Origin of the sequence: Phyllobacterium trifolii (assembly GCF_014192095.1) — a bacterium.
Classification (GTDB): domain Bacteria; phylum Pseudomonadota; class Alphaproteobacteria; order Rhizobiales; family Rhizobiaceae; genus Phyllobacterium; species Phyllobacterium trifolii.
In genome coordinates, this window is sequence record NZ_JACHXN010000023.1 from 1 (window position 1) to 57,671 (window position 57,671).

Consider the following 57,671-nt stretch of genomic DNA (forward strand, 5'->3'; position numbering starts at 1 on the left):
GCAGGCTTCCATCACCACGACCGCAGGTGATTGATCCGCTATGAACTTCAGAAACTGGGACCGTGAGAGCTTTTTGCGAAACTTCACCTGACCCGCCATCGACGCTCCGTGGAGCACAAAAACACTCTTTGCCAGGTCCACACCAATCATCGTATCCTTCATTTTGCCGCCTTCTCCGCTTTGTAGGTTTAACGCACCACAACATTGGCACATTGCGATGCCGTCAGGGGAGGGCGGCAACCACCCCATCTCCTCTGGAACCTCACCTCTGAAAACTGCATTAACTGGGTCTGCGGTTCGGTTCCGCTCAAGGCGAGGGGATCAAAAAGGGCCTAGAGGGGGCCGGTTGCAGGGCTGGCAGCTTCAGCATCCAAAATGGCGATAGCGGACATTTGATCGGGTGAAAACACGTTCTCTAATTTGCTGTCTAATGAGGGCGGATACCCATCGCGCCTAGGGCGTCTTTTCGTCGGTTCCTATCGCATCGTCAATCCACTTAGATTACTGCGCGCCGGCGATATTCTCCGGGGGTAACACCAAGACGACGGCGGAACACGGTGGTCAAATGGGACTGGCTGGAAAAACCGCAAGCAAGGGCGACATCGACGAGCGGCTCGCCTCCCCCGTGCAACAAGGCTCGAGCCCGCTCGATCCGCCGTACCAGCACATAAGAATGGGGCGACATGCCAACTGTCTCTTGGAAACTATGGGCAAAATGATAGGTGCTCATCCCTGCGATCGCAGCGAGCGATGACAGTCGCAGATCGTGGTCGATCCCATCTTCGATGTAATCGACGATACGTGCAACACCCCGGGCCGGAAGCTTGCCGAATGGTCCGTGCCCATTTCGCTCGCCATGACTCGATAGCCGTAGAAGGAATTTTTCAGCAAGGATCAGTGCCCAACTGTCGAGGAGAAGATTGGTAGGTTCGATCAGGGAGGCCGTATGCCGTATGCGCTCCAGGCTGTGGTGTAGTTGGACATCTAGGACATCGGCGGGCATCCGGATATGATCGTGGGTGAGCTCTTTTCCGAACAGCGAAACGCAAACCATGCCCATCAGCTCGAACGGAATGTGGAATTGCATGAAGCTCACCGGCTGTTCAAAGCGCCATTGTGCGCCTTCGAACGGCAACATGGATATTAGCCCCGACGGCGCCGCATCGCGCCAAGCCGTCGCTGCGCTCGTGCGGAGCGAGGCACTGACGAAGTTCGGATCACCCTCTTGCGGGGAATCCTCGATAGTCGAAAACCAATAGCTCAATTTGAGCGACGCCGTTTCGGCGCCGATCATGCGTACCGGTGCGATCAAATGATCTGTCCAGTATCGCGGCACCCCAGAAGTATTATTCGCCTTGCAGGAAGCAAGGCCGGCGCGCTCGCCATCCCGTGCTTCACTGTGGCCGAACTCCCGCCAGGCCTCGTCGAATTTCAACCGCCCGCCCTCCAGGCCGCCTAAACGCTTTTGGTGGCGCAAATTTATGCGAAGCATCGAAGCGCCTGTCGCAGCAAAATAGCAAGATTTTGAAATACGCGCCAGCCGCGGGCCCCTTATCTGACGTCAGCGTTCGCTTCGTGTGGTGCGTGGGGATAACGAAACCGCGGGGGGCACGGCAAGTATTTGAATGACGCAACGTGATCCTGCGTCGGGTAGCAGCAGGTCAGGTCGCCGAGCGCTCGCGCAAGTTCAGGGAGACAAAAGATGGCAGAAAATCATGGGCAGATTTCAGGCGGCCTCAATCGCCGGGACGCGTTGAAAAGCACAGGCGCGGTGCTGGCCGCATCGATGACCGGGATGGCGACGCCAACCGCGGCGCAAGGGCGGCAGACGGCTTCGTCCCCCAACCCCGAGCTACCGATTGGCCCCCGATTGCAAGGCATCCAACATTTCGGCTTGACGGTCCAGGACATGGAACGAGCCTTCACCTTCTATACCGAGGTTCTCGGCGGCACCGAGGTAATGAGGGACGGTGATTTTCAAGGTGAGCGTATTCACAATACGCTGCTGACCAGTCAGGAAATCGAAGCGCACGCACGCGGTGTCAATCCGCGCACGATGGGAATTCCCGACCTTCGCGGTGGCGGCCAGCGGCTCGACGTGCGCTTCATCCAGTTCGACAACGTCGTGATCGAGCTTTTGCAATATCGCGACGCCGACGAGCCAATGGGTGGTCCGCGAGCGTTCGCCGAGCCACTCGATCATATGAGCCCTGCCTTTCCGCGGATGATGCACATATGCTTTCACATCCGCGACGACGTCGATTTCAACCAGTTCATCGCCGATCTCGAAGCGGGCGCGGCGCGGCGCGGCATGACCCATGTCCGCGCGAACCGCGTCGTAACCGTGACGAGCGAGGCGGAACGCAGCGCAGCCCCGCTCGACGCCAATTCCAACCCGATCACGGAAGGCAAGTCGGCTGGGTGGCGGCTGATCTACTGCACCGGCTCGGAAGGCGAGCAGCTAGAGTTCGTGCAGGCACTGGGTCCGGTCAAGCAAACCTTCGACAGTGCGCTGGAAGCGCGGCGTAAAATGGTGGCTGCATCGCGCTGAGCGGAGTGCAGGCAATGAACGACCCTGCCGCCAACCTCTTCCTCATAGGCGTCTATACACCGATGAAGGCCGAACTCACGACCGAGGAAATGGGCCCCAGATTCGTTCGGCGCTCGAGTGCACTATTTGCGACTCGGTCCCAATCCCACGAAGGAAGGAGATAAGATATGCCACGGACATTCCTGTCCCACATCACGCCGGCAGCGCTGATTGCGGCCACTTTTGCAGCGCCCTCGGCGATTGCCCACGACGCCGACGGCCTACGCTACGCGGATATGCCCACCGACGCCTATGCCGTCGTCGCGCAGGTTCGAGCCAAACCTGGCAAGGAGGATGCGCTGCGCGCCATCACGTTATCGCTCGTGCCGCAAGTCCGAGCCGAACCGAATAACTTGCTCTACTTCCTTCAGGAGAGCCGCGAGGCGCCCGGGCATTTCATCTTCTATGAGATCTTCGCCAGCCAAGCCGATTTCGAAGCGCACAACCAGACGCCGCATGTGCAGTCTTGGTTCGCGCGTCTGCCCGAGCTAGCCAATGGCGGGGTCGCCGTGATCCGTATGAGTATCCTCAACAACGCGGCGACCGACCGTTGATGTGATCATGGAAAGCCGCCGAGCGCTGCCGCTTCGCCAGCGACTAAATGATCCGCATTGCATCTTCGAACCGAGCGAGGTCGGGCGGAGGGTGACGGCAGTGCCAAGGTCCAGGATCGGCCCGAACCGGTCATTGGCCGTCGCAAAAATCCGCCGCGAAACTCCAACTTTAGCGACAGAGTTCCGCGACGAGAATTCTCAATCCCTTTCAGGGAAAGCAGGTGGGTCGCAAAAGTCGGTATTTATGCGACAGCTTTGGGTCGGCCATTGCTCATCAGCTCGATGAGTCTTTGGAGACGAGCCACCACGTCATTGGTTTCCAAGAGTTGCTGCTTCTGTTCGATACTGGTCGATAGCAAAGGGGCGACTGTGTCGGCTAACAGGCTGGGATATCCGATCGAAGGTAGGCCGAACCTGGCTTTGGATCCCGGCGGTAGTGCAGAAAAATCGATCTCGGCATAGATCTGGTACGCATCGAGAACCGCACTCGACAGAGCGGCTGCCTCCGTCGACTTGCCGCGTTCGTCGTCAAACGGCGTAACCTCTGCCGCCAGGAACCCGTCATCGGTCAGCCGGACCATGCCTGTTCGCTGAAGCCCGCAAACGGTAACCTTGAGAGCCCCGTCCACCTGTGTCTGGCGGTCTATCACGTTTGCTATGACTCCCACCGGATGGAAGGCTTCGAGAGTGCTGGGATGATCGTCGCCGCCATTTCTCTGGGCAACAACGAGAACGCGCTGATCGCTGACGATAGCGCGTTCCACGGCTTGGCGGGTTTTCTCGCGCGCCACGAAAATCCGCGAGATCATGTGCGGAAACAGTACCAGATCCCGCATAGGAACGATGGGGATCTCCGCCCCCGCTGGAATAGACGTTTCGGCACTCACCGACTTCGCTGTCGGCTGCGTCGCTTGGATCGTTGCGGCCAATACGTTCCAGTCTCGAAAGCCAAGAATTCGAGCAACGAGCTCCTGGCTCTGACTGTTGGTGAAGACGACAGAGTTGGCGTGAAGCGCTTCACGTAGGGTTTTCGCCATAGCTTTGGCATCGCGGAAATCGCGCATGGGATGATCCTTTACAAAAACGAACGGAAAGCGTCAGGGGCTTGCATTGCTGACCCGTTCGTTCGGGCAAAGGGAGCCATAAGCGGCTCGATACGTTCACCGTACCCCGAGGGGGCGCAAGCAGCAGGTCGTATCCACCGAGGACTAATCTGCGCAGAAGGTTTGTTGCCTGTCAATCTTAGGCTGGGCGATAGTCCGTTTTGAGTCGGAAGCCACCGCTCCTCTGTGGTGCAAGTCCCGACTGACGACACTTGTTTTCCCGAATTTTGCGGCGTCGCAGAATAGTTCTGCGAGAGCCGCAATGACCGGTAGGCGCACAGGCGACGTGACGCCGCTGCCAAGACGATGTCTGCTTTCAGGCAGGTGGGATGACGGCCTCAATGACAGATATGAAGGCGCAAAGCAGTCGTCGTTCGGTGGCTTTCATTCCTGTTTTGCCAAATCATTATTCGGAACGAGAGGAGAAAACTAGCGGGTTTGCAGTACCTATCTTTTTAAGGCGACCATTGAATACGCACTACACAACAGGCTTTTAATCGGAATTGTGGACATTCAAGCTACAATCCAAAATGCTCGATATTCGCCTATTATCGGAATTTTTAAAGGAACATTTATCAACGCGTAACTGCTTTGAACAAACGCCGAGATTTCGGCTATGTCGCTCGTTTATCAAAGCTGCAGCGCGACAGCCGCGAGTGCGCCGTGCCCTTTCGTCCTTCGACAATGCCGTACTGGGAAGCAAACCGCCTGCCGTTCGGGCCAGCCTTTCGCATTCACCCGCTGCGCCAATCTTCTGCTGAAACTAACAAGCCGACGGAAATTCAATGTTGCTGCTTTTATCCAGCGAAATGAGGCTTGCGGATCCTCAAGGTCTTGGAGATTCTTGTTGAAGCGTTCTCAAGAGCCTGCTTATCAGATTTCCGGCCCAACAGGGCGTCATGAATCTCATCCCCTAGAATGCGTTCAATTGCGGTATATTGTGGCAAATTGGGACGCTGCCACGTGTGCAAGAGGTTGCGTTTTGCCAACTGGTCGACGAAACGCACGATGGGGGAACTGGCGGCGGCTTCAGGATCGGCGCTGACCGAGAACCTAGGCGCAATCGGAAAGCCATTCTTAACATGGGCCTTCATAGCTTCGCGTGAAGCCATCCAGGCAATTGCATCAGCTGCCACTTCGACTCGTTCTTGCGGCAGATTTGCCGGGATAACAAAAAGGAAACCGCCTATAGGTGAGGCCCGGCTGCCACGTGGGCCTGAGGGCTGCGGCAGGTATTCAACGCGACGCTTGACTACCGATTGCACATCATATTCAAACCGAGCAGCGCGCATGGTCCAACAATATGCCATTGCCGCATTGCCCTTCATAAAAACGGCAAGAGCCTGGTCCCATGCCATATTCAAAATTTCGGGTGGTGAGATTTCCTTCAGCTGATGCATGTAGTCGAGAGCTGTTAGGCCGGCGTCCGAGTTTATCTCCGGCACAATCTTTTCAGGATCGACACCATCGAGAGTATATCCATGAGGCGTTTTCCGCAGCGATAGTGTCGGCTGTCCGCAAGCTCCCAAAAAGAACATGAAACTCGATGCGATGGGCATTCCTCGTGCGCCGTCCCAGACGATGCCGTACATGCCGCGCTGCGGATCGTGAAATCGCTTACCTGCAGCAATGACATCGTTAAACGCCTTCGGAAATGGCAGTTCAATATCAGTAAAAAGATCACGCCGCGCCGCAAGGATCTCGATTGTACAGTAACCGGGCACGCCGAAATCTTGGCCGTTCCAAGTGCCTGTTGACCAGATCGAAGGATGAAAATCGAGGGGATTGACCCCGGTTTTCTGGATCAGCTGCCCAAGCGGCCGGATCAAACCCTTTGCTGCGAATTCTCCCAGCCACGGCATGTTTATAGCCATAACGTCATACGTGGACACGCCTTGCTGCCCGTTATTCAATGCGCGCGTGTAAAGCTCTGGCAGGGGAAGAAGATCGAAGCTCTTGCGAGACGCGAGATTGTTACGAAAATCGGCCCACATGTTTCGCATCGAGGAGAAGTAATTGTCGTCATTCAATAAAAAGCGCAACTCGAGCTGGTCTTCGGCGCGTTTTTGTACGATCCGCATTGGGGGGATAATATTTGATCCCAGGGGTGTTCCGCCGAAATAGTAATCATCGTCCTGCTCGAGAGTTGGTCTGAGGCCGAGCGTCTGTGCGAGAAGCGATTTCGTACGGCGGGCATAGCCTTGGAACGACTGCAGGAGTTCGTTGCTTGGTTGCAAAGCGAAGCTCTTCCCGGTTTTCCCTCTCGATGTCTTGATAATATGCCCTTCGTCGATCAAGCGTTTGATGAGCCGCATCGATGTTGCGTAAGGAACGTCGGTGATTTGCGTAAGCATCGAAATTGTGACCGTCTGACCGTGAATGTGGTTCCTGATCAGAAAGGCGACGATGTTCCAGATGGGTTCGTCATCAGCCATAGGCAAGACATCTCGGAACGGTCGACGTGTCTTGTCCAGAAATTCTATGACACGCAATATCTCATAATCATTCACGTATCGCCTCCACTGCAAACACCCTCGCCGGGACTGGATGTATGGTTCGGGGAACTATATTGCGAGAGGCGGCCGTGAGTGCAATGCTGCTAAGCCGACTTCCGGTTGGATTTCGGCATTGGCGTTGCATCAGAGATTGGAGCCTCCAGCCCTGCGAGTCTCTCATACTGTTCAATCAGAACGAAGAAGTCTTTTTCCGCCAGGCCTTCTGCAAAGGCTGACTCATACTGTTGCCGGATGATTGAAGTCAGAAACATCGGAACGTGATCGGTTTTTGCTGCACCGAGGATCAAGTCGAAATCCTTCATCATCTGCGATACGGAGAAGGCTGGGTCGAAGTTGCGATTGACGAGAAGGTCACGCTTGTAGGCAATAAGCGGGGAAGCCACTGCGCTTTCGCAAATCACCTCAAGCATGGTCTCCATTGAGAGATTCCCCTTGCGGCCAAGCGTAAGCGCTTCTCCAAGCAAGGCGGCCGTTGCGCCCACGAGTGCGTTGAGAACCAGCTTCAGATAACGGCTCTCTTCGCCTTCTCCAAGATAGAAGCTTCGATTGGCGAAGCTGGAGAAGAGAGGTTCCAGCTTGGCGTAACTTGGCTTGGGGCCAGATGCCATGACCGAAAGTTTGCCGGCCGACGCAGTGGTCGTACTGCCCGATATTGGCGCGCGAAGATAGTTGACCGATTTCTTTTCCAGTGCAGTGGCTATGGAGGCAGAAATTTCGGGAGAAACAGTGCTCATTTCAACCAGGGTTTGACCCGAGGTCATGACTTCTGCCAAGCCGCCGGCGCTAAACACCAATTCGTTGAGAACCGCATCATTCGGGATGGTCAGAATAATGACATCGGAGGCCGCAGCAAGCTCTTCGAAGGTGTAGGCTACAGTTGCGCCCTCAGCGACAATCGTAGCCCGGTTTTCCGGAAGCGGATCGAACACAGTGAGCGGGTAACCGGCGCGCAATGCGTGGCGGCTCATCGGCGCGCCCATTTTGCCAATACCCACCCAACCGACGCGAAACCGATCACTCATGAAATACCTCCCGCATTTTGCACCCCGCATCTGCCGTCCGTTGATCGGGATGACAAAGACGAACCGAACTTCCATTGAACGTGTTAGACCCCAAGCACGGACGTTTCAGGAGAAACGGTTCGCCTCCAGCGCCGGGCGTGAATCTCAATTCGCTCCCGCTTCCAGTATGAACCGGATTGCAATCATTTGTTTCCTGCAAAAATGTCCAATTTGGATAAATATAGGTTTGTCCTCCCCACGGGTTTTACATTAACTTACATCCCGGACCACGAGATGGTCCAAGGGAGGAATAAAGCTCGACGAGGCCGATTGTTTAGTGCGTGTATACTAAAAGGTATCGCGACCTGTACCTTGTTGTCTCTTCCTTTTATTGAACGGTATGGAGGAGAACCACAATGAAAAAGAAACTTATTGCAATATTACTTGGAATGACGGCCATAGCCGGTTATTCACCGCCCACCCAGGCAGAGACCTATACAGGTGTGCCCCGCACATTTCTCTTCAATCCTTCACTGGATGTTTGCTTCAAGGATACCGCCCAGTACAAGAAGACCGGGCCCTACGTCATCGGGTTCTCCAATGCAGGTCTGGGCGACAGCTGGCGCGTCGTGATGCAGCATTCGATCATGAAAGCGGCTGCCGAACACAAAGACCAGGTCAAGCAGCTGATTATCACCGACGCCGGCCATGACGACGCCAAACAGGTGGCGGATATCCAGGATCTTATCTCGCGTGAAGTCGATCTCTTGATCGTAAGTGCGAATACCGAACAAGCCCTCGATCCGGCAGTCACTCGCGCAATGGAGCGGGGAATCCCCGTGGTCATGGTCGACCGCCGCGTTTCGTCGAACAATTTCGTTACATTCGTCACCGCCTCGGACGCGATGATGGGCCGTCTCTTCGCTCAGTGGATCGTCGAAAAGCTCAACGGCAAGGGCAATGTCGTCATTCTTGGAGGACAGGCTGGCTCAAGTCCAAACGAGTTACGGGTCAAGGCCGGAATGCAGGTGTTCAACCAATATCCCGGAATCAAGATTCTTGACACGGTCTATTCTGATTGGAGCCCCGTGCGCGGAAAACAGGTCATGCAGACGGTGATTTCCAAATACGGTCATGACATCAACGCTGTCTTCTCGACGCATGGTCTGCAAACACCGGGATCAATCGAAGCTTTTCTCGAAGCCGGTTTCAAGCAAGGTGAAATTCCCCCGCATACCACCTCCGATGTGAACGGCCCAATGCAAATGGCGCTCAAATACAAGGTGCCGATGCTGGAAGTTGGCTATCCGCCGGCCATGGGTGGCACCGCAATCGAGGTCGCTCTGAAGGTTCTGGCTGGAGCCCAGGTCCCGTGCACCTATGAAATCAACGCCCAGATTGCGACGACAGAGGGTGATGAAACCGCATCGATCCATCCGGACATGCATATCAAGGACATGGTCTTGCCAGATGCCCCGGCCGACATGCTAGTCACCGGTGGCATGGGGCCGGACTACAATCCAAGTACATACAAAGTCGATTATCCCCACTGATATCCTCCCACAGGTGGTGCGGATCGCTTCGGCTCCGCATCACCTGAATTTTTCTGGATGGAACGAGGTCTCCCCATGCTTTCACTTCAAGGCATAAGCAAAGGCTTTCCCGGCGTGCAGGCCCTCACGGACATGCAGCTCGAGGTCCGTCAGGGTGAAATCCACGCTCTGATCGGGGAGAACGGCGCCGGCAAGTCAACTTTGACCCGCGTTGTCGCGGGCGTTCACCAGCCAGATACGGGATCGATTGACTTTGATGGCGCGCTGGTCAGCTGGTCGGGTCCAGGCGATGCAAAACGCCATGGTATTCACGTAATCTACCAGGAGTTTGTGCTTTTCCCGCATCTGAGCGTTGCTGAAAACATTTTCATAGGGCACGAGCGCAGAAATCGGCTCGGTTTGATCGATCATCGCCGCACGCGTTCCGATGCAAGAAATCTCCTCGATAAGTTCGGTATCGATGTTGATCCCACGACTTTGGTCCGGGATTTGTCGGTTGCCGACCAGCAGATGGTTGAGATCGCCAAGGCATTGGTCCACGACGTCAAACTGCTCATCCTCGATGAACCTACGGCCGTGATATCCGGTCCTGAAGTGACGGTGCTTTTTGAACGGTTGCGAGCACTGCGCAATGCTGGCGTTGCTATCCTCTATATCTCCCACAGGCTCGAGGAGATTTTTGATCTCTGCGATCGCGTGACTGTGTTGAAGGACGGCAAATACGTTGCCACACGCATGATAGCATCTGTTGAGCGGGATGAACTGATTTCATTGATGGTTGGGCGTTCACTTTCGGAGCTCTTTCCGAAACGCAACACGCAAAGTGCAGATTCGCCCGTGGTTCTTGAAGTCCGCAATCTCTCGATACCCGGACGCGTTCATAACGCGTCAATTACCCTGCGTCGCGGGGAAATTACCGGTCTTGCTGGAATGGTCGGAGCCGGTCGATCCGAGCTGGCCTTCGCCATATTCGGCGCCATGCGCAGCAGCGGCGGCCAGATTTTTGTCGACGGCCGGGAAATACACGACATGACACCGCGACGAGCGATTGCCGAGGGCATCGGTCTGGTGACAGAAGACCGGAAAGGCCAGGGGCTTGCAATGAACCTCAACATTGCAGCCAACATGACCGCCTCGACGCTTTCGCAGTTTACGCGCTTTGGCCTCATCGATTTTGCTCGCGAATTCAAGGTCGCAAAGCAGGAAATCGAATCATATCGGATTGCCTGCAGGGGCCCCTCCACGTCCGTTTCGCTGATGTCGGGTGGTAACCAGCAGAAAGTGATCGTTGCAAGATGGGCGCGCACCAGCACGAAAGTCCTCATTCTTGACGAGCCGACGCGAGGCGTGGACGTTGGCGCAAAAATTGAAATCTATCGAATCATGCAGGAGCTTGCTGACCAAGGGATTGCCATCTTGATGATTTCTTCCGAGCTGCCCGAGATCATTGGCATGTCGGAACGCGTAATCGTTATGCGAGAGGGGGTCATCACAGGCGAACTCACACGCGATGAGATCACCGAAGAGACAGTCATTGAACTCGCAACACGCCGTTATGCCAGCTGAGGAGGTAGTTTAAAATGCAAGCCGTGCTGCAAAACACGAGCCGATATCTATCGGGAGGCCGAAGCGGGCACTTAATCGTTATCGGGCTTCTCGTTGTGATGTTCATAGTGGGTGCCGTCCTTTCTGATCGCTTTGCCACATCGAACAATCTTCTGAACGTCTACGAGCAATCTGCCGGCCTCGCTTTTGTCAGTCTTGGTCAGACGTTGACAATTCTCACCGGCGGAATCGACCTGTCGGTCGGTTCGATCATCAGCTTGGTTGCAATGCTGACCTCCGGTCTCATCAATGGCAATCCAGCCATGGTCCTGCCAGTCGTCTTGTTCGTTCTGGTTTTAGGAACGTTGATCGGTGTAATGAATGGTGCAGCGGTAGTTGTGACCGGTGTGCATCCGCTGATCGTCACACTTGGCACGGGGGCAATTGTTCAGGGTGTGGCCTTGCTCTATGGGCTCGGGCCTACTGGTAAGGTGCCGCTGAATTTCGATACATTTGCCTATGGCCGGATTGCGGGAAAGATCTCGATAGGCGCGACCATCGCCATCGCGCTGTTCCTCCTTGTCTGGTTTATCCTCCGGTACACCCGCAGCGGCCGATACGTTTATGCCGTCGGCGATGATCCACATGCGGCGCGTTTGATGGCCTTGCCACACAAGCGTGTACTCATCGGTGTATACGCAGCCTCCGGCTTCTTCGCTGCACTCACCGCAGTATATCTGGTGAGCAGATTTGGAGTCGGGCAGCCCTACACAGGGGCAAACTACACACTGGCTTCGATAACGCCCGTGGTTGTCGGCGGTACGATGTTGGCGGGCGGAAGAGGCGGCGTCATCGGCACTTTGCTCGGGGTCTACCTGGTTTCTCTGCTCAACAATGTCCTCAACTTCATGGACGTGTCGTCGCATTTCCAGCTGGTGGTGCAAGGGTTGGTGATCATCCTTGCCGTGTCCGTCTACGTTGAGAAACGGAGGGTTGCATGATGAGCGTTTCAGCCATGCCAGAAAAAGATGCGACTTCCGGCGCATTTGTTCATACGAAACTGATGCCGATCCTCACTCACTATGGAATTTTCCTATTCCTGGTATTGGCGATCCTCGTGTCCGGCTTGATCACGCCTGCATTCGTCAGTCGTGACAACATTTCCAACATGCTTATGCAGCTCGCACCGCTTGGTATCGTCGTCATCGGCCAGGCATTCGTCATTCTTGTTCGCGGGCTTGATCTTTCCGTAGCCTCGGTCATGGCAACCTCTGCGGTAGTTGCAACCAGTTTTAGCGGCCAAAACGGTGATGCTGCCTGGGTTGTCCTTGCGGCAATTTCAGTGGGGATTGCAACCGGATTGATCAATGGACTTCTGGTTACGAAGCGCAATGTGTCGCCTTTCCTTGCGACGCTGGCAACGATGATTGTGCTCCAGGGACTGCGCTTTGCCTGGACCCAGGGCGCGCCTTCAGGAAATGTGCCGCCTTTCTTCCGCAGCATTGGAACAGGCGCGTTTTACGGTGTTCCCTACAATGTAGTGATTATGTTTATTGTCGCCATCGTCTTGGCGATTGTGCTGCATCGCTCTGCATTTGGCCGGCGTATGTACATTACTGGCGGCAATCCGGTTACGGCGAAGCTGGTTGGGATCTCTTCAGACAGAATAACGATCGCAGCCTACGTGATTTGCGGCGCCCTTGCCGCGGGTGCGGGGCTAATCCTCTCCGGATTTGTCGGGGTGGTAGACAATTTCGTTGGCCGTGGCTTTGAGCTCGACTCCATCGTCGCTGCGGTGATGGGCGGCGTGGCACTGTCCGGAGGTCGCGGGACCGTTGCCGGAGCGCTCGCAGGAGCTGCCATCCTTGTGGTGATTTCAAATGCAGTGGTGATGTTCGGTCTTCCGGTCCAGCTTCAGACCATTATCAAGGGCGTGGTTATCGTGGTGGCCGCCAGCCTCTACGTGAACAGATCCCACTAACGACGAGCGATTTTTAAGGGAAGAGACATGAGCAATTCAGTAAAAGACAAGGTCGTTATTGTAACGGGTGCCGGGCGCGGGATCGGCGCGGGCATTGTCCAAGACCTTGCCGCCAATGGCGCACGCGTCATCATAGCCGATTTGAACAAGGACGCGAGCGAGGCAGTTGCCGCTGAAATCAGAAAAACCGGCGCGGAAGCGCATGCGGTTTCCGTCGATGTCGCCGAAAGACAGAGCGTCAAGGCCATGATCAGTGAAGTCGCCAGCAGATTCGGCAGGCTCGATGTCATGTTCAACAATGCCGGCATCAGCCAGACGTGTCCGTTTCTCGATGTGACCGAAGACGACTTCAACCGGATCATGAAGGTCAATGGCTTGGGCGTGCTCCTTGGTACGCAAGAGGCAGCCCGGCAGATGATCGCGCAGGGCGGCGGCGGTAAAATCGTCAACACAGCGTCAATTGCCGGCAAGCAGGGCTATCCCCTCTTTGCCCATTACTGTGCCTCGAAATTTGCAGTTGTGGCCTTGACCCAGGCAGCAGCAAGGGCCTTGGCCGAACACAGGATCACTGTGAACTGCTTTGCGCCAGGCGTAGTGGCGACTGAGCTTTGGCAACAACTTGACCGCGAATTCATGGAGCACGGTCTGACCTCCAAACCAGAGCAAGCAATCAATGAATTCTCACAGTCTATTCTTCTTGGCCGGGTTTCAGCGCCAAAGGACATAGCCGGCGTCACCACGTTCCTCGCTTCTGACGCATCGGATTACATCACCGGCCAAACCATGATGGTCGATGGCGGCATGGTCCTGATCTAGCCCTGCGAATGGAGGCGGCTGATTTCATTGGTTGAATTTGAAAGGGAATCCAATGGCACGACTGGAAAATAAGGTGTCGATCATAACCGGAGGAAGCACCGGCATTGGAGAGGCAACGAGCTATCGCTTTGCCGAAGAAGGATCAAAAATTGCCATCTTCGACGTTAGCGCCGAGGCCGGTTCCAAGGTCGCCCAAGCCATCATTGACAAGGGAGGCGATGCGATTTTCGTCCGGGTGGATGTGTCGGACGAAAAAGCAGTCGAGGCTGGTGTCACTGAGGTTGTTGATCGCTGGGGCAAGCTTGATGTCCTCGTCAACAACGCCGCCATTACCGGCGTGAACAAGTTTGCACATGAAGTGACATCGGAGGAGTGGGACAGGATATTTGCGGTCAATGTTCGCGGCGTTTTTCTATGCACGAAGCATGCCCTAAAACCTATGATGGCTGCAAAGCGCGGATCGATCGTCAACTTTTCATCGATTTACGGATTGATCGGCAATGACGATCTTCCACCCTATCAGGCCACGAAAGGGGCCGTGCTGTCGATGACTAAAACCGATGCCATTTGTTAAGCCCCGCACGGCATCCGCGTCAATGCGATTCATCCAGGATCGACAAAGACTCCCCTGTTCATGCATGCGGGCGAAACCTATCCAGGCGGCCTTGATCATTATCTGGAAATGATGAAGTCGAAACATCCGCTGACGTTGGTTGAACCAGTCGATGTTGCCAATTGTGTCCTGTTTCTTGCTTCGGATGAGGCGCGATTCGTTACCGGAAGCAGCCTCGTGTGCGATGGCGGCTACACGGCGCAATAGAATTGATTTTACGGAGAAATTACATGAAAGCGGTTCGATATTATTCCAAACGGGACATCAGGGTAGAGGATGTGCCGGCGCCCTCCGGTCCTCTTGCGGAGGATCAGGTTCTGATTGAACCGATCGTGTGCGGTATTTGCGGCACTGATTTGCATGAGTATATCGCAGGGCCGATCGTTACTCCGGCAATTGCGCATGTTTATTCGGGTGCACAGCTGCCGCAAATCCTCGGCCATGAGTTTTCGGCCCGGGTGAAGCAGGTCGGTAGTGGCATCACTCACGTGAAGGTGGGAGATCGCGTATCCATCCAGCCGTTAATCTCACCGCGTGATGATTACTATGGTCGGCGCGGACTGTTTCATCTCAGCGAAAAGATGGCCTGCGTCGGCCTGTCATGGGATTGGGGCGGAGTGGGAGAATTGGCCGTCGTTAATGGCTACAATGTCTTTCCTGTGCCCGACAGCGTCAGCGACATACAGGCCGCAATGATCGAGCCCGCGGCTGTTGCACTTTATGCCGTCGACCGTGGCGGGGTAGGGTCCGGTTCGACAGTGCTTGTTTCCGGTGTGGGACCAATCGGTGCGCTGGTGCTCCTTGCAGTCAAGGCTGCGGGTGCCTCGACGATCTTTGTCTCCGAACCCAATACGAACCGCAGGAATCTTGCCCAGAAACTGGTCCCCGAGGCCATTGTATTCGACCCGCGTGAGGCCGATCCCGCGAAACTCTTTCGTGAACATACGGAGGAGGGTGTCGGGCTTGATGTTGCACTTGAATGCGTCGGTGCTGAGGCATCGCTTAGTCTGTGTGCAAAAGCCGTCCGTCGCCAGGGCAAGGTGGTTCAGGTCGGTCTGCATGTCAAACCCGCAGCAATCGATGCCATGTTGTGGGCTCTCAAAGACATTACCGTAGAAGCTACGTGGTGCTATCCGGTGACGATCTGGCCGCGCATCGCGGCAATGATCGGCGCGGGGATTTTCCCGGTCGAAAAGATTGTCACAGCGACAATCGCTCCTGATGACGTTGTTGAAAAAGGCTTCGAGGCACTGCTCGACCCTTCAGGCACCCAGATGAAAATACTTGTCGATATGCGAGATGTAAAATGAGCGAACCCCAGGATTTCAAAGACCGGGTTGTCCTTGTGACCGGAGCCGCGGGAGGTATCGGCAGTGCCACGTGCCGCCATCTCAGTGCGCGCGGAGCCACTGTTATCGCAGCAGATCGCGATGACACCGTCAAATCCGTAGCTGAAGAGATCAACCGGGCTGCCGGGAAAGCCTATGGCAGTGTTTTCGATGTAACCAATTTGAGCTCAATCGAGGAAGCTGCCGCTGATATCAAGGCTCGATACGGCCCCCTTCATGGTGTCTTTGCCAATGCCGGGATGTCCTACGAAAAGCCCGCACTTGGACACACTCAGGATGAGTGGCGCCGGGTAATGAGCATCAATCTGGATGGCGTGTTTTGGACCGTACAAACTTTCGCCAAAGCCATGATAGCAGCCGGTCGCGGGTCTGTGGTGATGACCTCATCTATCGCGGGCGTGAAAGCGGTCCGCCCCGAACTGCATGTCGGTTACGACGTTTCCAAGGCCGCGGTCGCTCATATGTGCCGCGTTTTGGCTGTGGAATGGGCCAAAACCGGCGTGCGGGTCAATGCTGTCGGCCCCGGTTACACGGATACGGTGATGCTTGCCGAGGTCGGACGTACACAGCCCCAGGTCATGAAACAATGGATGGACGATACGCCCATTGGCCGCTTGATTCGGCCTGAGGAAATCGCATCTGCGGTGGGCTTCCTCCTGTCCGAAGGTGCCAGCGGCATTACAGGTCAGCTTTTGATGATTGATGGAGGCTACTCCATCAACTGATGGAGGCCGAAGAGAGGTAACATGCACTATATTGTACACTGCCTGGATCGACCGAATGCGCTCGCAGACCGGCTCGCCCACTACGAGGCTCACAAGGCCTACCTGGCTAAAGCTACGGTGAAGACGTTGATTTCAGGTCCGTTATTGGCCGACGACAACGAGACCATGATCGGCTCGCTATTCGTTCTCGAAGCCGACAGCAAGGAAGCCGTTGTCGCGTTCAACGCCAACGATCCGTTCAACGCCGCCAAGATCTGGGAAGATGTCAAAATTCATCCTTTCAGCAAGCGGGTGGATAATCGCTGATGACCGCTCCAATCAAAACGGTCAATGCCGCCATCGTCGGCCTTGGATGGTGGGGCAAGAAGATGACCCAACTGGTCAATGCCGGCGGAGCGGACATGCGTTTCACGCGCGCCGTCGATCCCACGCCGGAAGCCAAGGCTTTCGCGGATGAGCGTGGACTGACCTTTTCGGAAACACTATCCAGTGCTCTTGCCGATCCGGAGATCGAGGCAGTTGTTCTTGCAACGCCCCATTCCCTGCATGAAGAGCAGATCACTGAGGCAGTTTCCGCCGGAAAACACGTGTTCTGTGAAAAGCCGCTTGCTCTGACCCGGGCAGGTGCGGAGCGGTCTGTGGCCCGTTGCCATGAAGCAGGACTTGTTCTGGGAATGGGGCATGAGCGCCGTTTCGAGCCCCCAATCGCGGCCATACTTGATGCTGCAGACAACGGAAAATTGGGACGCCTGCTGCAGATCGAAGCAAATTTCAGTCACGACAAGTTTCTGACACTCGATCCGACCAACTGGCGACTAAAAGCCGATCAGGCTCCTGCTGGCGGAATGACAGCGACGGGCATCCACCTGACCGATCTTTCCGTCCGGTTGATGGGTCCGGCACGCGACGTCCGCGTTGCCTGTGAAAATCTTGCCTCCGGGATTCCGCAAGGTGACACCATGAGCGCGCATGTGCGCTTCGTAAACGGTGGTTCGGCCTATGTGTCTGCGACCCTCGCAACCCCCTTCATTTCCCGTTTTGCAATCTTCGGCACACTAGGCTGGATCGAAGTGCGCGATAAGGCGCATGTCGAGGCGCCGGACGGATGGATCGTTACCGAAGGATGGAAAGACAAGCCGATTACGGTACGTGAGGTTAATCCGGCAGAACCGGTGCGCGACAACCTTCGTGCATTCGCCCATGCGGTGCGGGGCATTGCCCCATACCCGATCACCGGGCAGGAGATGATCGACAACATTGCACTTTTGGAAGCCATCGTCCGCTCGGCTGGGTCCGGGATGGTCGAGACACTTTAATGAAATACGCGGGAGAAAACATATGAAAGCACTGGTTTTCGAGGCTCCGGAAAAACCCGTCATTGCTGACATGCCGATGCCGGAAGTTGCTCCAACGGAAGTTCTGGTTCGTACAAAGGCCGTTGGCATCTGCCATTCCGACTACGAATTGCTGGCCGGACGATACATCATTCCCATCGCCTATCCGGTTACACCGGGCCATGAATGGGCCGGCGAAATTGTCGAGGTCGGGCAGGCCGTCAAGGGTTTCAAAGTAGGCGACCGGGTGGTCGGTGAATGTGTGGTGCGTACGCCAGAGCGGTTGCATCATTTCGGCTTTTCACTCAGTGGCGCGGATCGTGAATTCTTCACGGTGAATCCCGAATGGCTGCATAAGTTGCCGGACGCCGTGGACAATAAGAGAGCTGCTCTCATCGAGCCGTTTACATGCGGCTTCTACGCGGTGTTGCGTTCTGGCGGCACGAATGCCAGCGAAACGGTGGTGGTTTCCGGCGGGGGTACGATCGGTCTCGTTTCCGCGGCGGCAGCCATCGGCATGGGTGCGCGCGTGATTGTCATCGATCCGCTCTCGACCCGGCGCGATGTAGCATTGAAGCTTGGCGCAGACGTTGTGATTGATCCGTCGGACGGCGGTGCGGCCGAGAAGGTACGCGAGTTTACCGGTGGCCACGGCGCTGATCTGGTGATCGAGGCATCCGGACACGATGCATCACTTGCCGCAGCATTCGATTATGCTCGCGAGGAAGGGCGCATGTCGATGGTCGGCATCAATATCGGCCGGAAGGTGCCGGTCAACATCGGGCAGATTCAGATGAAGAATTTGACCGTGAAAGGCTGCATAGGCTCCCCTGGCGTATGGCCTGCAGCCATTCGGTTTCTGGAGCGAACAGGTCTTGATCTTTCACCGATCCAGACGCACGACTTCGCATTGACCGAAGCTGTGGAAGCCTTTGCGTTCGGTCAGGATGCCACGCGCAGCATCAAAATAACCCTCCTCAATAGTTGAGACAATTTTTATGAAACATGCACTCATCGCTGGCATCACCGGAATCGTAGGCGGCCATCTCGCGGAACATCTGCTCTCCGCAGGAGGGTGGACGGTCTCCGGTCTGTCACGGTCCCCCTCCCGCCTGGACGGCGTTAATTCGCTGAATGCTGACCTGAATGATCCAGCCAGTCTCAAGGCGGCCCTGGCAGACGTACGCCCCAGCCATGTGTTCATTACCACCTGGTCGCGACAGGCAACGGAAGTCGAGAATATTCGCGTGAACGGTGGCATGGTCCGCAACCTGCTCCAGGCGGTGGAGGGCCGGGGCGTGGAACATACGGCACTCGTCACGGGGACCAAGCACTACCTCGGGCCCTTCGAGGCCTATGCCAAATCCAAACCGGAAACCCCATTCCGTGAAGATCAGCCGCGGCTTCCTTTCGACAATTTCTATTATGTCCAGGAAGATGAAGTCTTTGCAGCCGCAAAGCGTGACGGTTTCACCTGGTCCGTTCACCGGCCGCACACACTAATCGGGTATGCGGTCGGCAATGTCATGAACATGGCAGCCACGCTTGGGGTTTATGCTTCGATCTGCCGCGAGACGGGTCGTCCGTTCGTGTTTCCGGGTTCGCCGCAGCAATGGGAAGCAGCCATCGATGTGACGGACGGCCGAATTCTTGCGAAACATCTGCTCTGGGCGGCCACAACACCCCAGGCTAAAAATCTCGCATTCAACGTCGTCAACGGTGAAATCTTCCGCTGGAACTGGCTGTGGCCGCGCTTGGCAGCTTATTTCGGTATCGATGCCGCTCCTTATCCCGGCAAAGCGGGGCCATTGGAAATTAGCATGGCGGATGCAGGTCCGATCTGGGACAACATTGTCGCCAAGAACGACCTTGAGCCCAACCATCTCTCCAAGGTTGCATCATTCTGGCATACCGACGCTGATCTTGGTCGCGAAGTCGAAACTTTCAACGATATGACTTTGAGCCGGAAACTCGGCTTCCTCGACTATCAGGATACTGTTGCATCCTTTACCGATGCTTTCGATCGGTTGCGTGCGGATCGCATTATCCCCCGATAATCAAAGAACAAGGATGAAGGCGATGACTGATCACGCACAGGTTCCCGCAAGCGATGCAAAAGACGGTTATTTCACCGAGGAAAACTCAGCAGACGTTGTAATCGCCCGCATGGCTGCGTCAAAGGATGAGCGGCTGCGTAGCGTCATGAGTGTCTTGATCTGGCATCTGCACGCTGCTGTGAAAGAAATTGAGCCCACGGAAGCGGAATGGATGGCTGCCATCCAGTTTCTCACGCAAACGGGTCAGATCTGCAGTGATTGGCGGCAGGAATATATCCTGCTGTCTGACATTCTCGGTGTGTCGATGCTCGTCGACGCGATCAATAACCGGAAGCCTACAGGCGCCACAGAAACAACGGTGCTCGGGCCGTTCCATGTTTCGAATGCGCCGCGTTACGAAAATGGCGCCAATATTTGCCTGGACGGGAAGGGCGAGCCGCTTCTGGTGGCCGGACGGGTCTCCGACACGGCGGGAAAACCTGTTGCCGGTGCCTTGCTCGATGTCTGGCAGGCCAATGATGAAGGCTTTTACGATGTGCAGCAAAAGGGTGTCCAACCGGAGATGAACCTGCGCGGCATCTTTAAAACCGATGCTGACGGTCGTTATTGGTTCCGGTCGGTTAAGCCGAAATATTACCCGATCCCGGATGATGGTCCTGTCGGCAAGCTGCTCACCGCCATGGGTCGGCATCCGTTCCGGCCTGCGCATATTCACTTCATTGTCGGAGCCGATGGATATCAGCCTATTACCACCCATATCTTCACGCCCGATTGCCCCTATCTCCACTCCGATGCGGTGTTTGGGGTAAAGGCCGATCTGATCGTCGAATTTGTGGAGAAAGACGATGCCGCTCAGGCTACGGAGCTCGGGTTCTCCAACCCATTCCACACTGTCGAGTGCAATTTCGTACTGGCTTCCTGATGGCCAGACACAACGGTAAGGAATTCGCATGAGCGATTTTGTCTATAGCGCAAATCCGGGCCGGGTGATTTTCGGATCGGGCACTATTTCGCGGTTGGGCGAAGAGGCTGATCGCCTCGGCGTTAAACGTATTGTGGTGTTGTCTACACCTGAACAGGAAGAACAGGCGGGGGCAATTGCCGTTAACCTCGGTGCGCGTACGGTTGGCCTGTTTGCGGGTGCGCAGATGCATACGCCGACGGATGTCACCCAGAATGCGATGGACCTGATCGCATCGCGGGATGCGGACGCCGTGGTCTCCATTGGCGGCGGTTCAACAACCGGACTTGGCAAAGCCATCGCTTTTCGCACGGACCTGCCGCAGATTGTTGTTCCAACGACCTATGCCGGATCGGAGGCAACACCCATCCTCGGCGAGACGGAAGCTGGAAAAAAGGTGACCAAGTCCGACCCCCGGATCCTTCCGGAGGTGATCATCTACGATGTGGATCTAACCTTGACCCTGCCCGTGGGGATGTCGGTTACGAGCGGCGTAAATGCCATAGCCCATGCGGCAGAGGCGCTTTACGCGCGCGAAGCCAATCCGGTCATTTCCATGATGGCAGAAGAGGGCATTTCGGCGATTGCCCGGGCCCTGCCTCTGATTCAGGCAAATCCATCCGATTTGGCTGCGCGGTCGGATGCTCTCTACGGAGCGTGGCTATGCGGTGTTTGCCTGGGTTCGGTTGGCATGGCACTGCATCACAAACTCTGTCACACCCTTGGCGGCATGTTTGGTCTCCCTCATGCGTCAATGCATACGATAATTCTGCCCTATGCCCTGGCCTATAATGCCCATGCCGCGCCGCAAGCCATGCAGCGGATAGCAAGGGCCATCAATCAGGAACGGGCGCCGCTCGGCTTGTTCGATCTGACGAGGAAGCTCGGTGGTCAAATTGCTCTAAAAGATATCGGTATGCCCGCGGAGGGTATCGAGCAGGCAGTCGACGAGATTTTGGCAAAGCCATACTGGAATCCGGAAGCCTTGGCACGTGGACCTTTAATCAGATTGCTGACGGCGGCCTATTCCGGCGAGTTGCCTGCGGACGATCTGTTCCAGCGCTGAAACAGGCTTCGATCCGGAGTTCAATTCTGGGGGGTCTAGTTGGAAATATCCAGAATTTGGAGCTGTCGTTATTCTGGCGGTGCTGATTACAACCGAACCTGGGGCGATAGATCAGATTGTGAAATCGTTGAAAGTGCCTCGGCATGAATAGCGTCGCATCAGTGCTCTATGACGGGCCAGTTCGAGCCGCCGAAAAGCGCTCTGAGGGAAACAGAGATTGTGGAGGAATGATGTTGATTGCTCTTTTGTCCAAGGGATGTGTCAAGTTTTCCTCGTTTTGCAAGCTAGCTTTGCGTGAGGCCGGGGCGTCTCAGAGCGTTTGTCAATGCGAAACAAGCTCCTCGACGGATGAACCGGGGAAGAAGTCAGAGGAACCCAAATATGATGCTTTCGGCGATAGGACTATCCGCGTTCCGAAGACGCGTTCCAGACAAGGCAGAATAGTCAGTTAAACCCTTTTATGGAAACACGGGACGCGGAGATTTGCCAACTTAGCTTTCGAACATTTCGCGGCTGTCGACAATCGTGAGACCGATCGCTAGCCGGAATCAATGGCCATAGTGTATGCGCAGATTAGGCGCCCCTAGCACTGCCAGATGGAGATAGTACATGACTTGGAATAAAGAAGGCGGTCCAAGGATCGCGTTCGTCGGAACAGGCGCGCAGGGCGCATCGATCGGAGCGGATTTTGCTTTAGCGGGACTTGATGTCACGTTCATCGAACAGTGGCCTGAACACGTCATGGCAATTCGTGAAAATGGCATTACGGTCAACTTGCCGACCCGCACCATCAACGTCAAAGTGCCCGCGTTACACCTGTGCCAGGTGGCCGAGATTCGTGAGCCGTTCGACCTCGTCTTCCTCATCGTCAAGGCATACGACACCAAATGGGCATGCCAACTGATAGAGCCTTGCCTCGCACCGGATGGCCTTGTTGTAGGCCTTCAAAACGGCATGACCCATGATGATATCGCAGCCATCGTCGGCCGGGAACGGACTATCGGCGCGGTTATCGAGATTGCGTCCAATATGTTCGTGCCTGGCGTAACCAACCGGCAAAACGATCATGATACATCGTGGTTTGCTCTCGGCGCGCTTGATCCCAAGACGCAGGAGCGAGTGGAAAGCGTTGCAGAACTGCTGCGCAATCCAGGTACCGTTGAGGTCACCGATGATATTCGCTCTGCAAAATGGATGAAGCTCGTGGTCAACGCTGCTGAGTTGATCCCGTCTGCAATCCCCAATTTGCCGCTTGCCGATGCTGCCCGGGCACCGGGAATGCTGGAGGTCATGCGGGAAGCCGGTTACGAAGCCATGCGCGCTGCCTTGGCTGATGGCGCAAAGGTCGTTCCCATCATCGGTATGCCCCCTGTCACAACCAATCATCCGGATCGGTACGTCGATCAGATTTTCGAGGAGGTATTGAAGACATTCTCTCAATCGGACACCCTGACGACCTCACTCCAGGATTGGCGCAAAGGTCGGCGTGCTGAGGTTCAGGAAGTCAATGGCTGGGTCGTGGACACATTGCGAAAGCACGGCCAGTCCGCGCCAGTCAATCAGCGTGTGATGGACGTGGCATTCGAGATCGAGAAGGGAAAACTCCAGGCCCGTCCTGAGAACTCGAAACTTCTGATCGAAGCATATGAGGCTGTAGCCGATCGGCAATGAAGCCGAAGGAGTGAACGACTATCAACCGTTTGGTGCGTGCGCGGACCGGGAAGCGCGCTCGTCGGCGAAAGCGGTTGCGGGAAATCCACGACTGGTTACAGCATTCTTGGCTTCGCTCCCGTGACAGATGGTGAAGTACGCTTTGAAGGCAAAATTCTCAACTCCATGACGCCCAAGGCCCTCCGATCTGGTATCCAGCGAAATGCAGCTGCCGAGGGCGAAGGTTCACGCCTTGTTTCGAGTTTGCTGAAAAGATCGCATAACGTCTCTTCGGGAACCACTTTCAGACACCCCCCCGTTTGGGTGGGTCTGCGGATCGAATCCCATCAAGGCGGGCATTTGAAGTCAGATCTCCAATGAGTGGCGGTCCGGTACACTGACTATCTGGAATTGGTGGGTGAGCTAGACAACGGATATGCACCATCTACTCGTCATTGCGGCCATAGCGGCCACTGAACTAACGCCATCAAATGACGGAGATGGGGCCGACTACCGACTGTCCGCTGCTAGGATACCAAAGGAGAAAGCGGACTTTTGGGTACTCGGCGCCAAGGTCTGGGGATTGTCTAAAGCGGACTCTACTCGTCATCTGTCGACTGTGGGGCATTCTGAGCGGTTATCGCTGTCGGCGTCGCACCAAATCCCGGATCGCGGCGACCGCGATCCCGTAGCCCTCCGCGCCGAGCCCCGCCATGACCGCCGTGGCCGTCATGGAAACGAGCGACTTGTGGTAGATCGCTTCGCGCCGGTGGACGTTGGAGATGTGGAACTCGATGATCGGGCCGGGGAACATCTTGAGCGCATCTAGGATGGCGATCGAGGTGAAAGTCCAGCCTGCGGGGTTGATGATGATGGCCGAACCTTCGTCGATCGCCTCGTGGATCCAGTCGATCATCCGTTCCTCGCTGTTGGTCTGGCGGAATTCGACCTTCCAGTCGCCCGCCGCATCGCGGCAGAACGCCTCGACTTCGGCGAGCGTGGTCTTGCCGTAAATCTCGGGCTCGCGCTTGCCGAGGCGGTTGAGGTTCGGGCCGTTGAGGACATAGAGCGGTTTGATGTCAGCGGTCATGGCATTATCCCTGGTAGCCCAGCAGGCGGGGCAGGAAGAGGACGGTTTCCGGTACGAAGGTGATGATGATGAGGCAGACCACCATCCAGAAGATGAAGGGTGCGGCATCGCGGATGATATCCTTCACCGGTGCGCCGGAAATGTTGGTCATGATGAAGAGCAGCAGCCCGTAAGGCGGCGTCACCAGCCCCAGCATGATGTTGACCACGACGACGACGCCGAAATGCACCATGTCGATGCCGAGCGCCTGTGCCGTGGGGATGAAAACCGGGACGATGATCAGCAGGATGGCGGTGCCTTCGAGGATGCAGCCGAGGATTAGCAGGATGACATTGACGAGTATCAGGAACGTCGTCGGCGTCATCTCCCAGCCAGTCAGCAATACGCGGATGCTGTCCGGGATGTTTTCGACGGTCACGACGTAGTTGAACACCAGCGACCCGGCGATCAGCATGCCGATGGAAGCGGACGTCTTGGCGCTGACAAGCAATGAGCCGTAGAAATCCGTGAAACTGATCGAGCGGTAGAGCACGACCGAAATCACCAGCGCATAGGCGGCGGCGAGCGCGGCGGCCTCGGTCGGCGTGGTGATGCCGCTATAGATGCAGCCGAGCAGCAGGACGGGCATCATCAGCGACGGGAATGCCCGCCAGGTGATCAGCGGAATTTCCCTGAGCGGCACCGGATCCTCGACCGGAAAGTTCTTGCGGCGCGCGGTGATCGCCACCTGCATCATTTGCAGGCCGGCCATCAACAGACCGGGTATCATGCCGCCGAGAAAGAGGTAGCCGATCGACGCATCGGAAACGAGCGCATAGAGCACCATCGGGATCGATGGCGGGATGATCGGGCCGATGACCGAGGTCACGGCCGTCAGCGCTGCGGCGAAGCTCGGCGTGTAGCGATTGTCGCGGGTCATCATGTTCTGCATCATCCGGCCCGAGCCCGCCGCATCGGCGATGGCCGAGCCGGACATGCCGGCGAAGATGATGCTCTGGACCACATTGACCTGCGCCAACCCGCCACGAAAGCGGCCGACCAGCACGTTGCAGAAGGTCAGAAGCCGCTCGGTCATCGAGCCGATATTCATGAACTCGGCCGCCAGGATGAAGAGCGGCACCGCAAGGATGATGTAATTGGTGTACATTCCGTTCAGTAACTGCTCGGCGACGGTTCCCATGTCGGCGCCGGTGAGGAACAGGTAAAGGACCGAACCGCAGATCATCGAAAGACCGATCGGCATTCCGATCAGCGCCAGGAACGTCATCAGGATAATAGCGATGGAGAATGGGCTCGCGAGGTTCATACGCCGGAGCCCGCCTTGGTGGGGTCATAAGCTTCGGGTGCCTTGCCATGGATCGCCTGAATGCCGAGCCACAGATAGCGGACGATCATGGCGATGACGAAGACGACATAGATCGCATAGAGCCAGTCGAAGCGGATCTTGAGATAGGCGGTCTTCTCGACCTGCATGAACATCACATAGTCGATAACGGCCGGCAGCGAGAGCGCGAACGTCGAAATCAGTGCCACGGCCATGATCAGCACCATGATCCGCCGTGCCCTGTCGCCGGCACCGGCCCAGAACAGGTCGAAGCGGATTTCCTCGCTTTCGCGTACCACGAAGGCTGCGCCGAACAGCACGATCCAGATCCAGAGCGCCACGCTGATTTCGTTGGTCCAGCCGATCGGCCAATTGAGCAGGTAGCGGAAGACGATCTGCAGCATGAAGGCCGCGAACATCAGGAGGAGAAGCATAGCGAGAACATTCTCCGCCCGCCGCCGCAACCACTCGCCTTGGGCCGCGTATCTCGTAAGCCAATTCATGAAGGGTCGTCCCGTTCCGGATTTGCCAATGCGGCATCCGCCGATGCCACATTCGCGTCGAGCAAGTCTTGACTAGAGTGCCTCGATCTTCTCGATGATACCGGGCGCCCAGGATTTGGACAGTTCGGAACCAGCATATTTCTCGCGCGCGAAAGTGCGGAAGGCGGCGACATCGGGTTCGTAGATGTTGAGGCCGGCCTCCTTGAACTCCTCGATCAGCGTGCCTTCCTGCTTGATGTGCTCGTCCTGGCTCCAGTTCATCGCCTTGTCGGCTGCGGCCTGGAATGCCGTCTGCTGTTCTGCGCTCATCTCGCTCCAGACCTTGCTCGACACGGTGAGCAGATCGTAGCCGATGAGATGCGAGGTCAGCACGATCTGCGACATGACTTCGTAGAACTTCATGTTCTTGACATTGGGCAGCGGATTGTCCTGCCCGTCGATCGCACCGGTCTGCAGGCCGGTATAGACCTCGGCATAGGCCATGGCCGTCGGGTTGGCGCCGAGCGCGGTGCCGAGGAACTGCCAGGCATCGCCACCCGGCATGCGCAGCTTGATGCCAGCCATGTCGGCCGGCGTGGTGATCTTCTTGTCGGGCTTGAGGCCGACCTGGCGCGAGCCGAAATAGGTCGGGCCGAGGATGCGGACGGAGAGCTGGTCTTCGACCATCTTCTTGTATTCGGCGCCAAGGTCGCTTGCGAAGAATTTCTGCACATGGGCCGCATCGCGGAAGAGATAGGCCGAGCTCAGCACCGACCATTCCGGAATCTGTTTGGCGAAATCCTGCGGCGCGATATTGCCCATCTGGAGATTGCCGCGCTGAAGCGCGACAAGTTCGGTGCCCTGCTTGAAGAGGTTGCCGCCGTAATAGGGCTCGAGCTTGAACGAGCCCTCGATCTCCTTGGCGAACATCTTGGTCATCTCGGCACGGATATCCTGCTCGGAAAAGACGGCCGAGAACTTGAGCACGGGCTTGTCCTGCGCGAATGCGGGCAGCGGCAAAGTCGACGCGGCGATCGCGCCTCCGATGAAATGACGACGGGTCAAGTCGATTGTCATGTTTCCTCCTCCTTCCACCCCTTGTTCAGGATGCGAAAATTATCGCTCCTCCGCGACTGAAAAATATTGTACGAAATAGTTCGTTTATGTCAACGGTTGTTCGGAGAAGCCTGAGTTGACACTTGCCGGGGAAGGAGGACGAGATGAAGACCTCAATCGCGACCGTGACGATGAGCGGCGAATTGGACGCCAAGCTGCGCGCCATAGCAGAGGCTGGATTTGACGGCGTGGAGATTTTCGAGAACGACCTCCTCGCCTCCGATAGCTCGCCACGCGATGTCGGCCGGATGGTGCGAGACCACGGCCTGGAGATTACGCTGTTCCAGCCGTTCCGCGATTTCGAGGGCATGCCCGAGCCGCAGCGGGGGCGGACCTTCGACCGGGCCGAACGTAAGTTCGACGTCATGCAGGAACTGGGCGCCGAACTCGTGCTCGTCTGTTCCAATGTCTCGCCCGTGTCGCTCGGCGGGCTGGACCGCGCCGCCGCGGATTTCCATCAACTCGGCGAGCGCGCGGCAAAGCGCGGATTGAGGATCGGCTACGAGGCACTCGCCTGGGGCCGGCACATCAACGACCACCGGGATGCGTGGGAGATCGTCCGCCGCGCCGATCATCCCAATGTCGGTCTGATTCTCGACAGCTTCCACACGCTCGCCCGCAAGATCGACGTCAATTCGATCAGATCGATCCCTAAGGAAAAGATCTTCATAGTTCAACTTGCCGACGCGCCGCTGATCGACATGGACCTGCTCTACTGGAGCCGCCATTTCCGCAACATGCCCGGCGAGGGTGACCTTGACGTGACCGGGTTCACGCGCGCCGTCGCCGCCACGGGCTATGACGGCTATCTCTCGCTGGAAATCTTCAACGATCAGTTCCGCGGCGGGTCGACCAAGGCGATCGCAGGTGATGGCAGGCGCTCGTTGATCCATCTCGGCGACGAGGTCAAGCGGGCGGAGCCGGATGCTGTGTTGACCGTTCCTGATATGCCTGGGCGAGCTGGCGTGAAAGGCGTCGCCTTCGTGGAATTCACAGCCGACAAATCGGAAAGCCCGGAACTCATCGACATGCTCCATACGCTCGGCTTCCGCCGGGTCGGCCGGCACAAGTCGAAGAAGGTCGATCTCTACCAGCAGGGCGCGATCAGGCTGGTGGTCAATACCGAGGAGAAGGGATTTGCGAGTGCCGCCTTCCATCTTCACGGCACATCGGCCTATGCCTTCGGGCTCGAGGTCGAGAATGCGACGGAAGCCGTGGATCGCGCCGCGGCACTCGGCTCGGAGCGCTTCATGCAGCCGGTGCCCAAGGGCGAGACCACGATACCGGCGATCTACGGCCCAGGCGGCGGGATCTTATATTTCCTCGACGGCAGCGCGCAGCTCGCATCGGTCTGGACCCTCGAATTCTCCGCTGCCGAGGACGAAAGCCAGGTCAAATCCGCCGGGCTTGAGCATATCGACCACATTGCCCAAACCGTGAATTACGACGACCTGCTCACCACCGTCCTGTTCTACAATTCGCTGCTCGATGTCAGGAAGACGCCGGTTGTCGATATCATCGACCCCTCGGGCATCGTTCGCAGCCAGGTTGTCGAAAACAGCAATGGTTCGTTCCGCGTGACGCTCAACGGCGCGGAGAATCGCAAGACGCTGGCCGGCCATTTTCTCGCCGAAAGCTTCGGTTCCTCGATCCAGCATGTGGCCTTCTCGACATCGGATATATTCGGAACGTCGGAGCGCCTTGCCGCCAATGGTTTCACGCCGCTTCAGATCACCCGCAACTACTATGACGATGTCGAGGCCCGGTTCGGGCTGGAACCGGATTTCGCCGAGCGCCTGCGCGCCGCCAATATCCTCTACGACCGCGACGAGCATGGCGAATATTTCCAGCTCTACAGCCCGGTCTATGGCGAGGGATTCTTCTTCGAGGTCGTCGAGCGGCGGGGCTATCGTGGCTATGGCGCGCCGAATGCGATCTTTCGAATCGCGGCCCAGAAGCGCCATATCAGGCCGGAAGGCGTGCCGGCGGGCTGACTTGCCGATATCGGATATTTGGCTTACGCCCTGAAACGGAACGGAAGGGAAAAGGTCCTGGAAATGAAGACTGCCGAATCACGCGTCGCGCGGAAGAACGATCCCGACGGCACGAAGGAAAACATCATCGCGGTGGCGACGGAGGAGTTCGTCAATTCCGGCTTCTCGGGTGCCCGTGTCGACCAGATCGCCGAGCGGACCAAGACCTCCAAGCGAATGATCTACTACTATTTCGGCAGCAAGGAAGGCATGTACCTTGCAGTTCTTGAACGTGCCTACCAGAAGATCCGTTCGCTCGAGACGCGGCTCAAGCTGGGGGATCTGTCGCCCGAAGATGCGATGCGGACGCTGATCGGCTCGACCTTCGACCATGACGACGCCAATCCCGATTTCATCCAGCTCGTCAGCATTGAGAACATCCATCGCGCCGAGCACCTGAAGAACACCGATGTCCTGCAGAAGGCCAATTCCGGCATCATTGCGATCCTGTCGGCGATCCTGGAACGCGGTTATCGTGACGGCGCCTTCCGGCGGCGCATCGACCCGATCGACCTGCACCAGATGATCTCGGCGCTCTGCTTCTTCCGCGTCTCGAACCGCCACACATTCGGTGCCATCTTCAGCCGCGACCTGATGGAAGGCACGCTCAAGGCCCGCCACAGGCTGATCATTTCGGACATGGTTCTCTCCTATCTCAAGTCTGGCGGCTAAGTTGGCATAATCATCTGCCAATTGACATTACGAACCAGTTCGTACATTTTGAAAGTGTCGTTGGCGCAAAGTCGCCAGCGCCATTCAAAAGACTCGAACCGGGTGGAGCTTTGCAGTCATCTGCGAAAACAATGACGCGCGTGGTCCGCGCTGGGTTGATCGGGAGCGGCATCGGCCTGTCTCGCACGCCCGCGCTGCATATGGAGGAAGGCCGTCAGCACGGCATCGATTACCGCTATGACCTCATAGATCTCGACGTACTCGGCGTTGGCCCCGAGGCGCTCGGCTCCCTGATCGCCAAGGCGGAGGCGGAGGGGTTCGCTGGTCTCAACATTACTCACCCCTGCAAGCAGGGGGCGATCGCCCATGTCGATGAACTCTCCGACGACGCGGCCGTGCTGCAATCGATCAACACGATCGCCTTCAAGAACGGCACGCGCAGGGGTCACAACACGGACTGGTGGGGTTTTCAGCAGAGCTTCCGCCGAGGTTTGCCCGATGCGGACCTAAGCCATGCCGTGCTGATCGGCGCCGGCGGTGCCGGGGTCGCGGTGGCGCATGCACTGGCCCGGATGGGCACCGCTAAGGTCACGATCTTCGACGTCGATCCGGCGCGCGTGTCGGCCGTGATGGATCGGTTGGTCCTGGTGCATCCGGATTGCGTTTTCGACGCAGGCAAAGACCTCGGTGCGGTTTTGGCAGGCGCCAGCGGCATCGTGCAAGCGACGCCGATCGGCATGGCTTCACATCCCGGAACGCCCTTTGACGTCGATCTGCTATCAGCGAACCTCTGGGTCGCCGAGATCATCTATTTTCCACTGCAAACGGCACTGCTCGCGGCGGCGGCTACACGCGGCTGCGAGGTTCTCAATGGCGGCGGCATGGCGGTGTTCCAGGCGGTCGGTGCATTCGAACTCTTCACAGGCGTGGCACCCAACGTCGAGCGCATGATCCGGCATTTCAGCACACTTAAAAATTGACGTTACTCACTTGCGAACATAATCCGGAAATTGATCGCTGATAAGATCGATGATGGATAGCGTCCCAGATAAATGTCTGCGCATGGCGGTTTCAGCGGCTTCCGGGCGTCCCGATTGTATCGCACTGACAATCTCTTGGTGATCCGTAAGGACATTTTGCATCTTGCCGGGCATAGGCAGATTGAGGCGGCGCAATCGGTCAAGATGCACGCTTTGCCGACGGACAGTGGACCAGAGATTAAGGATGCCCGCACGCGCGTAAATCTTGCGGTGAAAGTCCTTGTCGAGCGTATCGAACAGATCATACGTCTGCGGGGTGGCCACTTGCCGTTGTCTTGCGAGGACTTCCTCGAGTTCTGCTGCGGTTTGGGCCGGGCACTCGGCTGTCAAGCGACGAACAGCTTCGAGTTCAATCGAGAGCCGCAGGAATTGCGCCTGCCTTGCGTGATCAATATCGATCCTTGCCACGACAGTCGCGTATTGGGGAAAGACTTCGACAATGCCTTCTTCTTGCAGGCGAATGAGCGCATCCCGGACCGGGGTCTGACTGACGCCGAACTCCAATTGAAGCGAAGCTCTCGAAAGAATTGTTCCCGGGACAAGTTCCACAGAGAGAATGCGGTCCCTCAATATCTCGTGAATCTGATGGGCGACCTGCCGTGTCCTGTCCAGAACGCTGTTTTTCACCCTGCCGCTCATGATTGCTGCTCTCTCGTTGTCTGTCTCCATTGCAGTACCACAAATAATCGGTTGATGCACTGATGCATTAGTGCTTTAATGGAAATAAGCGATGTCGGAGGATTGTCGCCCTATGCGAACGACACAGAGAATTATCGGGAGGAAGATATGCGATTATTTCAGGGCGGTATTGCCGCACTTGGTATCATTCTGGGTCTAGGCTCGTCTGGCTATGCCCAGGAGAAGACGGATATATCCATAACACGTCAGCCGGGCATCCTTTATCTGGCGAGCCATGTTATGGAAACGCAAAAGCTCATTGAGAAGCACGCGGCGGAGGATGGCCTCAAAGATGTTACCGTCAATTGGCGCACCTTCAGCGGCGGCGGCGCACAAACCGATGCGCTTCTTGCCGGGAATGTCGACATCGTCAACACCGGGACGGGCAACCTGCTTTTGCTGTGGGACAGAACACGCGGCAAGGTAAAAGGGATCATAACCAGTTCGGCGCAGCCGGTCATCATGGTGTCGCGTGACCCCAAGATCAAATCACTGAAGGACATCGGTCCGAGCGACAAGATTGCGGTCCCGACTGTCGGCGTTTCGACGCAGGCGATCCTGTTGCAAATGGCGGCAGGTCAGATGTTTGGGGACAGCGACCTCAAGCATTTCGATCCAAACACGGTGCAGCTCGGACATCCCGATGCGATGGCGGCGCTGGCGAACAAGAGCCACGAGGTGGCCAGTCATTTCTCCGCACCGCCTTTCCAGTATCTGGAGATCGATGCCGGCAACCACATCGTGGTCAATTCCAAGGACATCATTGGCGGTCCTTTAACTCAAGCGACGTTCTTCACGACAACGGCTTTTGCCGAAGCAAATCCTGTCATCATCAAGGCCATGCGCGAAGCCACAGTCGAGGCAATCGACATGATCAAGAAGAACCCGAAAGACGCCTTGAGCGCCTACAAGCAGGTTTCCGGTGACAAAACCGATCTTAATACCCTGGTCAAGATCCTCGGACAGCCGGACATGATGGAGTTTCGCACCGATCCTCAGGGAACGATGAAGTTTGCCACGCATCTGCACAAGATCGGAACGCTCAAGACGATGCCTGCGGCATGGACAGACTATTATCTGCCAGAGTCCGCCGATCTAAAAGGCAACTAACTGTCGGCACCGAGCCAACGACCTGGCAGAGATGCCGGGTCTTCCGACTTCCTATGGAGGCCCATATGTTACAGGCCCTACAGCAAAAAATAGATCCAACAGCAGGTCTTCCCGATGTCAAAGCGGCAAGTGAGGCCAGGCCGCTTCTCACCGTGGACAAGGTAACGCTTCGCTACAAGACCCCGAATCTGCTGATAACCGCGACGGAAGACGTCAGTTTTTCTGTTGAACGATCCGACCGTTTTGTTCTTCTCGGACCGTCCGGTTGCGGCAAGTCCACGTTGTTGAAAGCCGTCGGCGGATACATGACCCCGGTGAGTGGATCAATTCATATCAACGGACGGCCGGTCAAAAAGCCTGGTGCCGATCGTATGATGGTATTTCAGGAGTTCGACCAGCTTTTGCCTTGGAAGACGGTACTGGAAAACGTCATGTTTCCGCTGATCGTTGCGCGCAAACTACCGCGCGGCGAGGCGGAGGCACGGGCCAAGGAGTATATCGATAAGGTAAAGCTGACACGCGCCATTGACAGTTATCCGCACACGCTATCGGGTGGCATGAAGCAACGTGTGGCGATCGCCCGCGGCATGGCCATGCAGCCCGAGATTCTGCTGATGGACGAGCCGTTTGCAGCACTCGACGCTCTAACGCGGCGCCAGATGCAGGACGAACTGCTGCAGCTTTGGGAAGATACCAGGTTTACGGTCATTTTCGTTACACATTCGATTGCTGAAGCCATCAAGATCTCCAACCGCATTCTGCTGTTGTCGCCTCATCCGGGGCGCGTGAAGGCTGAAGTGATCGACGTTGATCTCGCCCGTCAGGACGATGGCAGCGCCGCCGCGCTCGAACGCGATATCCACAATCTGCTCTTTTCCGAGTCCGGCCACAGGGAGTGACGACAATGACAAGTCCGCAAATCATTCTTGCAGCCGATGTTACGACAAACAGGCAGCATACCAACGTAGCCGAGGTCGAACAGAGGCTCGGTTCCCTCGAATTGATCTTGGGTATCAGCGCCGTGCGTAAGACGGTTCTGATTATTGTCCTCGCCATCATCTGGCAGGTCTATGCAAGCTATCTCGACAATCCGCTGCTTTTCCCGACGCTCAGCGACACGCTGACCACCCTATATGATCGTTTTGTCGACGGCACATTGCCGTCGCGCATCTGGACGACGCTTCAGGTGCTAATCACGGGGTACGTGGCCGGGACTGTGCTAGCAGCCATTTTGACAATCCTTGCCATCAACACACGGATCGGCACCGATTTTTTGGAAACGATGACGGCGATGTTCAATCCGTTACCCGCCATCTCATTGCTGCCACTTGCTTTGATCTGGTTTGGGCTCGGCGCTTCCAGCCTTGTCTTCGTGCTTATCCATTCAGTGCTTTGGGCGGTGGCGCTCAACACCCATGCGGGCTTTCTTGGCGTGTCGCGAACGCTACGCATGGTCGGAGGCAATTATGGATTGACCGGCTTATCCTATGTAATGCGGATTCTTGTTCCCGCTGCGTTCCCGTCGATCTTGACCGGTCTGAAAATCGGCTGGGCGTTCGCCTGGCGTACACTGATTGCCGCCGAACTCGTATTCGGTGTTTCTTCGGGGCAGGGCGGACTCGGCTGGTTCATCTTTGAGAACCGCAATCTTTTGGACATTCCTGCAGTCTTTGCCGGGCTCCTCACAGTAATCATCATAGGTCTCATCGTCGAGAACCTGGTCTTCCAGACCATCGAGCGCCACACGATACAAAAATGGGGCATGAAGGAATGAGTCGTTCATCCCCGTCGCTATTCATGACCTTCCAAGGCTGAACAATGAACATGAAGAAAACCCCTGACACATTGAGAAGCGCGCGGTGGTTCGCTCCCGACGACCTGCGCAGCTCCGGCCATCGCTCCAGAACAATGCAAATGGGTTACGCGCCGGAAGAATGGAGCGGCAAGCCGGTCATCGCCATCCTGAATACCTGGTCGGATGCCAACCCCTGTCATGCACACTTCAAGCACCGCGTCGAGGACGTGAAGCGCGGTGTGTTTCAGGCCGGCGGTTTTCCCTTGGAATTGCCAGCGCTTTCTTTGTCGGAGAGCTATGTCAAGCCGACGACGATGCTCTATCGCAATATGCTGGCGATGGAGGTCGAGGAGCTGCTGCGCTCCCACCCCGTCGATGGCGCCGTGTTGATGGGTGGATGTGACAAGACCACACCGGGCTTGGTGATGGGCGCTGTGAGTGCCGGCCTGCCGATGATCTATCTGCCGGCCGGTCCCATGCTGCGGGGCAACTATCGTGGCAAAGCCTTGGGTTCCGGTTCGGATGCCTGGAAATTCTGGGATGAACGGCGGGCAGGCAATCTGTCGACCGACGAATGGGTCGAGGTCGAAGCGGGTATCGCGCGGTCTTACGGACACTGCATGACCATGGGCACGGCAAGCACTATGACGGCGATCGCGGAAGCCTTGGGCTTGACGTTGCCGGGCGCGAGCTCGATTCCCGCTGCCGACTCCAATCATATCCGGATGTCATCTGCCGTGGGGCGTCGGATTATCGACATGGTCTGGGAGGACCTCATACCGAGCAAGATTTTGACCGACGCAGCCGTAGGCAATGCCGTGGCCGTCGCCATGGCTACCGGATGCTCGACCAATGCCATCGTCCACCTCGTCGCTATGGCACGCCGGGCTGGTGTCGACCTGACAATGGACGATCTGGATCGTGCAGGCCGCACGACCCCGGTTCTCGCGAACATCCGGCCAACTGGCGATACCTATCTGATGGAAGATTTCTACTACGCCGGCGGCCTGCGCGCGCTCATGGCAAAACTCTCATCAAGGCTCGACCTTTCGGTGCTCACAGTCTCAGGTCAAACGCTTGGAGAAACGCTGGAGGGGGCAAAATGCTTTAACGATGATGTCATCCGCTCCCTCGACAATCCTGTCTTTCAGGAAGGCTCGCTTGCTGTCGTTAAAGGCAACCTTGCGCCAACAGGCGCGGTTATAAAGCCAGCCGCCTGTGATCCGAGACTGCATCAACACCAGGGCCCGGCATTGGTCTTCGACAGCTACCCGGAGATGAAAGCGGCGATCGACGACGAAAACCTTGACGTCACGCCCGATCATGTCCTGGTGCTGCGCGGGGCCGGGCCTCAGGGCGGCCCGGGCATGCCCGAATGGGGCATGTTGCCGATGCCCAAGGTCCTGCTCAAGAAGGGATATCGCGACATGCTGCGTCTGTCCGATGCTCGCATGAGCGGCACCAGCTATGGAGCCTGCGTTCTGCACGTCTCGCCGGAATCGCATGTCGGCGGCCCGTTGGCTCTTGTGAAAACGGGCGACATCGTGCGGCTCGACCTGAAGGCGCGCAGGATCGACATGCTGGTGGACGACAGTGAAATCGAACGCCGTCGCTCCGAATGGAGGAAACCGGCAGACAAGGCTGGTCGAGGCTACGGATGGATGTTCGCCAAACACGTGGGCCAAGCCGACACGGGCGCGGATTTTGACTTTCTCGAAACACGCTTCGGACCATCCGCTCCTGAACCAGATATCTACTGATAGCCGAGGACAACGAATGACAAACTATGATCTAAGTGAAGAAGCGCGCAAAAAGCTGATGGGCGTGGCCACGCCAACGATTGCGACGGCGCTGTTCAAGCGTGGGCTGCGCAACCAGTTCATCCAAGATGTGCGACCGCTGTCGGCGAAGCAGACCAATATGGTCGGGCAAGCCTTTACGTTGCGCTACATACCGGCCCGCGAAGACCTTAACACGATCGAGGTCTTCAAGGACCCCAATCATCCGCAGCGCGCCGCGGTGGAACAATGTCCGGAGGGAGCCGTCCTGGTGATGGATAGCCGCAAGGATGCCCGGGCAGCTTCGGCCGGCTCCATATTGATATCAAGGCTGCAAGTGAGGGGTGTGGCAGGTGTGGTTACTGACGGAGGCTTCCGCGACAGTCCTGAGATTGCCAATTTAACCATTCACGCCTACCATAATCGTCCTTCGGCTCCAACCAACCTGACCCATCACCAAGCCTACGATATCAACGTCCCAATCGGTTGTGGCGATGTCGCTGTATTTCCGGGCGATGTACTTGTCGGGGACAATGAAGGTGTCATCGTCATTCCTGCCCATCTCGCCGACGAGATTGCCGCCGAAACGGTCGAGATGACGGCCTATGAAGATTTTGTCACAGAGCAAGTCATGAACGGTGCGACGATCATCGGGCTTTACCCGGCCACCAGCGAAAAACCCAAGGCCGATTTTGCCGCTTGGCGGCAGAAGCACGGACGATAAGAATCCTGAAGTTCCGATTTCGGCTCTTCTCTATTTGGCGTGTATGATGCGGGTCCTGCTTTTGAAGCAGCCGGGGTGAAGAAAATGGTCATGGCTGAAGGCTTGGGCGATGAATGTCGCCAAGCGCCACGGACGGCCAAAGCCCATCGTCGTTACGCCTTTTTCACCACTAGACCGTCCCTCGTGTTCTCGATCTGTGCTTCTAAAATCGCATAATGTCTCAAGTGGAACCGCGCTCCTATCAGGTATTCTACGGTTCGATTCCGTTCAAGGCGAGGGGGGAGACAAAGTTAGCTTTCTCATGAGCCACCATCCATTCGTCCGAGCTTGATCTCTGGCGCCGTTAGTTGAGGCAAATACGCATGATGCACCTTCCAGCATAGAGCAATCACTGCGCTAGTGCCCTTGAATGACGAATGACTGAGATCGGGCCGATTCCGGTCAGGCAGCTTTCAAGAAGCGCCCTGCGAAAGCAGACGTTTAAATCGGCTGCCGTGATGTCTGGATCTGTGAAGAGTTTCGGGCGCCATGAGGCGTACGAAAGTCCCCGAGGAAGGAACCCGCGGGGCACAGTCGATAGCTATGGGGATTTCGGCTTTTGGCTGATGTCGGCGATGACGCAACCGCTGCTGGGAGTCGCGGGGATGCATGCGGACGGGCCACTTCGTTGCACCTGCCCATAGTGTAGGCGACCCGGCACGGGGCTGATTGTGGTCATGTCGACAACGATCATCACCATGAGCACGCGTGTATCCGCTGTCGCAGGCTGTGCGCCTGCGGCATGAGGCTGGAATATGCCATGCCGGGTCATGGGTGATGCTCCCGGTTCGGTGTCGGTTCATTTGGAGGTCCGCGCGGCTGCCTCCATCGTTCGAACACCTCGATGACGATCATGCGTCCGCCGCAGCAGGGGCATGGCGGGCGGAAGCTGTCCGGTTCGTCCTTGGTATGGTCATTGAGAGGCGGGGCAACGCTCAGCAGCTCGCGGGCGAGCACGATGCTGATCTTGCGGGAACTGCCGGCAAGCAGACCATAATGACGGATGCGATGGAAGCCGCGTGGTAGGACATGAAGCAAGAAGCGGCGAATGAACTCGTCGGAGCCAAGCGTCATGACCTGCTGGCGATCCGCGCTATTGCGGCGGTAATCCTTGTAGCGGAATGTGACGCCACTCTCGTCGAAAGCGATCAGCCGACTGTTTGAGATGGCGACCCGATGCGTATAGCACGACAGGTATGCCAGCACCGTTTCCGGACCGGCGAACGGAGCCTTGGCGTAGACCACCCAGCGCTTGCTCCTGACGGGAGACAGGTGACGCAGGAATGCCCGCCGCTCGGTGAGATGCGCCATCGATCCGAAGAAAGCGAGCCGGCCCGCATCGTGCAACGCATTCAGCCGGGTCAGGAATAACCGGCGGAACAGCTTGCCGAGCACGCGCACCGGCAGCAGGAATGCCGGTCGCGACGAAACCCAGCGCTTCCCGTCGAACGCGATGCCGCCGCCCGGTACGATCATATGGACATGCGGATGGTGTGTCATCGCCGAACCCCAAGTGTGGAGCACAGCGGTGATGCCGATGCGCACGCCGAGGTGCTTCGGGTCGGCGGCGATAGTCAGCATCGCCTCCGACGCCGCCTTGAACAACAGGTCGTACACGAGCGCCTTGTTCTGGAAGGCGATATTGGCGACCTCGGCCGGCAGCGTGAACACGACATGGAAGTAGCGGACCGGCAGCAGATCGGCCTCGCGCTCGGCAAGCCATGTCCGCGCGGCTGCACCCTGACACTTTGGACAGTGCCGGTTGCGGCACGAGTTGTAGGCGATCCGCCATTGGCCACAGTCCTCGCAGGCCTCGAGGTGACCGCCGAGGGCCGCGGTGCGGCAGTGCTCGATCGCCGACATGACCTTGAGCTGATAAAGACTCAGATGTCCTGCATGAGTTGCTCGATAAGCAGGTCCGGCAGCACGGAAGATGTCGGCGACCTCGACCGAGGCGCGCACGGATCAGCCGCCAGGCGAGATATCTCCCGGCTTAAACAGACCGAGCTTGTCGAGCGGGCTCGTCACCGCTCGCACTGTGCGGGTCGCGACCTTGGCGTAGAGGGCCGTGTTGTTCAGCTTGGCGTGCCCGAGCAGGACCTGGATGATCCGTATATCGGTGCCGTCCTCCAGAAGATGGGTCGCAAAGCTGTGACGCAGCGTGTGTGGCCCGACCCGTTTGGCGATATCGGCAGCCTGCGCCGCCTCGACCACGATCCGATACAGCTGCCGTGTGCTGATCGGCTTCATCGCGTGCTGCCCGGGGAACAGCCAGCCCTCGCGATGCATCACGCCCTCTCGCCGCCCGACAATCCACCACTGGCGTAGAAGAGCAAGCAGGTCTTCGGACAGCATAGCGTTGCGGTATCGTCCGCCCTTGCCGTGCTCGACGCGCAGCAACATGCGCTGGCTGTCGACGTCAGCAACCTTCAGCATCGACACTTCCGCCACACGCAATCCAGCGCCATAGGCGACCGACAATGCTGCTTGGTGCTTGAGGCAGGTTGTGGCGTTGAGGAGACGAGCAACCTCATCGCGGCTCAACACCACGGGCAGCTTGCGCGGATGCGCCAGCCGGACGAGCCTGCGCGCCATATCCGGGCGGTCGAGCGTCTGGATGAAGAAGAAGCGTAGCGCCGACACGATGCTGTTCATCGTCGGCACGGGAATGCCGTTCTCCTGTTGCTCGATCTGGAAACGGCGCAGATCATCAGCAGTAGCCGTATCTGGTGAACGCCCGAGGAATGTCGCCAGGCGTCCGATATCACGGAGGTAATTGCGCTGCGTCTCGCGTGAGAAACGCCGCATGTTCATGTCGTCGATCAGCCGCTGGCGCAACGGGCTGATAGGTGCATCGAGAAGGGGATGAGACATGGTCAGGCTCCTTGTTGAAGAAGCCCGTTATGCTCTGCCTCCGAATAACTCCGCTCAACGCTGGCGCGGCGACCCGCCTGTGTCCGCTACCGCAACCGCAGGCGCCCTCCCGCGCAGCGGGTTCGTTCAGTGGCCAGAAGCGGAAGTCGTGTGATCCGGGCCGTTGCGGACGCGTTTACCGAATTCGAACAAAAACCTGATGCCGGCTAGTTGAAGGACCGAATGTCACTGGTCGATCTTTGAAGGAGTGTGAAGTTGCAAAGGCCTGCTCGGCTAATGAGCTGGGGCGACTCGATGCTCGATCCTTAGACGGAAGCCATTATTGCCGGCTCAGTCGAAGCGCCGCTGCCCGGCGATGGCCCTCCATACCCTCTGTGCGACTTTGCCGAACCGAGGGGGGAGCGACCGCGGCTACACCGCGCTCGTCGAGCCATTGGTGGGTGCACACCTTGACGTAGGAACCTACCCAGAGACCTCCGGTGTAACGTCCTGCGGCCATGGTCGGGAGCGTGTGATTAGTGCCGCAGCACTTGTCAGAGTACACTACGCTCGCGAGTTTCCCGATGAAGAGAGACCCATAGTTGCGCAATTTTCCTGCCGTGGCATGGGCATCGCGTGTGTGAACCTCAAGGTGTTCCGCCGCGATATGGTCCGAATACTCGATCATTGCGGCTTCATCAGCACAAACGGTGATCTCACCATAGTCGCGCCAGGCGACGCCGGCGACGTCGGCCGTGGGCAGTGTTGCCAGCTGGCGTTCGACCGCCTCCAGTGCAGCCTTGGCGAGTTTTAGATCGGTTGTGATAAGACCAACGCGGGTCCTGACATCGTGCTCGGCTTGCGCCAGAAGGTCGGTGGCGATCATCTCCGCGTCGCCTGTTTCGTCGGCAACGATATAAATTTCGCTAGGGCCTGCTAGTTGGTCGATGCCCACCTGGCCGAACACCTGCCGCTTGGCCTCATTGACGTAAGCGTTGCCGGGTCCAACGATCTTGTCGACGGCGGGAATGGTTTCGGTGCCGAACGCCATGGCGGCAATGGCCTGCGCACCGCCCACTTTGAAGATCCTGTCGGCGCCCGACAAATGGCAGCCGGCAATCATGGCCGGATGGGCGTTGGGCGGCAGGCAGGCGATGACATGATCGCAGCCGGCGACCTTTGCCGGCACGATAGTCATGACGGGTGCAGATAGGATCGGATATCGACCACCGGGCACATAGGCTCCAACAACCTCAATCGGAATGACGCGGTGTCCGAGGTGCAGTCCCGGAAGGGCGTCGAATTCGAGCGGAAGTATGGTTCGGAGTTGCGCTTCGGCGAACGTCTTGACGCGCTCAATGGCAAACTCAGTGTCTTTTCTGGTCTGGGGATCGAGATTGGCAACGGCTTCCAGGCGATCCTCGAGGCTCACTTCGAATGTGACTAGATCGGACCGGTCATAGGTGCGCGCATATTCTCCGACGGCATCGTCTCCGCGTGCCCGCACATTCGCAATGATGTCCTTGACCACGGCCTCAATTGCAGCAGTATCCGAAATCGAGAGAACGTTTGGCTGCTTGAGATGATTTATCTTGTCACCCAATTGGCGGGAGCGGTTGGCCATTTGAATCTCCGGGTTGCTTGTTGGAGGAATGTCGTCACAATCGTGCACCCGCCGGTTTACTGCAATTCCTGGCGGAGCATCTGTTCAGTATATTCACCAAGGCAGCGCGTTCTGCACGTCGTGCGGTGACAGGCTATTTCGATGAGGCACTCCAATCTTGGGAAAATCCAATGCCGAAAATAGGCGTCAAATTGAAAGAGATGCGGCGCAGGCGCGATTTGGGCGTGCGAGAGCTGGCGGTGAGGTCCGGAATCTCCCATTCCACCATTTCCCTGATCGAGCGGGACAAGATGAGTCCGTCAATCGACACGTTGAGTGCGGTGCTGGACGCGCTCGGGACGACGCTCCCCGGGTTCTTCAGCGATCTTCAGTCGAGCCTGCCCTACACACCGTTCTACGGAGGGGAGGAATTGGTGGAGATCGGCAAGGTCGACACCATCTCATACCGTGTCATCGGGCTCAACCATCCCAACCGGCAACTTCTTATGCTGCACGAGACCTACGCGGTCGGCGCTGACACCGGAGAAGCCTTCGCGCATGCCGCGCAGGAGGCGGGAATGGTGATTAAAGGTGCAGTGGAAGTGACCGTTGGCGGCCAGAAAAAGATCTTGAACAAGGGCGATGGGTACTACTTCGATAGCCGACTCCCCCATCGCTTCCGCAACGTCGGCGAGCAACAGAGCGAGATCTTAAGCGCGATAACCCCGCCGACATATTGACTTGGTAATGGTGATTTTAATCACCGCGGCGCTTTATCGGGCTTTCAATCAAGTCAAACTGTGGTTTCTTAGCTTAGTCATAGAAAAACAAGGGGAATGACGATGAAAATTCTGAACGCAACGTTGATTGTATGCGCGTTGGCGACCATCGGAACAGCGACCGCTGAAGCCCGTGATCTGACAGTCGTGTCTTGGGGCGGTAACTACCAAGACGCCCAGCGCAAAATCTATTTCGAGCCTTTCGCAAAGCAGGCCGGAAAGCCGGTGCTCGATGAGAGTTGGGACGGCGGATACGGCGTGCTTCAGGCCAAGGTGAAAGCGGGCGTTCCAAACTGGGATGCTGTCCAGGTTGAGGCCGAGGAACTTGCGCTTGGCTGCGCGGACGGCATTTACGAAAAGGTCGACTGGGACAAGTTGGGTGGCAAGTCCAAGTTCTTACCCGCTGCCGTCAGCGATTGCGGCGTTGGCGCGATCGTTTGGTCAACTGGAATTTCCTACGATGGCGACAAGTTGAAACAAGCACCGGCCTCTTGGGCCGACTTTTGGGACACGAAGAAGATTCCCGGCAAGCGGGGCTTGCGCAAAGGAGCGAAATACGCGCTTGAATTCGCCTTGATGGCGGACGGTGTGGCCGCCGATGAAGTCTACTCCGTCCTTGCTACCCCGGAAGGCGTCGACAGAGCCTTCAAAAAACTCGATGAGCTGAAGTCGAACATTGTCTGGTGGGAGGCCGGAGCGCAGCCGCTTCAGTTGCTCTCCTCGGGAGAGGTGGTCATGACGACTGCTTATAACGGCCGTATCAGCGGTTTGAACAGGTCCGAAGGCAAGCACTTCGGCTTTGTGTTTCCGGGCAGCATCTATGCTATCGACAGTTGGGTAGTGCTGAAGGACAGTCCCAACAAGGACACGGCGATGGACTTCATAGCCTATGCAAGCAAGGCGGACAACCAGTCTAAATTGCCCGAATACATCGCCTACGGACTTCCCAACATCGAGGCGGGCAAACTCGTGCCTGCAAAATTCCAGACCGAGCTTCCGACTTCACCCGACAATCTCAAGCGAGCGATTTCCCTGGATGTTGATTTCTGGACCGACAATTCCGAGGCTCTGACGCAGCGGTTCAATGCCTGGCTCGCGCAATGACTTTGTCCTGCGTGAGCGCCGAGACATACGCGGTCCTGCCTTCGCCGTTGTGACGGACAGGCCCGCGGTTTGTCAGAGCCGTCGCCATTGCGCGTTGCTTTCCGAGAGCCGAGGTGATCGACGTTGAACAATCCATTCATCCGCTTGGAGGAGGTCAGCAAGTCCTTCGGGCTCCTCACCGTTGTCGAGGGACTGAATCTTGAGATCGGCAAGGGGGAGTTTATCAGCCTGCTTGGTCCCTCCGGTTCTGGCAAAACGACGATACTTATGATGCTTGCGGGTTTCGAGAATCCGACAAGCGGCGCAATCTGGGCGGGCGGCAAACGAATTGACAGTTTGCCGCCGCACAGACGCAATATGGGTGTCGTCTTCCAGAATTATGCGCTCTTCCCGCACATGACGGTTTCGGAGAACGTTGCCTTCCCCTTGAAAATGCGCAACGTCCCGCGTGCGAAGGTCAAGGAGCGCGTGGGAAAGGCGCTCGATATGGTGCAGCTTGGTTCACTTGCCGAGCGGCGTCCGTCACAGCTGTCGGGCGGACAGCAGCAGCGGGTTGCATTGGCACGTGCACTGATCTTCGAGCCAGAAGTGGTCTTGATGGACGAGCCGCTCGGCGCACTGGACAAGCAACTGCGCGAACAAATGCAATTGGACATCAGGGACCTGCATCGGCGGCTCGAGCTGACGATCGTCTTTGTCACGCACGATCAATCGGAGGCGTTGACGATGTCGGATCGCATCGCGATTTTCAATCGCGGAAAAATAGAACAGATTGGCAAACCCTCGGATATCTACGACCATCCGAGCACGCAATTCGTCGCGGAGTTCATTGGCGAGACAAATCTGGTCCGGGGTTGCGTACAAAGCGTCGAAGGCGGTACGGCCCGTGTCCAGTTGCCCGGCGGCCAGGAGGTTTTCGTTGAGACAGCCACGGACCTTCGCCCAAACAGCAGTGTTTGCCTGTCGATAAGACCCGAGCGGATAAAGGTGGGACGCCGGGAGGCTGCGGGCAACAACATCACCGCCGCCGTGTCCGATATCGTCTATCACGGGGATCATTTGCGGCTGGTTGCACGAAGCGACAGCCAGTCGCTGACCATCAAGACGGACCGCAGCCAGCCCACGCTTTCGATTGGTGATGAGGTGCAACTTTCCTTCCTGTCGTCCGATTGCTGGGTGGTCAGTGCATGAATCAGCCAAGGCTCGGCAAACAGCTGATTTCCCTGGCGCTTGTCGCGCCGCTGTTGCTGTTTCTTATTGTTTTTTTTGCGTTGCCGCTCGTTACGATGATCAAGTCCGCTGTGTCCGACCCTGTGGCGGCACGCACGCTCCCCGCCACGGCGAGATCGGTTTCGAGCTGGGATCGCACCAGCCCCCCAACCGTCGAAATGCAAGCTGCTTTCGTTGCCGACCTGCGCCAGATCAGCGACGACCAATTGTTCGGGGATCTTGTCCGGCGGCTGAACAGTGCCAAATCCGGCTTTCGCACCTTGATGCCCAAAACGCGTAAGGCTGCTTTGGACACTGCCGGAAGCATTGATCTTGTTGCGCTGGACAAGCGATGGGGTGACATTTCCTACTGGCAGGCCGTCAGCGTGGCAGCATCTTCGAGAATCACAGACCGGAATCTTTTGGCAGCAGTTGACCTGCAACGGGACGCGTCCGGTGCAATTGCCTCTCTTCCGGCTGATGCTTCGGCGAACAAGGCCATAATGCTGCGGACGTTTGTGATGGCTTTGACGGTGACAGGGGCGTGCATTTTGATCGGTTTTCCCTTTGCCATGATCGCCGCCTCGGTCGATGGCTGGAAGCGGCAATTGTTGCTGGGTGCGGTGCTGCTCCCACTCTGGACGTCATTGCTGGTGCGAACCGCGGCATGGTTCATCTTGTTGCAGGACAGGGGGCTGATCAATTCGGTCTTGATGCAATCGGGCGTAACGTCAAGTCCGATACCGCTGATCTTCAACCGAGCCGGCGTCATCATCGCCATGACCCACGTCCTACTTCCCTTCATGGTGCTTCCGATCTTCAGTGTGCTGATCGGTATCCCCAAAAACCTGATGCCGGCCGCGGCGTCGTTGGGCGCTCATCCCGTCAGGGCATTCTTGAATGTCTTGCTACCGCTTGGGCTGCGCGGCGTCGTTTCCGGTTCGCTTCTGGTATTCATGAGCGCGCTCGGTTACTACATCACGCCGGCCTTGATCGGCGGTGCGAAGGATCAGATGATTAGTTCGGTAATCGCCTACTACGCCACGGGCGCAGCCAACTGGGGCATGGCAGGAGCGCTTGGACTGGTCCTTCTAGCGGCCACGATGATCCTCTATGCGATATATCTCAGGCTTTCGTCAGAACGGGAAACGAGTCCGTGAGCGTGTTGCGTTTTTCGAAACTGATTTTCGGTTCTGCGACCGTCTTCTTTCTGATCGCACCGCTGATTGCGATCCTGCCGCTCGCTTTCACCGACAGTGTCTTCCTCAACTATCCCATTCCAGGTTACTCAACCCGATGGTTCGTTGAGCTGTTCACCGCCGGTGTGTGGCAGCGGTCCATCATCAACAGCCTCATCATCGGTTGCGGCACCACCGTGCTTGCGACATTCCTGGGAACCGTTGGTGCCCTCGGACTGCGGGACAAGCAGCTTTCGCTTGTCCTTACGACCATCAAGACGATTTTTCTTTTGCCGATGGTGGTGCCGGCGGTGGTGCTGGGCGTCGGCATGCAGCTCATGTTTGCTCGATATGCTTTGACCAACACCTATCTTGGGGTGATCATTGCCCACACTGTGGTGGCGGTGCCCTTTGTTGTTGTCAACGTGCTGGCGGTATTGCAGGGAATTGATCGCCGGCTGGAGCAGGCGGCAGCCAGCCTCGGTGCAGCACCCGTTACGGTGCTGAAACAAGTAACCTTGCCGCTGGCGCTCCCCGGTATCGTATCTGGGGCTGTTTTCGCCTTTGCGACGTCGTTGGACGAGGTCGTGCTGACACTGTTTGTGGCCGGCCCAAACCAGCGGACGCTCGCACGGCAAATGTTCTCCACGATACGGGAAAACATCAGCCCGGCGATCGCCGCCGCGGCCTTCGTTTTCATTGTCGGCACGGTCTTGATTGCGATCGTTGTGAACTTTTCGCGAGGTACCAACCGGGCGAATGAATAGCCATCGTTAGGCTATACCCCAGTCCGGCAAGCCTTCTCAATCGACCGCACGACCTGCAGAGCGACGATGTCGGGGCACTTCATACAGCGGGCCGTCGTGCCCTGCCTCCGGCGACTCGGCCTGCTTGAATGGGATTGACGATCACTTGTGCTCCTCGAAACGGCTGGCAAAAGCTGCAGAACGAAAACCGCGGCAATACCGTTGAAGGAGTCAGATCGCGTGGCACCCGTTCCGTCCCTGGCCCTAGAACTAGACGCTAAAACCGCTTGGTTGCGCCGGCCAGACGCCTGCTTTTGGCGCAACCGCGACCTCCAGGGTGGTCGTCAGCAATGTCTGCTTGCAGGCGTGGCAAAACTGACCTCAACGGCCGACATGCGGGCGCAAAGCCGACTTTCAAACATGTAAGTTAGACGTTTTTGCAGCAGATCGGCGATTGTAGATTCTTGGGAACCAATCGGATTCGAGCATTTTCAAACGAAGATTACTAACTCGGTGGCCCGGTCTGAAACTACGATGGAGCTGCAAATCTGGATAGCGACTAACCGCAGACGGCTCGCACAACGATACCGTGGCCGTCAAATGGCCGCGTTTCCATTCAGTCGGGGCGCTGGCGATAGAACCACAGTGGCCCATGGAATCCCATTCGCTCATTCACGGATCTATTTCGGTATGTCCGTATCTGGAGGCTACCGTCAATACTGCCGCTGTGGCACGCCATCACGACATTTCGCCAATATTGTCACAGATGACCGTGACACAGAGAGCATCACCGAAACTACCAATAGTCCGCAGCATAAGGTGCACGGGCTTTCCGAACAGACCCCTTACATGGTCGGGAAATCTTGACTCACGCCCTATCCCGTCCTTGACGACCTTCTCAACGGCACCAGTGCTCGATCGCGAGCGCGATCGCCTTCGTGCAATCGACAAGATCGCGCACAGAGACACGCTCATTCGGTTGATGCGCCTGGGCAGGATCTCCAGGTCCAAAGTTGACGGTAGGCGTGTTCCCGAGGCCCGTCGGCAAGCCGATATCACTGTGTGCGCCGAAACCGGACAGAACCGGTGACAGGTTGGCTTTCTCGACAGCCTGCTGGAAGACCTCGACAAAGGGATTGTCGGCTGGAACTTCCGCACAATCCGCATCCAAAATCCATTCTACGCGAGCTGGATGCTTACGGAGATATGGATCCGCCTGACAGACATTGAACACATGTTCTTCGATCTCACGCTTCACTTTTCCGCCAAGGCCAAATTCATCTTTCTCACTAGGCAGGTACTGGGCATCAATGACGATCTCTGCTCGGCCGGCCATGGACGAAGGGTGTTCGCCGGCGTTCATCTGGGTGACGATGATCTGGTTGGGCAAATCCATCAGGGGATGGTTCTTTTTGGGATCAAACATCCAGCGGCGGTTCAGGATGTCGATGCCATCAAGCATCTGTCTGCACAGCTGCACCGCATCAACCGGGCCGCTCGTGTACCACGCATTTGGGGTCAATTCGGCGTGACCGCCAATTCCGTCAATTATAATGCGTCCCCAGAGAATGCCATGGCAGAGTGGAGCAATCTGGTTTGCCGTTGGCTCTGTCATGATGCCGGCATCGGCGCGGAAGCCGCGGTCAACCATGGCCAGAGAACCCATTCCACCGATTTCTTCATCAACGACAGTGGTAAAGACGATGTCGCCTGACAGTGGAATATCGAGTTCCTTGAGAATTTCGACCGCCATCAGCATGCAGGCAACGCCGCCCTTCATGTCGACGGTGCCACGGCCGTGCAAAAATCCATTCTTCAAAACCGGTTCGAATGGATCAGTTGTCCAATGTTCAGCGGCTCCTGGCGGCACGACGTCGATATGGCCGGTCAGCATGATCGAACGTCCGCCGCCGCTGCCCTTCAGGGTCCCTCCAAGATTGGGACGGCCTTCGAAGGTCCGACCTTTGTTGGCACCCGGGCGGCCTTGGTACTTGGCATGGAGCGCTGGGCCATCTGGATCCCAGAGATCGGTTGTGAAGCCGAGTGCAGTCAGGCGCTTTTGCAGGTAGAGCTGACAATCGCGCTCGCCTGGGCCAGCCTCGGCAGGATTGGATTTAACGATCGACGGAAATGAAACCAGAGCTCTCAATGTCTCCACGATACGATCGGATCGCGCCTCGACGCGTTCGGCAATGGTTTGCTCTACGGATGGCATCAATTATCTCCAGCTTTCGGAAAAACGATCGGCGAGAAGAACTAAAATCAGGAGGGCGCCGACGATCCCCACCTGCCAAACTGTATTGACGTTGAGTTGCAGAAGTCCGGTTTTCAATGTGACCAAGAGTATAACGGCCGCGAACACGCCGCCGACGCCGCCACGTCCACCGAGGACCGCAATTCCTCCGAGCATGGCGGCGGTGAGCGATTCAAGTTCGAGGTTCTGCCCAATATTGGGCCGGCCGCTGCCCAACCATGCCAGTGAAAAAAGAGCGGCTGCGCCGGCAAGCGTGCCGCTTAGGCTATAAAGAATCAGCCGCGTGCGATCGACCGGGATACCGACGAGGCGTGCCGATCGCTCGTTGAAGCCCATCGCGTAGACCCAGCGCCCCCATGATGTCCAGGCGAGAACGACACCTGCGATGGCGAAAGCCGGAATGGCAATCGTGAGAAACGGAACTGGAATTCCTGCAAGGACGCCGCGTCCCCACCATAGCAACCAATCGGGCACGCCGGATTGTGCTGAACCTCCCGTCAGGGAGAGCGCCACTCCCGAATAGACGAAAAACGTGCCCAAAGTTGCGATCAGTGGAAGGATGCGAAGTTTCGTTACAAGAACGCCGTTGAAGGCTCCAAGGGCGGTGCCCGCTCCAATGCAGACAAAAGGCAGGAAGAAGGGCGAAAGGCCCGCTTTCACTGCAAGCATCCCGAGAACGGCCGACAACGAAACCGTTCCCCCCACCGACAGATCGATTCCGGCGCCGCCGGCTAGAATGACCATCCCCTGCCCGAGGGAGACCAGCGCGAGGATGGTCGAGAACTGAAGGACAGTCGTGATCGTACCGACACTGAGGACGGAGGGCTTCAACGCGAACAGCCCGACTATGACGATGACCCACAATAGTGAGAGCAAGCTCAAAACGAGAGCCGGACTTTGTAGCGTGCGGACACGGTTCATCTGCGGGCCCACCCGAGTTGCGACATTGGCAGCCGCGCCGAAAGAACCTCGACACTAAGAACGCCGATCAGCAGTCCGCCAGTGACTACGGGTTGCCAAAGTGAAGGCACTCCCATCAACAACAGACCATTTTGCAGTATCCGCAAAAGCAGCACGCCGAGGACGGTGCCAACCAGGCTGCATTTGCCTCCGAGGATGCTGGTTCCGCCCAGAACAACCGCAGCGATGGCATCAAGCGCCAGTGTACTGCCAATCGTCATTTCGACGTTGCGGTAGCTGGCGACATAGAAGGTGGCTGCAAGTCCTGCCAAAGCGCCACTGATGATGAATGTCGCGAAGCGAACCTTGATGACTGGTATCCCGGACAACCGTGCTTTTTCTTCCGAGTTGCCGATGGCCAGCAGGTGAAGCCCAAATGGTGTCCGGCGAAGCGCTACCCAAACGGCGATGTAAGCGAGTACGATAACAAAAGCCGCGATGGGGACACCGAGCAAGGATGTCCCAAGCAGAACAGTCAATCCGGTGGGAAGGCCGGAAAGCCATTGACCACCGAGCAGAATGAATATTGCTGTACGGTAGATTCCAAGAAGACCCAACGTTCCGACAATGGCTGGAATCCGACCCAGCACAACGACGGCTGCTGTGACAAAGCCAAGCAACGCGCCGATAATTGGCCCTGCGAGGGCTGTGAGAACTGGATCCGTATTTGCTCCCAGGGCTCGGCCAACACCTATGGCCGCCAGACCCATGACGATCCCGACCGACACGTCGATTCCACCCATCGCCAACAGAAGAGTCATTCCCAAACCGATAAGAAGCAGCTCGACACTGTTGCGCAAGATGGTGGCGGCATTGCCGGGAGTGCCAAAATATGGCGATGCGACGGAAAAAACGATGATAGCCAATGCACAAGCGGCGAGCAAAGCCAGCTCGCGCCCGTTCAAAGAAAAGATGCCGTCTTTTAACTGTCGCATCGGTCGCATTTCCGTCGATCAGAAATCGAACTTGTCGACATTTTCAGCGGTGAACACAGCGGGCGGTCCGAGGAGCAGAATACCCTTCTGTGCGTCGTAGGTAACTGCCTGGTTGAAACCCGGGACTTTGTTTTCCGCTTCAAACTTCTTGCCATCGATGAGTTGCTTGCCAGCCCAGACCGTTAGATATCCGAGTTGAGCAGGATCCCATAGCACGCTGAAACCGAATGCACCGCTCTTAATATAGGACCGCGCGGTATTGGGGCTGCAATAGCCGGTACCGATAACTGATCCGATTTTCCCTGCAGTTTCAATAGCCTGTGCGACGCCGGGGCAGGTGGTTGAAGCAACCGCGATGATCGCCTTGAGGTCCGGATTGGCGGCCATAAGATCGGTCGAGATCTGCGCCGCGCGCTGTGCCGTTCCTCCGGCATATTGGGGCTCAAGCAGCTGCAGCTTCGGGTATTTTGCACTTGCCTGTTTCTGCATGAAGCCGATCCAGGCATTGAGGTTCGATGCTGTCGCTTCGCCGGAAACGATACCGATCTTGGCATCCTCGCCGACGCGTTTCACCAGCTCGTCGATGATCGTGCTGCCCAGTCCTTCATCGGTAGCCTGGGCGACGTAGACTGCGCGCCCGCTTTCCGGCGCATCGCTGTCACTGGTAAAGAGCTTGATGCCCTTTGCCTCCGCCGCCTTTACGACCGGAGCGATGCTGGAAGCATCCAACACGCTTACAGAAATTGCGCCGACCCCCTGATCGATCAGACTCTGGACGATCTGCAGCTGGTCGACCGGGTTGGTGTCCACCGGACCGCTATAGATGAAATCGACACCGAGCTCCTTAGCTGCTTTGTTGCCGCCAGCTTCCATGGCATTGAAATAGGGGATACCGATCAGCTGCGGAACAAAGGCAACCTTTGGTTTCTCCTGTGCTCCCGCAGCACCAGCGATGAGAAGGGAAAATGCGGAGACTGTTAGAGCTCTTCCTATTTTCTTGAACATTGGATTCGATCCTCTCTGGATTGGACGTGCATTCTAGTTTGCTTTTTCCAGCGCCCGCACGTCGGGATGAGCGCCTGTTATGTATGAAACGATCTCTTCGGGATTGGTGTCGGAGCGGATCTTTTCCGCGACTTTCCGGCCGCGCCGAAACACGATGATCCGGTCGGCAACCTCGAAGACATCGGCGATGTTGTGACTGATGAGGACTACGGCGCAGCCGCGCTCGGCAAGGCGCCGCGTCAGCGAAAGGACCTTTCTGGTTTCAGCAACCGCAAGAGCGGCGGTCGGCTCATCCATGATAACGAGCTTTGCGTTCAGGTTGAGCGCCCTGCAAATGGCGACCGCCTGACGCTGACCGCCCGAGAGGCTCCCCACAGGCGCTTCCGGGTCCGAAATATGCGCTTCAAGCTCTTTGAGCAGACCTGCGACACGCTCTTTCATTTCCTTGCGCCGCAGGAAGGGAACACCAAGCACGGAACGCTTGAGTTCCCGGCCGAGAAACACGTTCTCCGAGATGGACAGATTTTCGGAAAGAGCGAGCTCTTGAAAGATAGTCGCAATACCGGCCGATGCTGCATCCTTCGGTGATGAAAAAGTGACCGGCACGCCATCGATCAGGAGTTCACCGTCGCTTGGCGAATGCGCGCCAGCCAGGACCTTGATGAACGTCGACTTACCCGCGCCATTGTCGCCCAGAAGGGCCAGCACCTCACCCGACCGGATCTCCAAATCGACCTCAGAAAGTGCAGTCAAGGCACCGAAGCGCTTTGTGACACCCTTGGCGATGAGAAAAGGAGCGTTCATATCGGCATTCCCTGGTTTAGATCCATCAGGCCGCGTTGCTCGCCCAGCTCAAGACGTTTTTCCAAAGGCGGGCATAACCTGGCCATTCAACGAAGGTGGTAGGCAGCCAATGCGGGCCGATGTCGGATGTCCAGGCGACCGTGCGCCCCCTGCCATACTGTCCAGTAACGAGAAGCGGGTACCCGCCGCGTTCTGCAGGCAAAGTCGCCAGAACCTCGACGTCGGCCCGATCCTTGACGATCACCTCATTGGCGCCGAGCAGAACCGGCCATTCGCCTTCGATCCCGGCCAAAATCGGGTGCGCCTTCGGCCCGGTGATCGACGGGCGAAATCCCTCAGGTATTTCCAAGCGGTCGTCGTAAGGAAGACAAGTTACGGGAAGCGCGTCTTCGACCGCCGTGCGGTGCCAGCGTGCCTTGCCATCGATACCCTGAAAGCTGAAGTAGCCTCCGATCATGATCAGTCCGCCTCCGGCATTTGTCCAGTCGCGGAGAAGTTTCAGCCTGTTTGGAACTGTCTTGCCATGAAGCCACACGTCGGGATGAAGCAACAGAGAATTGGCACCGATATCGGATAGGATGATCACGTCGTAGGTTGAGAGACCTTCCATGGTGAAGGGGAGCTTATCGACCGCTTCATGGGCGGGCAGGTAATCGAGTTCGATATCACTACCCTTCAAGGCCTGGACCAAAGGCTCGGCGCCAAGATGAAAAGTCACGCTGCCGAATTGATCGAATCCCTTGTAGTGCGTCGCCGAGCTTACCCAGCTTTCGCCAACCAAGAGGGCTTTTGTCTTTGCCATTTCAAAATCTCCTGTTCATTTCATCGCGCAGCCGCAGTTCTGTTGACGGGAAGTGCGGCTTTCAACTCCTCGAAGCCGGCGATGTGACCTTGGGCACCCTCGGCGGTGGTGGTGAGGCTTCCGCCGATCGCTGCGTAGCAGGCTGCCTGTTCCAATGAGGCACCATGGAGCCAGAAGGCCAGAAAGATTCCGGCAAAGCTGTCGCCCGCACCTGTGGCATCTATCCGGTCGACAAGCAGGGCCGGTACTTCGATCTGCGGACCTCCGCTTTTTGGGAACACGACCGCTCCGAACTCGCCAAGAGTCACCACGACATCGCCGCGTCTTTTGATTTTGAAGAGGGTATCATGAGCCTGCCCGATCATCGTCGCCAACGGCGTGCGATAACCAAAAATCTCACGCAGGGTGACATCGTTTATAAATGTCAGATCGACAAGCTGGACAAGCTCGGTGAACGCAGTTGGCGTTCTGGAAGTGTCCGGCAAGCCCGCGGAATGCATGCTAACTTTCCACCCCGCACGATGAAAGCGTTCAACCGAGCCAATCATGCTTTCATACTGGGAGCCCTCAATATGAAGGCAGGCCGGACGAGCCTCTTTCTGGACATCCATGTTTGCTGTGAGATCACCTTCACTCAGCTCGAAAGGTTCGCTGATGATCGTTCGGCTGCCATTGCGTTCGATGATGACAATTGCCTGCGACAGGCGATTGGTGATTGAGCGTTTGATGGGAAGGGCGTGCACGCCACGCTTCAGAAGTTCGCCAAGCGCCCAGTCGCTTTCGGGGTCATCCCCGACAGCTGTCGCCAATTCCACATCAAGTGAACAGGGGGCGCCGACTCCAGCAGCGGCGACAGCGACGTTCGCGGCAGGGCCCCCCAGTGCCTTGTCAATGTGTTCGGCGGTTATGCGGTCGTCACGATGAGGCAGGACATTTACCCGGCAGAGAAAGTCGACGCTGATATGACCGACAACCAGTAGCCGGGGCAATCCGTCGAGATCCTTGGACTTGCGCCGCCCATGGCCGGGCAATGCCCGCGCAATTGCACTTGGCCTGTAGGTCAGATCGGAAATGGCCTTTTCGATGCGCTCGCGTGTCGTGTCTTTGACGGTAGCCGTACCGTTGATGTAGTTCGACACCGTGCCGATGGAAACACCAGCGGTTTGTGCGACATCTGCTATGGTTGGACGCTTGCGCTGCACCGTTTTCGACCCAATTGAAGCGCTTCAACGCTAACAACAGCAGGAAAGACCATCAACAGAATAGTATTCCAATTACATAGGATTTGACGATTGATGTCTGTAAATAATGCAGAAATGAAGAATTAAATTCTCGGTTGCAGCTGTTTTTGAAATATTTTCAAAAGCGGGAATTGAATGGCGATTTTGGAGCCGAAGAGAAAGGAACCGTACCTTCGATATATCGCTCACAGATTACGATCATCTTTCGCGACCAACGTACCTGCTAAGGGTACCACGGGGAAATAAATTTCTTGCCGCCGCGAACGACTAATGCCCAATTTCTAAGCACTGCGGCGAACATTTTAAGCGCGCAATATAACCAGCGAAGAGAAAACTAAACAATTTCAGTATGTTGCGGTTTGGCACATTCCTTGCTTGGCTTATAGTCGAGTTGGTGGCTAGGGTTCCGGCGCTTTAAAGCGTGCTGGTCCGAGAGCTGCCACCGGTAGGGGAGACATCCCGCCGGGTGCACGGCGGGACAAAAGCCCGGGAGACCTCGTTAGCCAAGGGATTGGCGGCGCGATGGTCTATGCCGATCCCTTTTTGAAGAGAAAAAGGGGAATTTCAATGCAGACTTTTTCGAAAATACTCTTGATTACTGCAATGGCCGCCTCGGTGGCGTTTGGTGTGACCTCCATTGCCACGGCCGCACCAAAGACCGATTTCAAAGTTGCTTGGTCGATTTACGTCGGTTGGATGCCGTGGGGTTATGCCGCCGACCATGGCATCGTCAAGAAATGGGCTGATAAGTACGGCATCAAGATCGAGGTCACCCAGTTCAACGACTACGTGGAGTCGATGAACCAGTACACGGCTGGCGCCTTCGACGCGGTAACGCTCACGAATATGGACGGTCTCTCGATTCCCGCAGCCGGCGGCGTCGATACGACGGCCGTCATTGTCGGCGACTTCTCGAACGGCAACGATGCTGTAATCCTGAAGGACAAGAGCACACTTGCGGACGTGAAAAGTCAGAATGTCAACCTCGTAGAATATTCCGTTTCGCACTATCTGCTCGCGCGTGCGCTCGACAGCATCAAGCTGTCCGAGCGCGACGTGAAAGTTGTCAACACGTCCGATGCCGATATGGTCGCCGCCTACAAAACCGCGGATGTGACCGCTGTCGTCACCTGGAACCCTCTGGTTTCGACTATCCTCGAAGATCCGACAGCCAAGAAGGTATTCGATAGTTCAGGGATTCCCGGTGAAATCATCGATCTGATGGTCGCCAATACCGGCGTGCTCAAGGACAATCCGAACTTCGGCAAGGCACTCGCCGGCATCTGGTATGAAACTGCAGCGTTGCTGATGGCAGACAGTGACGAAGGCAAGGCCGCTCGCGAGGCGATGGGTTCCGCGTCCGGCACTGATCGGAAGGGTTTCGAATCCCAGCTAGCCGCCACCAAACTCTTCGACCGGCCGGCCGATGCGGTTGAATTCACCGCTTCGCCAAGCCTGCCGAAGACGATGAACCTCGTACGCAACTTCCTGTTCGAGAAAGGACTGCTCGGCAATGGCGCCGCGTCTGCGGACGTCATCGGCATAGAGATGCCGGACGGCAAGGTTCTCGGCGACAGTGGCAATATCAAACTGCGCTTCACCGAGACTTACATGAAGGCTGCGGCCGACAGCTCACTCTGAGCGATACCAAGCGCGGCGTGGCTTCGTCCGCGCCGTATCCGTTGCCTCTCAGAGGAGCCATATCCATGCGGTGGATTAATACAAGGCCGGGCAGGGGTGCGCAGCTCACATTGCTGCTGCTACCATTCGTACTGCTGATTGCCGCCTACTCAGCGGGATCGGTCGCGCGGCTGGCGGAAAACCCCAGTGACAAGCTGCTGCCCAATCTTGCCGGTTTTGCCGATGCGATTAATCGGATGGCCTTCCTGCCGGACCCGCGTACCGGCGAATATCTGCTTTGGTCCGACACTGTCGCGAGCCTTATCCGCCTCTTCGCAGGATTGGGCATTTCTACCGTAATGGCCTTGGTCCTTGGCATGGCCATCGGCATGTTGCCCTATCTGAGAGCATTGCTTTCCCCCTTTGTCGCCGTCATCTCCATGGTACCGCCCCTTGCGCTGCTTCCGATCCTTTTCATCATCATGGGGCTCGGTGATGCTTCCAAGATCGCGCTGATCGTCATCGGCGTCGCGCCAACAATGGTCCGCGACCTTGCTCTCAAGGCCCTCGAATTACCCCGGGAGCAGATCATCAAGGCTGAAACGCTTGGCGGATCGTCGTGGCAGATCGCGCTTCGCGTTGTGCTGCCGCAAATATTGCCTCGGCTTATCACGTGCCTGAGGCTGCAGCTCGGTCCCGCCTGGCTCTTCCTTATCGCCGCCGAGGCGATCTCGTCCGACTCCGGCCTTGGTTACCGCATCTTCCTTGTCCGCCGTTATCTGTCGATGGATATCATCTTTCCCTATGTCGTCTGGATCACGCTGCTTGCGGTCGTAACCAACTACATCCTCGATCGCGTCCGTATTGCTGTCTTCCCATGGTCAGAGTTGGAGAAGCAGGCATGAGCGAACTCATCATCGAGAATGTCTGGAAGGAATATGGCGACCAGATCGTGCTCGAGAACGTATCGCTGACAATCGCATCCCGCGCCTTTGTCGCCCTCGTCGGCCCATCAGGCTGTGGCAAGACGACTTTCCTGCGCATGTTGCTCGGCCAGGAGCGGCCCACCAGGGGCACGATTCTGCTTGATGGCCAACCAATACCGACGGAACCGGGACGGGACCGAGGTGTCGTCTTTCAGCGTTACTCCGTGTTTCCGCATCTGACAGTGCTGGGGAACGTCCTTCTCGGAAAGGAATTTTCTAACGCGCGCTACAAGGCGAAGCTCTTCGGAGCTGCGCGGCGCAATGCCGTCGAAGAGGCCCGAAAGCTCATAGGAGAGG

53 protein-coding genes, 2 pseudogenes and 1 riboswitch (1 of these 56 running past the window's edge) are annotated in these 57,671 nt (G+C 57.0%); of the genes and pseudogenes, 34 read left to right on the forward strand and 21 right to left on the reverse strand.

Annotated elements, in window-relative coordinates; genetic code table 11:
• Positions 1-162 (reverse strand): annotated as a pseudogene (locus FHS21_RS31795) (IS110 family RNA-guided transposase); the annotation flags it as partial.
• Between the two features lie 334 nt (positions 163-496).
• Positions 497-1,435 (reverse strand): AraC family transcriptional regulator, encoded by a 939-nt coding sequence (locus FHS21_RS24930; protein ID WP_183664636.1) that lies wholly within the window; start codon positions 1,433-1,435, stop codon positions 497-499.
• A gap of 267 nt (positions 1,436-1,702) precedes the next feature.
• Here FHS21_RS24930 and FHS21_RS24935 point away from each other — a divergent pair, with 267 nt between their 5' ends.
• Both FHS21_RS24935 and FHS21_RS24940 read left to right on the forward strand, forming a co-directional pair.
• The gene (locus tag FHS21_RS24935; protein ID WP_183664638.1) at positions 1,703-2,551 is read left to right on the forward strand and encodes a VOC family protein; all 849 of its coding nucleotides are present in this window, start codon (positions 1,703-1,705) and stop codon (positions 2,549-2,551) included.
• Between the two features lie 167 nt (positions 2,552-2,718).
• Positions 2,719-3,144, forward strand: a complete 426-nt coding sequence (locus FHS21_RS24940; RefSeq protein ID WP_183664640.1) for a putative quinol monooxygenase — start codon at positions 2,719-2,721, stop codon at positions 3,142-3,144.
• A 242-nt stretch (positions 3,145-3,386) separates the two neighbouring features.
• Here the strand turns inward: FHS21_RS24940 and FHS21_RS24945 are convergent, their stop codons facing one another.
• From FHS21_RS24945 to FHS21_RS24955, 3 genes are all read right to left on the reverse strand, one after another.
• Positions 3,387-4,208, reverse strand: coding sequence for an LON peptidase substrate-binding domain-containing protein (locus FHS21_RS24945; protein WP_183664642.1), 822 nt, complete (start codon positions 4,206-4,208; stop codon positions 3,387-3,389).
• Positions 4,209-5,044: 836 nt separating this feature from the next.
• A complete protein-coding gene (locus tag FHS21_RS24950; RefSeq protein ID WP_210283619.1) occupies positions 5,045-6,682 on the reverse strand; it encodes an extracellular solute-binding protein in 1,638 nt (545 codons plus the stop codon).
• Between the two features lie 164 nt (positions 6,683-6,846).
• Entirely contained in the window at positions 6,847-7,785 is a 939-nt protein-coding gene (locus tag FHS21_RS24955) for an NAD(P)-dependent oxidoreductase (RefSeq protein WP_183664646.1), read from the reverse strand.
• 395 nt (positions 7,786-8,180) lie between these two features.
• Between FHS21_RS24955 and FHS21_RS24960 the strand changes: the two genes are divergently transcribed.
• The 16 genes and pseudogenes from FHS21_RS24960 to FHS21_RS31250 all read left to right on the forward strand — a co-directional run bounded on the left by FHS21_RS24960 (position 8,181) and on the right by FHS21_RS31250 (position 23,795).
• Positions 8,181-9,317 carry an ABC transporter substrate-binding protein gene (locus FHS21_RS24960; RefSeq protein WP_183664648.1) on the forward strand — a complete coding sequence of 379 codons (1,137 nt, stop codon included), beginning with the start codon at positions 8,181-8,183 and terminating at the stop codon, positions 9,315-9,317.
• A 75-nt stretch (positions 9,318-9,392) separates the two neighbouring features.
• Positions 9,393-10,883: a sugar ABC transporter ATP-binding protein gene (locus FHS21_RS24965; protein WP_183664650.1), complete on the forward strand. Its 1,491-nt coding sequence runs from the start codon at positions 9,393-9,395 to the stop codon at positions 10,881-10,883.
• Positions 10,884-10,897: 14 nt separating this feature from the next.
• Positions 10,898-11,863, forward strand: a complete 966-nt coding sequence (locus FHS21_RS24970; RefSeq protein ID WP_183664652.1) for an ABC transporter permease — start codon at positions 10,898-10,900, stop codon at positions 11,861-11,863.
• Entirely contained in the window at positions 11,860-12,843 is a 984-nt protein-coding gene (locus tag FHS21_RS24975) for an ABC transporter permease (protein ID WP_183664654.1), read from the forward strand. The genes FHS21_RS24970 and FHS21_RS24975 overlap by 4 nt, the downstream gene beginning before the upstream one ends.
• Positions 12,844-12,870: 27 nt before the next feature.
• A complete protein-coding gene (locus FHS21_RS24980) occupies positions 12,871-13,659 on the forward strand; it encodes a glucose 1-dehydrogenase (protein WP_183664656.1) in 789 nt (262 codons plus the stop codon).
• 52 nt (positions 13,660-13,711) lie between these two features.
• Positions 13,712-14,479, forward strand: a pseudogene (locus FHS21_RS24985) (SDR family NAD(P)-dependent oxidoreductase).
• Positions 14,480-14,502: 23 nt separating this feature from the next.
• The gene (locus FHS21_RS24990; protein ID WP_183664658.1) at positions 14,503-15,582 is read left to right on the forward strand and encodes a 2,3-butanediol dehydrogenase; all 1,080 of its coding nucleotides are present in this window, start codon (positions 14,503-14,505) and stop codon (positions 15,580-15,582) included.
• The gene (locus tag FHS21_RS24995; RefSeq protein ID WP_183664659.1) at positions 15,579-16,346 is read left to right on the forward strand and encodes an SDR family NAD(P)-dependent oxidoreductase; all 768 of its coding nucleotides are present in this window, start codon (positions 15,579-15,581) and stop codon (positions 16,344-16,346) included. The genes FHS21_RS24990 and FHS21_RS24995 overlap by 4 nt, the downstream gene beginning before the upstream one ends.
• A gap of 21 nt (positions 16,347-16,367) precedes the next feature.
• Positions 16,368-16,652, forward strand: coding sequence for a YciI family protein (locus FHS21_RS25000; protein WP_183664661.1), 285 nt, complete (start codon positions 16,368-16,370; stop codon positions 16,650-16,652).
• Positions 16,652-17,662, forward strand: a complete 1,011-nt coding sequence (locus FHS21_RS25005; protein WP_183664663.1) for a Gfo/Idh/MocA family protein — start codon at positions 16,652-16,654, stop codon at positions 17,660-17,662. Before FHS21_RS25000 ends, FHS21_RS25005 begins: the two co-directional genes overlap by 1 nt.
• 22 nt (positions 17,663-17,684) lie before the next feature.
• Positions 17,685-18,668 carry a zinc-dependent alcohol dehydrogenase gene (locus FHS21_RS25010; protein WP_183664665.1) on the forward strand — a complete coding sequence of 328 codons (984 nt, stop codon included), beginning with the start codon at positions 17,685-17,687 and terminating at the stop codon, positions 18,666-18,668.
• A 10-nt stretch (positions 18,669-18,678) separates the two neighbouring features.
• A complete protein-coding gene (locus tag FHS21_RS25015) occupies positions 18,679-19,737 on the forward strand; it encodes an SDR family oxidoreductase (protein WP_183664667.1) in 1,059 nt (352 codons plus the stop codon).
• A 22-nt stretch (positions 19,738-19,759) separates the two neighbouring features.
• Complete coding sequence (locus FHS21_RS25020) at positions 19,760-20,659, forward strand: intradiol ring-cleavage dioxygenase (protein WP_183664669.1); 900 nt, start codon at positions 19,760-19,762, stop codon at positions 20,657-20,659.
• 28 nt (positions 20,660-20,687) lie between these two features.
• Complete coding sequence (locus FHS21_RS25025; protein WP_183664671.1) at positions 20,688-21,764, forward strand: maleylacetate reductase; 1,077 nt, start codon at positions 20,688-20,690, stop codon at positions 21,762-21,764.
• 609 nt (positions 21,765-22,373) lie between these two features.
• Positions 22,374-23,435, forward strand: a complete 1,062-nt coding sequence (locus FHS21_RS25030) for a ketopantoate reductase family protein (protein ID WP_183664673.1) — start codon at positions 22,374-22,376, stop codon at positions 23,433-23,435.
• A gap of 36 nt (positions 23,436-23,471) precedes the next feature.
• Positions 23,472-23,795 carry an ATP-binding cassette domain-containing protein gene (locus FHS21_RS31250; RefSeq protein ID WP_183664675.1) on the forward strand — a complete coding sequence of 108 codons (324 nt, stop codon included), beginning with the start codon at positions 23,472-23,474 and terminating at the stop codon, positions 23,793-23,795.
• A 256-nt stretch (positions 23,796-24,051) separates the two neighbouring features.
• On the opposite strand, the gene FHS21_RS25040 is transcribed toward FHS21_RS31250, so the two are convergent.
• From FHS21_RS25040 to dctP, 4 genes are all read right to left on the reverse strand, one after another.
• Positions 24,052-24,504, reverse strand: a complete 453-nt coding sequence (locus tag FHS21_RS25040; RefSeq protein WP_183664677.1) for a type II 3-dehydroquinate dehydratase — start codon at positions 24,502-24,504, stop codon at positions 24,052-24,054.
• Positions 24,505-24,508: 4 nt separating this feature from the next.
• Positions 24,509-25,810, reverse strand: a complete 1,302-nt coding sequence (locus tag FHS21_RS25045) for a TRAP transporter large permease (protein ID WP_183664679.1) — start codon at positions 25,808-25,810, stop codon at positions 24,509-24,511.
• On the reverse strand, positions 25,807-26,331 hold the full coding sequence (locus FHS21_RS25050; RefSeq protein WP_183664681.1) for a TRAP transporter small permease: 525 nt from the start codon (positions 26,329-26,331) through the stop codon (positions 25,807-25,809). Before FHS21_RS25050 ends, FHS21_RS25045 begins: the two co-directional genes overlap by 4 nt.
• Before the next feature lie 72 nt (positions 26,332-26,403).
• Complete coding sequence (gene dctP / locus FHS21_RS25055) at positions 26,404-27,387, reverse strand: TRAP transporter substrate-binding protein DctP (RefSeq protein WP_183664683.1); 984 nt, start codon at positions 27,385-27,387, stop codon at positions 26,404-26,406.
• 143 nt (positions 27,388-27,530) lie between these two features.
• Here dctP and FHS21_RS25060 point away from each other — a divergent pair, with 143 nt between their 5' ends.
• From FHS21_RS25060 to FHS21_RS25070, 3 genes are all read left to right on the forward strand, one after another.
• The gene (locus FHS21_RS25060) at positions 27,531-29,420 is read left to right on the forward strand and encodes a bifunctional sugar phosphate isomerase/epimerase/4-hydroxyphenylpyruvate dioxygenase family protein (protein WP_183664685.1); all 1,890 of its coding nucleotides are present in this window, start codon (positions 27,531-27,533) and stop codon (positions 29,418-29,420) included.
• A gap of 63 nt (positions 29,421-29,483) precedes the next feature.
• Positions 29,484-30,131 carry a TetR/AcrR family transcriptional regulator gene (locus tag FHS21_RS25065; protein WP_183664687.1) on the forward strand — a complete coding sequence of 216 codons (648 nt, stop codon included), beginning with the start codon at positions 29,484-29,486 and terminating at the stop codon, positions 30,129-30,131.
• Between the two features lie 131 nt (positions 30,132-30,262).
• The gene (locus FHS21_RS25070; RefSeq protein ID WP_183664690.1) at positions 30,263-31,111 is read left to right on the forward strand and encodes a shikimate dehydrogenase; all 849 of its coding nucleotides are present in this window, start codon (positions 30,263-30,265) and stop codon (positions 31,109-31,111) included.
• 6 nt (positions 31,112-31,117) lie between these two features.
• Here FHS21_RS25070 and FHS21_RS25075 read toward each other — a convergent pair whose 3' ends face one another.
• On the reverse strand, positions 31,118-31,810 hold the full coding sequence (locus FHS21_RS25075; RefSeq protein ID WP_183664692.1) for a GntR family transcriptional regulator: 693 nt from the start codon (positions 31,808-31,810) through the stop codon (positions 31,118-31,120).
• Positions 31,811-31,957: 147 nt separating this feature from the next.
• Here FHS21_RS25075 and FHS21_RS25080 point away from each other — a divergent pair, with 147 nt between their 5' ends.
• The 5 genes from FHS21_RS25080 (at position 31,958) to FHS21_RS25100 (ending at position 37,256) form a co-directional block, all read left to right on the forward strand.
• Positions 31,958-32,959, forward strand: coding sequence for an ABC transporter substrate-binding protein (locus FHS21_RS25080; RefSeq protein WP_183664694.1), 1,002 nt, complete (start codon positions 31,958-31,960; stop codon positions 32,957-32,959).
• A gap of 65 nt (positions 32,960-33,024) precedes the next feature.
• Complete coding sequence (locus tag FHS21_RS25085; protein WP_183664696.1) at positions 33,025-33,858, forward strand: ABC transporter ATP-binding protein; 834 nt, start codon at positions 33,025-33,027, stop codon at positions 33,856-33,858.
• Positions 33,859-33,863: 5 nt separating this feature from the next.
• Positions 33,864-34,733 (forward strand): ABC transporter permease, encoded by an 870-nt coding sequence (locus FHS21_RS25090; RefSeq protein WP_183664698.1) that lies wholly within the window; start codon positions 33,864-33,866, stop codon positions 34,731-34,733.
• Between the two features lie 44 nt (positions 34,734-34,777).
• Complete coding sequence (gene araD / locus FHS21_RS25095; RefSeq protein WP_183664700.1) at positions 34,778-36,514, forward strand: L-arabinonate dehydratase; 1,737 nt, start codon at positions 34,778-34,780, stop codon at positions 36,512-36,514.
• A gap of 16 nt (positions 36,515-36,530) precedes the next feature.
• Positions 36,531-37,256 carry a ribonuclease activity regulator RraA gene (locus tag FHS21_RS25100; RefSeq protein ID WP_183664702.1) on the forward strand — a complete coding sequence of 242 codons (726 nt, stop codon included), beginning with the start codon at positions 36,531-36,533 and terminating at the stop codon, positions 37,254-37,256.
• A gap of 580 nt (positions 37,257-37,836) precedes the next feature.
• Here the strand turns inward: FHS21_RS25100 and FHS21_RS25105 are convergent.
• From FHS21_RS25105 to hisD, 4 genes are all read right to left on the reverse strand, one after another.
• Positions 37,837-38,067 (reverse strand): hypothetical protein, encoded by a 231-nt coding sequence (locus FHS21_RS25105; protein WP_183664704.1) that lies wholly within the window; start codon positions 38,065-38,067, stop codon positions 37,837-37,839.
• Positions 38,064-39,257 carry an IS91 family transposase gene (locus tag FHS21_RS25110; RefSeq protein ID WP_183664706.1) on the reverse strand — a complete coding sequence of 398 codons (1,194 nt, stop codon included), beginning with the start codon at positions 39,255-39,257 and terminating at the stop codon, positions 38,064-38,066. Before FHS21_RS25110 ends, FHS21_RS25105 begins: the two co-directional genes overlap by 4 nt.
• Positions 39,258-39,260: 3 nt before the next feature.
• Positions 39,261-40,169, reverse strand: a complete 909-nt coding sequence (locus FHS21_RS25115; RefSeq protein WP_183664708.1) for a tyrosine-type recombinase/integrase — start codon at positions 40,167-40,169, stop codon at positions 39,261-39,263.
• A 319-nt stretch (positions 40,170-40,488) separates the two neighbouring features.
• Complete coding sequence (gene hisD, locus FHS21_RS25120; RefSeq protein WP_112551726.1) at positions 40,489-41,772, reverse strand: histidinol dehydrogenase; 1,284 nt, start codon at positions 41,770-41,772, stop codon at positions 40,489-40,491.
• Between the two features lie 170 nt (positions 41,773-41,942).
• Between hisD and FHS21_RS25125 the strand changes: the two genes are divergently transcribed.
• From FHS21_RS25125 to FHS21_RS25145, 5 genes are all read left to right on the forward strand, one after another.
• A complete protein-coding gene (locus tag FHS21_RS25125; RefSeq protein WP_112551725.1) occupies positions 41,943-42,491 on the forward strand; it encodes a cupin domain-containing protein in 549 nt (182 codons plus the stop codon).
• 102 nt (positions 42,492-42,593) lie between these two features.
• Complete coding sequence (locus FHS21_RS25130) at positions 42,594-43,634, forward strand: ABC transporter substrate-binding protein (RefSeq protein ID WP_183664710.1); 1,041 nt, start codon at positions 42,594-42,596, stop codon at positions 43,632-43,634.
• A 123-nt stretch (positions 43,635-43,757) separates the two neighbouring features.
• Positions 43,758-44,825: an ABC transporter ATP-binding protein gene (locus FHS21_RS25135; RefSeq protein ID WP_112551723.1), complete on the forward strand. Its 1,068-nt coding sequence runs from the start codon at positions 43,758-43,760 to the stop codon at positions 44,823-44,825.
• Complete coding sequence (locus FHS21_RS25140; RefSeq protein WP_112551722.1) at positions 44,822-46,003, forward strand: ABC transporter permease; 1,182 nt, start codon at positions 44,822-44,824, stop codon at positions 46,001-46,003. The genes FHS21_RS25135 and FHS21_RS25140 overlap by 4 nt, the downstream gene beginning before the upstream one ends.
• Positions 46,000-46,788, forward strand: coding sequence for an ABC transporter permease (locus FHS21_RS25145; RefSeq protein WP_112551721.1), 789 nt, complete (start codon positions 46,000-46,002; stop codon positions 46,786-46,788). The genes FHS21_RS25140 and FHS21_RS25145 overlap by 4 nt, the downstream gene beginning before the upstream one ends.
• 877 nt (positions 46,789-47,665) lie before the next feature.
• Here the strand turns inward: FHS21_RS25145 and FHS21_RS25150 are convergent.
• From FHS21_RS25150 to FHS21_RS25180, 7 genes are read right to left on the reverse strand one after another with little or no spacing between them, the layout of a single operon-like run.
• Complete coding sequence (locus tag FHS21_RS25150) at positions 47,666-48,982, reverse strand: M20 family metallopeptidase (RefSeq protein ID WP_183664712.1); 1,317 nt, start codon at positions 48,980-48,982, stop codon at positions 47,666-47,668.
• Positions 48,983-48,985: 3 nt separating this feature from the next.
• Entirely contained in the window at positions 48,986-49,942 is a 957-nt protein-coding gene (locus tag FHS21_RS25155; RefSeq protein WP_183664714.1) for an ABC transporter permease, read from the reverse strand.
• Entirely contained in the window at positions 49,939-50,916 is a 978-nt protein-coding gene (locus FHS21_RS25160; protein WP_246411199.1) for an ABC transporter permease, read from the reverse strand. Before FHS21_RS25160 ends, FHS21_RS25155 begins: the two co-directional genes overlap by 4 nt.
• A gap of 18 nt (positions 50,917-50,934) precedes the next feature.
• On the reverse strand, positions 50,935-51,921 hold the full coding sequence (locus FHS21_RS25165) for an autoinducer 2 ABC transporter substrate-binding protein (protein ID WP_112551717.1): 987 nt from the start codon (positions 51,919-51,921) through the stop codon (positions 50,935-50,937).
• Positions 51,922-51,954: 33 nt separating this feature from the next.
• Positions 51,955-52,725, reverse strand: a complete 771-nt coding sequence (locus FHS21_RS25170) for an ATP-binding cassette domain-containing protein (RefSeq protein ID WP_112551716.1) — start codon at positions 52,723-52,725, stop codon at positions 51,955-51,957.
• A 25-nt stretch (positions 52,726-52,750) separates the two neighbouring features.
• Entirely contained in the window at positions 52,751-53,527 is a 777-nt protein-coding gene (locus FHS21_RS25175) for a glutamine amidotransferase (RefSeq protein WP_112551715.1), read from the reverse strand.
• A gap of 20 nt (positions 53,528-53,547) precedes the next feature.
• On the reverse strand, positions 53,548-54,729 hold the full coding sequence (locus FHS21_RS25180; RefSeq protein WP_112551714.1) for a carbohydrate kinase family protein: 1,182 nt from the start codon (positions 54,727-54,729) through the stop codon (positions 53,548-53,550).
• Positions 54,730-55,155: 426 nt separating this feature from the next.
• A riboswitch (guanidine-I (ykkC/yxkD leader) is annotated at positions 55,156-55,263 on the forward strand.
• Between the two features lie 72 nt (positions 55,264-55,335).
• Between FHS21_RS25180 and FHS21_RS25185 the strand changes: the two genes are divergently transcribed.
• From FHS21_RS25185 to FHS21_RS25195, 3 genes are all read left to right on the forward strand, one after another.
• On the forward strand, positions 55,336-56,409 hold the full coding sequence (locus tag FHS21_RS25185; RefSeq protein ID WP_112551713.1) for a putative urea ABC transporter substrate-binding protein: 1,074 nt from the start codon (positions 55,336-55,338) through the stop codon (positions 56,407-56,409).
• A 65-nt stretch (positions 56,410-56,474) separates the two neighbouring features.
• On the forward strand, positions 56,475-57,293 hold the full coding sequence (locus FHS21_RS25190; protein WP_112551712.1) for an ABC transporter permease: 819 nt from the start codon (positions 56,475-56,477) through the stop codon (positions 57,291-57,293).
• Positions 57,290-57,671: the 5' portion of an ABC transporter ATP-binding protein gene (locus FHS21_RS25195; RefSeq protein ID WP_183664716.1), read on the forward strand. It continues 437 nt past the right edge of the window; 382 of the gene's 819 nt are visible here — the first part of the coding sequence; the start codon lies at positions 57,290-57,292; its stop codon lies beyond the right edge, outside the window. The genes FHS21_RS25190 and FHS21_RS25195 overlap by 4 nt, the downstream gene beginning before the upstream one ends.

Bases quoted from the DNA above. Each gene is read 5' to 3' on its own strand.
- hisD (WP_112551726.1), bottom strand. From the start codon at position 41,772: ATGGCCAACCGCTCCCGCCAATTGGGTGACAAGATAAATCATCTCAAG.
- FHS21_RS25000 (WP_183664661.1), top strand. From the start codon at position 16,368: ATGCACTATATTGTACACTGCCTGGATCGACCGAATGCGCTCGCAGAC.
- FHS21_RS25030 (WP_183664673.1), top strand. From the start codon at position 22,374: ATGACTTGGAATAAAGAAGGCGGTCCAAGGATCGCGTTCGTCGGAACA.
- FHS21_RS25050 (WP_183664681.1), bottom strand. From the start codon at position 26,331: ATGAATTGGCTTACGAGATACGCGGCCCAAGGCGAGTGGTTGCGGCGG.
- FHS21_RS25090 (WP_183664698.1), top strand. From the start codon at position 33,864: ATGACAAGTCCGCAAATCATTCTTGCAGCCGATGTTACGACAAACAGG.
- dctP (WP_183664683.1), bottom strand. From the start codon at position 27,387: ATGACAATCGACTTGACCCGTCGTCATTTCATCGGAGGCGCGATCGCC.
- FHS21_RS25060 (WP_183664685.1), top strand. From the start codon at position 27,531: ATGAAGACCTCAATCGCGACCGTGACGATGAGCGGCGAATTGGACGCC.
- FHS21_RS25115 (WP_183664708.1), bottom strand. From the start codon at position 40,169: ATGTCTCATCCCCTTCTCGATGCACCTATCAGCCCGTTGCGCCAGCGG.
- FHS21_RS25070 (WP_183664690.1), top strand. From the start codon at position 30,263: ATGACGCGCGTGGTCCGCGCTGGGTTGATCGGGAGCGGCATCGGCCTG.
- FHS21_RS25015 (WP_183664667.1), top strand. From the start codon at position 18,679: ATGAAACATGCACTCATCGCTGGCATCACCGGAATCGTAGGCGGCCAT.
- FHS21_RS24965 (WP_183664650.1), top strand. From the start codon at position 9,393: ATGCTTTCACTTCAAGGCATAAGCAAAGGCTTTCCCGGCGTGCAGGCC.
- FHS21_RS25020 (WP_183664669.1), top strand. From the start codon at position 19,760: ATGACTGATCACGCACAGGTTCCCGCAAGCGATGCAAAAGACGGTTAT.
- FHS21_RS24950 (WP_210283619.1), bottom strand. From the start codon at position 6,682: ATGGCTGATGACGAACCCATCTGGAACATCGTCGCCTTTCTGATCAGG.
- FHS21_RS25160 (WP_246411199.1), bottom strand. From the start codon at position 50,916: ATGCGACAGTTAAAAGACGGCATCTTTTCTTTGAACGGGCGCGAGCTG.
- FHS21_RS25190 (WP_112551712.1), top strand. From the start codon at position 56,475: ATGCGGTGGATTAATACAAGGCCGGGCAGGGGTGCGCAGCTCACATTG.
- FHS21_RS25045 (WP_183664679.1), bottom strand. From the start codon at position 25,810: ATGAACCTCGCGAGCCCATTCTCCATCGCTATTATCCTGATGACGTTC.
- FHS21_RS25155 (WP_183664714.1), bottom strand. From the start codon at position 49,942: ATGAACCGTGTCCGCACGCTACAAAGTCCGGCTCTCGTTTTGAGCTTG.
- FHS21_RS24970 (WP_183664652.1), top strand. From the start codon at position 10,898: ATGCAAGCCGTGCTGCAAAACACGAGCCGATATCTATCGGGAGGCCGA.
- FHS21_RS25025 (WP_183664671.1), top strand. From the start codon at position 20,688: ATGAGCGATTTTGTCTATAGCGCAAATCCGGGCCGGGTGATTTTCGGA.
- FHS21_RS24960 (WP_183664648.1), top strand. From the start codon at position 8,181: ATGAAAAAGAAACTTATTGCAATATTACTTGGAATGACGGCCATAGCC.
- FHS21_RS25170 (WP_112551716.1), bottom strand. From the start codon at position 52,725: ATGAACGCTCCTTTTCTCATCGCCAAGGGTGTCACAAAGCGCTTCGGT.
- FHS21_RS25125 (WP_112551725.1), top strand. From the start codon at position 41,943: ATGCCGAAAATAGGCGTCAAATTGAAAGAGATGCGGCGCAGGCGCGAT.
- FHS21_RS25010 (WP_183664665.1), top strand. From the start codon at position 17,685: ATGAAAGCACTGGTTTTCGAGGCTCCGGAAAAACCCGTCATTGCTGAC.
- FHS21_RS25150 (WP_183664712.1), bottom strand. From the start codon at position 48,982: ATGCCATCCGTAGAGCAAACCATTGCCGAACGCGTCGAGGCGCGATCC.
- FHS21_RS25100 (WP_183664702.1), top strand. From the start codon at position 36,531: ATGACAAACTATGATCTAAGTGAAGAAGCGCGCAAAAAGCTGATGGGC.
- FHS21_RS24995 (WP_183664659.1), top strand. From the start codon at position 15,579: ATGAGCGAACCCCAGGATTTCAAAGACCGGGTTGTCCTTGTGACCGGA.
- FHS21_RS25040 (WP_183664677.1), bottom strand. From the start codon at position 24,504: ATGACCGCTGACATCAAACCGCTCTATGTCCTCAACGGCCCGAACCTC.
- FHS21_RS24955 (WP_183664646.1), bottom strand. From the start codon at position 7,785: ATGAGTGATCGGTTTCGCGTCGGTTGGGTGGGTATTGGCAAAATGGGC.
- FHS21_RS25140 (WP_112551722.1), top strand. From the start codon at position 44,822: ATGAATCAGCCAAGGCTCGGCAAACAGCTGATTTCCCTGGCGCTTGTC.
- FHS21_RS25105 (WP_183664704.1), bottom strand. From the start codon at position 38,067: ATGACCCGGCATGGCATATTCCAGCCTCATGCCGCAGGCGCACAGCCT.
- FHS21_RS24945 (WP_183664642.1), bottom strand. From the start codon at position 4,208: ATGCGCGATTTCCGCGATGCCAAAGCTATGGCGAAAACCCTACGTGAA.
- FHS21_RS25065 (WP_183664687.1), top strand. From the start codon at position 29,484: ATGAAGACTGCCGAATCACGCGTCGCGCGGAAGAACGATCCCGACGGC.
- FHS21_RS25080 (WP_183664694.1), top strand. From the start codon at position 31,958: ATGCGATTATTTCAGGGCGGTATTGCCGCACTTGGTATCATTCTGGGT.
- FHS21_RS25185 (WP_112551713.1), top strand. From the start codon at position 55,336: ATGCAGACTTTTTCGAAAATACTCTTGATTACTGCAATGGCCGCCTCG.
- FHS21_RS24935 (WP_183664638.1), top strand. From the start codon at position 1,703: ATGGCAGAAAATCATGGGCAGATTTCAGGCGGCCTCAATCGCCGGGAC.
- FHS21_RS24990 (WP_183664658.1), top strand. From the start codon at position 14,503: ATGAAAGCGGTTCGATATTATTCCAAACGGGACATCAGGGTAGAGGAT.
- FHS21_RS25085 (WP_183664696.1), top strand. From the start codon at position 33,025: ATGTTACAGGCCCTACAGCAAAAAATAGATCCAACAGCAGGTCTTCCC.
- araD (WP_183664700.1), top strand. From the start codon at position 34,778: ATGAACATGAAGAAAACCCCTGACACATTGAGAAGCGCGCGGTGGTTC.
- FHS21_RS25130 (WP_183664710.1), top strand. From the start codon at position 42,594: ATGAAAATTCTGAACGCAACGTTGATTGTATGCGCGTTGGCGACCATC.
- FHS21_RS25165 (WP_112551717.1), bottom strand. From the start codon at position 51,921: ATGTTCAAGAAAATAGGAAGAGCTCTAACAGTCTCCGCATTTTCCCTT.
- FHS21_RS24940 (WP_183664640.1), top strand. From the start codon at position 2,719: ATGCCACGGACATTCCTGTCCCACATCACGCCGGCAGCGCTGATTGCG.
- FHS21_RS25005 (WP_183664663.1), top strand. From the start codon at position 16,652: ATGACCGCTCCAATCAAAACGGTCAATGCCGCCATCGTCGGCCTTGGA.
- FHS21_RS24975 (WP_183664654.1), top strand. From the start codon at position 11,860: ATGATGAGCGTTTCAGCCATGCCAGAAAAAGATGCGACTTCCGGCGCA.
- FHS21_RS25075 (WP_183664692.1), bottom strand. From the start codon at position 31,810: ATGAGCGGCAGGGTGAAAAACAGCGTTCTGGACAGGACACGGCAGGTC.
- FHS21_RS25175 (WP_112551715.1), bottom strand. From the start codon at position 53,527: ATGGCAAAGACAAAAGCCCTCTTGGTTGGCGAAAGCTGGGTAAGCTCG.
- FHS21_RS24980 (WP_183664656.1), top strand. From the start codon at position 12,871: ATGAGCAATTCAGTAAAAGACAAGGTCGTTATTGTAACGGGTGCCGGG.